Genomic DNA, 56,830 nt, shown 5'->3' on the forward strand with positions numbered 1-56,830 from the left:
GGGCACAAGCGATCGAGGCAAGCGTGAACAGCACGATGCCCGTCACCAGGGCCCGCTTGCGCCCGAAGTGATCGCCCGCGGCGCCGCCCAGCAGCAGCAGCGCCGAGAGCGGCAGGAGATAGGCGTTGATGACCCAGGGCAGGCTGGCGGCGTCTCCGCTGAGTTCCTGGCCGATGGCGGGCAGGGCGACATTGGTCACCGAGCCGTCGATGAAGGCCAGGCTGGATGCCAGCATCGTCGCCGCAATCGTCCAGCGCGGATGGGCGACGGTCTTGCCTTTGCGCGCCACGGCCTGGCCGCTGTCGCAATCGGTGGTGGGCAGGGCGGTCATGATGCCTCGGGCAAATTCAGCAAGGGCGAGGGCGGCAGGGCGGGCAGGGCAAGGCTGCCATGTCCGTCAGAGGTGCCGGGTTTCGGCAGGGGGATGCTGCCAGTCGTCATGCAGACCGTCCATGTAGACCAGGGGGGCGGAGACCAGGTCCCCGACCGGCAGATCGTCCAGCGCGGCAAGATGAACGGTGACGAAGTCTCCGCCCATCGCTTCGATATGGCCGTGACCGTGGGTCGCGATCCCGCAGACCGAGCAGAAGCGGTGATGACCTTCGCCCCAGTCGCCCGACTTGCCGTAGTCCGCCAGTTTCCCGTCTCCGCTCAGCAGGCGGAAATCGCCGGGGGCGAGATGGCCGGCGTTCCACATGCGCTGTTTCCAGCAGAACGTGCAGTTGCACTTGCCCGTCCCCAGGTCGAGATCGATGTCCGCTTCGAAAGTAACCGCCTTGCAGTGGCAGCTGCCATGATAGGTTTTCTTCATGATCCCGAGCGCTCCTCCGGCCCTGCTAACCCGCCGTCCCGGCCGGTCGTGCCGAAGGAACAACTCGGCGGCTCTGCATTGGTGCCGGACCATTTGCGGCGGTCTGCCGCGCAAAACGCCGCATTGGTCTCGCCCTGGATGCGGCCCGGCTGTTTTTCGCGGTTTTCCTCAAGTCATGCACTTGGCGGCGGGCACCAATCGACCGGGATCGAGTTGATCTGAGAGCGCGGTCTTCCCGCGCCTCAAAAATGCTGCCCCTCGAGAGGCCGATCACCATGACGATACTTGTAAACGGCGCTGCCCTGGACGCTCCGCACGATGCGCGGGTATCGCTGCTGGACTTCCTGCGCGAGACTTGCGGGCTTTCCGGGACCAAGAAAGGCTGCGACCAGGGTGCCTGCGGAGCCTGCACCGTGCTGGTCGACGGGGAGCGGATACTCTCGTGCCTCTCTCTGGCCGTGCAGTATGAGGGGCGCTCGATCACGACGATCGAGGGGCTGGGCCAGCCCGGCCGGTTGCACCCCCTGCAGCAGGCCTTCGTGGAACATGACGGCTTTCAGTGCGGATACTGCACGCCCGGCCAGATCTGCTCCGCCGTGGGCATGGCTGCCGAGATTGCGCGCGGCGTGCCAAGCCATGTCACGATCGATCTGGGGGGCGAGGACATCCTGCTCAGCCACGAGGAACTGCGCGAGCGCATGAGCGGCAACTTGTGCCGCTGCGGCGCCTACAACGGCATCGTCGAGGCCATCGCCGAGACTTACGGGGCGGAAACGATGGCGGAGGCTGCGGAATGACCCCGTTCACGTATATGCGGGCCAGCGATGCGGCGTCGGCGGTTCTCAAGGGCGGCGCGGCGGGTGCCCGGTATCTCGGCGGCGGCACCAACCTCGTCGACCTGATGCGCGAGAACATCGAGACGCCCGAAAGCCTCGTCGACGTGACCGGGCTGCCGGGTGGGATCGATGAGCTGCCCGGTGGCGGGCTGCTGATCGGTGCTGCCGTGCGCAACACAGCGCTGGCCGAGCACCGGGCGGTCCGTCTGCGTTATCCGATGCTGGCGCGCGCCATCCTGGCCGGCGCGAGCGGGCAGATCCGCAACATGGCGACTGTCGGGGGCAACATCCTGCAGCGTACCCGCTGTTCCTATTTCTACGACGAGGCCGGATCGCGCTGCAACAAGCGCCATCCGGGAGAAGGCTGCGACGCGGTGGGCGGCTTCAACCGCAATCACGCCATTCTGGGCGCCTCTTCCGCTTGCGTCGCCGTCCACCCTTCCGACATGTGCGTCGCACTGGCGGCGCTCGACGCCGTGGTCCATATGCGCGGAAACGGCGGCGAACGGCGCCTTGCCTTCACGGCTTTGCACCGTCTCCCGGGCGAGTTGCCGGACGTCGATACCATGCTCCAGCCGGGCGAACTCATCACCGCAGTCGAGCTACCGCCGATGCCATTCGCCGCGCGCTCCACTTACCGCAAGGTGCGGGACCGTTCGAGCTATGCCTTCGCGCTGGTTTCCGTGGCGGCGGCGCTCGATATCGAGGGCGGGCAAGTGCGCGACGTGCGCATCGCACTGGGCGGTGTGGCGCACAAACCGTGGCGGGCCGAGCGAGCCGAGGCCCTGCTGCGCGGCGGTCCGCTGTCGGCCACCAGTTTCGCTGCCGCTGCCGAGGCGGAACTGGCTTCGGCGCAGGCGCTTTCGGGCAATGGCTTCAAGATCGATCTGGCACGGCGCACGCTCGTCGCCGTGCTCGAAGACCTTTCAGGAGAGATCGCATGAGCATCGCGAGCGACGCCAAGCAGGCGCTGCAGGGCGCGGTTCAGGGCGTCATGGCGAAAGCGGTCGCCCTCGCGCCGGACAGCTGGATCCCCGGAGGCGAGCCCGATCCTTTGATCCGCGAGCGTTACGGCCATGTCGGCAAGCCGCTGTCGCGTATCGACGGTCCCCTCAAGGTGGCCGGCCGGGCTACGTTCGCGGCGGAGTTTCCGCTGGAGGACATGGTCTACGCCTCACTGGTGTTCAGCACGATCGCCAAGGGGCGTATTGCGGCGATGGACACTTCCCACGCAGAGACGGCGCCCGGCGTGGTGGCGGTGATGGACCACCGCAATGCCCCGCGCCTTGCTCCGCCCCCTGTCTTCATGTCGGCGCCGAAGGCCGCCAATGGCGACAATCTGCCGATCATGCAGGAAAGCGAGGTCAACTGGAACGGCGAGCCGGTCGCCGTCGTGCTGGCGGAAACGCAGGAGCAGGCCGACCACGCCGCATCGCTGGTCCGCGTGACCTTCGAGGCGGCTCCGGCCCTGACCTCGCTGGACGAGGCGCGCGAACAAGGCACCAAGCCGGCCCTGTTCATGGGCCAACCGCTTCATGACGAGCGCGGCGATGCCGAAGCGGCGCTTGCCGCGGCCGAAGTGAAAGTGGACGCGCTCTACACGACGCCGCGCCACAACCACAATGCCATCGAACTGCACGGGGTGACCGTGGCCTGGCAGGGCGATGTGCTGCGTATTCATGACGCGTCGCAGCTGGTGGCCCATACCGCCTGGTCCATCGGCCAGATGTTCGACATGCCGGAGGACAAGGTCATCGTCACCTCGCCCTTCGTGGGCGGGGGCTTCGGGGGCAAGTGTCTCTGGCAGCACCAGGTGCTGGCCGCGCTCGCCGCGAAGCTGTGCCGTCGTCCGGTGCGCCTCGTCCTCTCGCGCGAGGGCGTCTACCGGGTGGTGGGCGGGCGCTCGCCGACCGAGCAACGGGTGGCGCTCGGCGCGGATCGCGAGGGTCACCTCAAGGCGCTTGTCCATACCGGCGTGACCGTCAAAACTGCCAGCAACGCCATGCCGGAACCCTTCATCCTGCCCACCCGCAGCGCCTATGCTTCCGAGACGCTCAAGCTGGACGTGCAGGTGGTGGAACTCGACATGCTCGCCAACACCTTCATGCGAGCGCCCGGGGAGTCGGTGGGAACGTTCGCCCTGGAGAGCGCCATGGACGAATTGGCCGAGGCGCTGAACATCGATCCTGTGGAACTGCGCATCCGCAACGAGCCCGAAAAAGACCCGAGTTCCGGCCTGCCGTTTTCCTCGCGCCATATCGTCGAGGCCTGGCGCACGGGCGCGGAGCGCTTCGGCTGGGATCGCCGCGACCCGCGCCCCGGCCTGCGCCGTGAGGGAGAGTGGCTGGTCGGCATGGGATGCGCCACCGGGACTTACCCCTATTACCGCATGGGCGGCGGCGCGGCCCGGATCACCCTGATGCAGGATGGGCAGGCGGTGGTCGATATCGCCGCGCACGAGATGGGCATGGGCACCGCCACGGCGCAGACCCAGGTCGCCGCCGAAAGGCTGGGCCTGCCTATCGAGGCCGTGCGCTTCAACTATGGCGATTCCACTCTGCCGGGCGTGGTGCTGGCGGGCGGATCGCAGCAGACCGCCGCTATCGGCGCCTCCGTGGGTGCCGCTCATCGCGAACTCGTGAAACAACTGCTCAAGCTGGCGGGCAATGATTCCCCTCTCGCCGGTCTCAAGCCGGATGACGTGATCAGCCGCGACCAGGGGCTGTGCAAGGCCGATGAGACCGCGCGGCACGAGAGCTATGCCTCGATCCTGTCACGTGCGCAGCAGCCGTCGGTAAGCGTGGAGGCCGAAGGGCCGCCGCCGCTGGAGACCATGCACTGGTCGATGCACAGCCACGCGGCGATGTTCTGCGAGGTTCGCGTCAACACGGTCACCGGCGAGCCGCGCGTCAGCCGGTTCCTGGGCTCGTTCGATTGTGGGCGCATCCTCAATCCGAAGACGGCCACCAGCCAGTTCCGCGGCGGCATCATCATGGGGCTGGGGCTGGCCCTGATGGAAGAAGCGCAGTTCGATGAGCGCAAGGGCCGGGTGATGAACCCCAGCCTCTCCGAGTATCATGTGCCCGTGCACATGGACGTGCCCGAGATCGACGTGATCTGGACCGACATTCCGGACCCCCATGCGCCGATGGGCGCTCGGGGCATCGGCGAGATCGGGATCACCGGCACGGCGGCGGCAGTGGCGAATGCTGTCTACAACGCCACCGGCAAGCGCGTGCGCGACTTGCCGCTGACGCTGGACAAACTGCTTTAGGGCGCTGGATCGGCGGGGCGCCTCGGGCGGCGGCGACTTTCGTTCCGATGAACCGGTCTATGGCGCACGATCCGGATCAGTTCGGAGGCAGGCGGCGGATGCGATAGGGGCCGGTCCGGGCCGATAACGGACGGCCTTTCCAGCTTAATCCCACGCGTCTCTCCAGCAGCAGGCAATCGACGGCGGCATGGACCTCGGGCATGGCCTCCCGCCAGGTGTCGCCGGGCGCTATCGCGCGGGCGACTTCGCTTGGACATATGGTCGCCCCCGGTTCGCGGGATGCGAGCAAGGCCAGAGCCGCCGCGCGGGCGTCGTCCATCATTTCCCCCGCGGTTTGCCGCGTGGAGTGCGGCCGGACGTCATCGGATCGGGCCGGGGCGGCGGTTTCCAGCCGGCGGGCGGCGTGCTGCGTTGCTGGTTGGTTCCGAGCCCCATCGCGCCGGGGCGCTGGCGTTGCAATCCCGACAGATCGGCGCGCTCGACCTCTTCCGCGCCGGCGCCGCCGCGCAGGAGGCTGATCTTGTCCCGGCAGCGCTTCGCTTCCTCGAAGTCCAGGGCGCTGGCCGCTTCCTCCATCTTGCGCTGCAGGTTTTCGATCGTCTCGGTCATGGATGCTGAACGCGCGGCGACCCTTCCGGTGCCTGCAATCGCGGATGAACGCGCGAACCGCCGCGTTCCAAACCGAACCTCACCAGGAGTTCGGCTGGAATCGCGACCAGTATCTCCTCATTCCTGCAGGTTGTCGCTTCACTGGAATGCGTAATCCGGTCGCTGCCGCGCAGCATCGAGAACATTTCGTTCCATTCCATTGGCTGCGTTTCGATCGGATTATTGGAATTATCATCTTGCACTTCGGTGATTGTGCAATGCAAGATTGTCGCGCATCATCTTCATGTAATCTCGGTCTGTTTTACAGACTGTCATTCCTATTACCTTGTCAGCACCTTGATCGCGGCAGCCAGCGGCAGGATCGCCAGGGTTTCGAAAAGGGGACAGCATGAACCGGTCCGTCGCCAATCCCTCAAGCCCTGTGGCCGAGGCCCCGTGGCATGCCCTGGACGGCCGGCAAGTGCTGGACGAACTCGGCGCCGCGCCAGAGGGGCTGTCGCACGAGCAGGCGGCAGCGCGTTTGCTGCAATATGGACCCAATAGCCTCCCCGAAACCGCGCGGGTGCATCCCTTGCGGCGCTTCCTCATGCAGTTTCACAATCCTCTGATCTATTTCCTGATCGCGGCGGGGCTGGCAGCGTTCCTGCTGGGGCATCCGGTGGACGCATCGGTCATCATGCTGGTGGTGGTGGTCAATGCCATCGTCGGCTTCGTGCAGGAGGGCCGGGCGGAGGAATCGCTGAACGGCATGCGCGCGTTGCTCTCTCCCCACGCCGTCGTGCTGCGAGGGGGAGAGCGAGCCTCGGTCGATGTGGCGGATCTCGTGCCGGGAGACATCGTGCTGCTGGAGCCGGGAGACCGCGTCCCTGCCGATTTGCGCTTGCTCAAGGCGCGAGGTCTCGCCATCGAGGAAGCCGCGCTCACCGGCGAATCCGTCGCGGCGGAAAAAGGGGAAGGGGCCGTTCCCGTCGACGCGCCGCTGGGCGACCGCGCCTCGATGGCCTTTTCCGGTACGCTGGTGGCCAAGGGGCAGGCCACCGGCCTGGTCGTCGGCACGGGCAGCGCGACCGAGATCGGGCGTATCAGCGGCATGCTCCAGGCGGTGCCGGTGCTGGTGACGCCGCTGATCCGGCAGATCAACCGCTTCTCGCATCAGCTTACTTTCACCATCCTGGGCGCTTCGGTGCTGCTGTTCATCTTCGCGGTCCTGGTGCGCGGCTTCGCCTGGGACGATGCGCTGATCTCGATCGTGGCGGTGGCCGCCGGCGCCATTCCGGAAGGTCTGCCTGCCGTCATCACCATCACCCTGGCCATCGGCGTGCGGCGGATGGCTGCGCGCAAGGCGGTGATCCGCAAGTTGCCCGCCGTGGAAACGCTGGGCGCCACCTCGGTCATCTGCACCGACAAGACCGGCACACTCACGCGCAACGAGATGACCGTGCGCCACGTCTTCACCGCTTCGAGTGCACTGGAGGTATCCGGTTCCGGCTATGCGCCGCAGGGCATGATCGCGGCCGATCCGCTGGACGCCCCCGCTGGCGGGCAAGTCGATGGCGGCGATGCGGCGGCGATCATCCGCTGCGGCATGTTGTGCAACGATGCCAGCCTGCGCGAGGAGTCCGGCGTGTGGAGCGTGGCGGGCGATCCGATGGAAGGCGCATTGCTCGCGCTGGGGATGAAAGCGGGGATGGACCCTGCCCGGGTGGCCGCCGAATGGCCCCGGCTGGACGAGATCCCCTTCGATGCCGACTATCGCTACATGGCGACGCTTCACCGCGGGCCGAGCGGCGATCATGTGGTCTTCGTCAAGGGCGCGCCCGAGGCTGTGCTGGCTCTGGCGGGCGGGCAGGCCGATCCTTCCCGATGGGACCGGCTGGCCGCCCGCGCGGCGGCCCAGGGCGAGCGCTTGCTGGGCTTCGCCATGCTGACTTTGCCGACCGCCCGGGACCGGCTGCGCTTCGAGGATCTTCAGGGGCTGACGATGCTCGGGCTCATGGGCTTCATCGATCCGCCGCGCGAAGAGGCGCGCCGCGCCATCGCCGAGTGCCGCAGCGCCGGCATCGCGGTGAAGATGATCACCGGAGACCATGTCGAGACCGCGCGCGCCATCGCCCGCCAGCTCGATCTCGCGGACGATCCGGTGGCGATCTCCGGCGCGGAACTGGAGCGGCTGAGCGACGCCGAACTCATGGAGGTGGTGGGCGGCGTCAGCGTCTTCGCGCGGGCCAGCCCGGAGCACAAGCTGCGCATCGTGCGGGCGCTGCAGGCGCGGGGCGCCATCGTGGCGATGACCGGAGACGGCGTGAACGATGCGCCTTCGCTCAAGCAGGCCGATGTCGGCACCGCCATGGGCCTCACCGGCACCGAAGCCGCGCGCGAGGCGTCGCAGATGGTCCTGCTGGACGACAATTTCGCCTCCATCGTCGCGGCCGTGAACGAGGGGCGCACGGTCTACGACAATTTGCGCAAGGTCATCGCCTGGACCCTGCCGACCAACGGCGGCGAGGCCATGCTGATGGTGCTGGCGATCCTGGCCGGCTTCACCCTGCCGATGACGGCGACGCAGATCCTCTGGATCAACCTTGTCACCACGATCACGCTGGGCCTCGTGCTTGCCTTCGAGCCGCCTGAAACCGAAGTGATGCAGCGCCCGCCACGCCGGGCCGACGCCTCCCTGCTCTCACCATTCCTGCTGTGGCGGATCGTGTTCGTCTCCCTGCTGTTCACCGGCCTGATGCTGCTGGTGTTCTTTGGCGCCCTGGCCCGGGGCGAGGATGTAGAGACGGCGCGCACGCTGGTGGTCAACATGCTGGTGGTGGGGGAGATCTTTTACCTCTTCAACGTGCGCTACCTGCACATGCGGTCGCTGACCCTGCGCGGCGCGCTGGGAACGCCGTCCGTGCTGCTTTCGGTCGGCGCGGTGGTGTTGGCGCAGTTCGCCTTTACCTACCTGCCGGTAATGCACGAGGTGTTCGATACGCGGTCCGTGTCGCTGTTCGACGGCGTGATCATCGTCCTGCTCGGGGTGCTGCTTTTCGCCGTACTGGAAGCGGAGAAGTGGATCATGAAGCGGTTGGACTGGTTCGAGGACCTCCATTCCTGATCCAGGCGGCGGCCTGCGGGCCTCCCGCGCGGCCCGCAGGGCGTGCCGATAGGCGCGGGCGCGCACTGCCTGTTGCCGTCCTTCCGCCAGAGTACGTCCCGCCTGACGGTCTTCCCGCCGCAGAGCATGAGCCTTGGCAGCGAAACTGCCCTAGCCGCGTTTTCCCTTTGGACATCAAGGAGAAATACATGCGGATTCCGAAGTTATCCCTCGCCGTGGCACTGATTGCAGGGAGCCTTGGCCTGGCTTCGCCGGCGAGCGCTCAGCATCATTACGACCGTCACGACCGTGTCGAACACCATCACGATGCCCGCCGCGACCATGCCCGCCGCGACGACCGCCGCTATCGTCCTGCGCCGCGCCGTCATGACGTCCGCCGCCGCCATTCGTATCGTCACTCCTATCGCCACGCCAGCCATTGCCGCACCGTATGGCGCCATCATCGCCGCGTGCGCGTCTGCCGCTAGGCCGTGAAAGCCCCCGGCCCGGTGCCGGGGGCTTCAGCCGACCATTCCCGCCGATGGCGCGATCGCGCGCTTGCCGGGCAGGGTCGTCGGAGGCATATTCGCCGGCATGACCAAGTACCTCATCTCCTTCCCGAGCGAGGCCATGGTGCTGACGCCGGACGAACTCGCGGTGGCCGCCAGGGAATCCCATGCGGTCATCGCCGCGGCCAAGGCCGCAGGAGTCTATGTTTTCGGCGGCGGAATAGAGGAGGACGTTCCCCCCGTGCTGGTTTCCGGCGAGGGAGGCGTGTCTTCGCGGATCTATCCCGGCAGCCGGTTGGACGGCGGGTTTACCGTTCTGGAATTGCCCAGCCGCGAGGAGGCTGAGCGATGGGCGGCCAGGATCGCTGCCGCCTGCCGCTGCGCGCAGGAACTGCGTGAATTCATGTACGATCCGGAAAGTTAGGCCGGAAAGCTAGGCCGGAAAGCTGGGCCGAAGAGAAACGCCGGCAGTCGGGCGCTCGCTCAAACGGGCACGATCTCGATATTGGGATGGTCGGCGAACACTTCCATCACGATGTCGAAGTAAGTCGTGCCGCGGCCTTGCTCCAGGGCCGTCAGTTGCCCGGCTATGGTTGAGCCATTGAACATCGTTCGCTGGCCCAGCCTTCCGCTCAGGAAGGCATGGGTGCATTCCGGCCCGAGGGCCGCGCGTGTCGCTGCCATGTCCTTCCAGCGCAAGGTGACTTTTTCGGCCCCCTGCATCGTGCCGTAGCCGCCGTAGAGCAGGTCGTTCAGGGCATCGAGGCTGTCTGCCAATCGCCAGGATTCCCCGGCCATGAAGACCCTGTTGATCTCGGCATAGAACGCGGGAATGTCCGTGATGACGCTTCCGTCGATCTCGAACTGTCGCGCTTCCATCGGATCGTTCTCAGGCGGCGCGTTGGAGGAACCGCTGGGAGAGCCCGTGATAGAGCTTTTCCTTGCAGACGAACTGGGCGGCGAAATCGCCGATCAGCGCAGAGGCGAGAAGCGGCATCATCAGGCCGCGGCTGGCGGTCGTTTCCGAGATGATGATCACGGCCGTCAGCGGCGCGCGCACGACACCGGTGAAATAGGCGACCATGCCCAGCAGGACGATCGCGCCCGGCGAATAGCCCGGAAAGATTCCGCGCAGAAGCTCGCCGATCCCGGCACCGATGGAGAGCGAAGGCGCGAAGATGCCGCCCGGCACGCCGGAGACGGCCGTCGCCAGTGTCGTCACGAACTTGGCCGCGCCGAACCAGACGGGCACGTTCTGGCCGGCGATGATGCCGTTTGCAGTATCGTAGCCGGTGCCCCAGGTCAGGCCGGTCGACACGCCGAGCGCGGCGACGATGGCGCCGCAGATCGCGGCGAACAGCACCGGGCGTGCGCGCAGCCAGCCCATCGGGCGCATGGTCGTGGTTCCTGCTCCCAGCATCAGCCGGGAGAACACGCCGCCGGCGATCCCGCCCAGGATGCCCGCGACCGGGGTGGCGATCAGCGCCTGCTGAAAGCCCAGCGTCTGGCGCATGGCGCCGAAGTAGATGTAGTCTCCCGCCAGCCCCAGGCTGACCATGCCCGCGATCAGCACGGCGGCCATGACCAGCAGCGTCATGCGCTGCTCGTAAGCTGCGGCCAGTTCCTCGATGGCGAAAGCCACACCGGCAAGCGGCGTGTTGAAGGCCGCGGCAACGCCCGCCGCGCCGCCTGCGATATAGACCGAAGACCGCAAGGGCACGCGCAGCATGCGGTGCATCCTGCCCATGATGGCTGCGGCGATCTGCACGGTCGGACCCTCGCGGCCGACCGAGGCGCCCACGAGAAGCGCGCCCACGGTCAGGAAGAACTTGGCAATGGCGGCGCGGGCGGACACCAGGGTGGACAGCGCCGCCTCCGGGTTCTTGGTCGCGGCCATCACCTGGGGAATGCCCGAGCCCTTGGCCAGAGGCGCGAAACGCAGCGTGATCCAGGCGATGGCGGCAAAGCCTGCAGGCGTCGCCAGCAGGGGCCCCCACCACCAGCGGGCTGCGAACATGTGGAACAAGGCGTTGGCTTTGTCCGCCATGTCCGCGAAGACCAGCGCCACCAGACCGACCAGCACGGCCCCGCCCACGATCGCCACGCGCCTGCGCCAGACCAATGCTTCCGGACCGTGACGGCGCAGGACCACGCGAAGTCGGCGAGGCAGCAGGCGGCTCGGTTTGATCACGGTGCGAGACTCTCTGATGAGCGAATGGGAGAGGGCGGGGAGCCCGGCCCTATTGAAGCGCTTCGCCCGGCCTGTCCACCCATGCAGGGCATTCGTTCCTGTCAATCGCAGCCTGGGTACGGCGCAACAGGCAGGAAGCACTGTGCTGGTCGCAGCCTTTCCTATTGGGCGCGCGCTTTCCTTTCCCACCGCGCCCGCTGCTCGACGCAGGCACGGGCATAAACGCCTGCTCCAGCCGGACCGTTACCGGCTGGAGCGTTCGGCGGCGTCAATACTTGTAGGCGAAGCTCAGGAAGAAGCTGCGGCCGGGTTCGGGGAAGCCATCGGTGAGCACGTAGTAATCGTCGAACAGGTTGCGCGCGCCGGCGCCGATCACGACGCCGCGGTAGACCTCGTAGTTCACGGAAATATTGGCCTGGAAATAGGCGCCCGTGCGGTAATAGCGCGTGCCAGCGGTGTTCACCGTCCAGCGGTCCGAGGCGATATCGGCATTGGGCAGGATATGCAGGCCGTCCAGAGGGGCCCAGTCGGCCCAGACGAACGCCTTGTGCGTAGGCACGCCGGTGGGCTGGAAGGCGGTGTTCGTCGGATCGTCGATATCGCGGTGGGTATACGTGTAGTTACCGCCGAGGCTGAGGGTGTCGCCAAGCGTCGCGGTCAGCGCGATCTCGCCGCCGTAATAGTTCCCGCTGCCGAGGTTGCGGCTCTGGGTTACGGGCTGCTGGTTGAAGATGGTCGGGAAGGCAACGATCACATCGTTCAGGTGCGAGTAGAATACAGCGGCCTCGGCGTGGAGCGGGCCGAAGTCGCGTGCTCCGCCGATCTCGTAATTGGTGGCGCGCTCGGCCTTGAGGTCGGGGCTGGAGGTCGCTCCGCCGAAGCGCGAACTGAAGCGCTCGAAAATCGTCGGGAAGCGGGCGCGCGAGGAAATGCCGGCATGGAGGCTGGTGGCCGGATCCGGTGTCCAGACCAGCTGTGCCTGCCCATTGAGCGCCTGGCCGTTGTGCAGCGGATATTCGATCAGCGCATTGCTGGCGTAGTCTTCCGCCCGGGTAAGATTGCGCCAGTCGAAGCTGACGCCGGCGGTGAGGGCCAGCGCGGGGCTGAAGGCAAGGTGGTTTTCGGCCGCGATGCTGTAGGTTTCCTCGATGCTGGTCTGCTTCGGCTCGGTCGTGCCGATACCGTTGGCGAAGCTCTCCTGCCATTCGACATGCTTGTCGCGGCGGTAATGCGCGGCCACGCTGAAGCGGTCGGCCTCGCTCACGTCCACGTCGAGCTGCGCCGATCCGCCCCAGGCCTTGTCGGCGTAATAGCTGTTGAAGGCGCGCGGGCGCGTCTGGGTGGTTTGGCTGGCATCGTCGAAAGCGCGCAGCAGGTTGTCGAAGCTGTTGCGGTAGACGCGGGTCTTCAGCGTCGCCAGATCGCCCAGCGCCGTGGTGGAGAGGAAGTAGATGCTGTCGATGTTCCAGTAGGGCCACGACCAGTTGCGCTGGGATGCGGCAGTGTCGGTGATGTGCAGCGGCGCGTTCTTGGCGCCTTCCTGACGGGTATAGCTCAGCGAATATTCGTCAGTGGCATTGGGCGTGAAGCCCAGCTTGGCATTGACGCGCCAATCCTCGGTGCGCGAGAAATCGCGGTGGCCGCCGTCTTCCGCCGATCCGGCGCTGGGCTCATAGCTCCCGGGCAGGTCCCAGTGGTCGGTGAAGTTGCGGGTGTAGCTGGCCTGTGCGTACCACTTGTCCTGCCGCGTGCCGAGCAGGGCAAACACGTTGTAGCCTGCATATTCGGCCTCGCGGCCCAGGTTCAGCGTGCCGCGTGCCTCGGCCTCGATCGGCTGAGAGGGCTTTCGCGTCACCAGGTTGATCGCCCCGCCCATTGCGCCGGGTCCGTCCAGAACGGATGCATAGCCCTTGGCCACCTGTACTTGCGCAATGTCGCCGGTGAGGAAGCGCCCATAGTCGAGCCTGCCGTCTGCCGGCAGGTAGACGCGGATACCGTCGATGGAGAGCGGCACCTGGTAGCGGTCGAAACCGCGCACGTTGATCAGGCGCTCATTGCGCGATCCGCCGCTGTTCGACGAGGACACGCCGGGCATGAGGTTGACCGCATCGTCCAGGCTGTTGCGCTGGAACAGCCGCATGGCATCGGCGTCAAGCGTGGTGGAGGATATCGTCGGCGTCGATTCCGTTGGCGCAGTGACGATGATCTGGCCCAGCGTAAAGGCATCGTCCCGACCTGAAGTCGTGCTCGTCTGCGCCAGAACAGGCACCGAGACCGACAAGGAAAGGGCGCAGGAAAAAGTAACCGCAAGCGCGGAAGCGGAACGTATCAAGGAAACCCCCATTTTTTGACCTGTCGCCGTCCCGGCGATTCGCTGTATCCGGTCGTATATAGCTTTGCCGCGCCGTAAAGCATAATGACGCCGGGGTTAGACGATGAGGATTGGCGATGGCGGCATGCGAAGAGGGAACGGACATCGGACCGAATTTCATGACTTGCGCATCCCGCCCGTCACCCGTCGCTCGCCCGTCCTGAGGCTGCGATGCGATACGGGGTGATCGGCCTCCTGCTGCTGGCCACGGCCGTTTCGGGCGCCCTGGCCGGGGAGCCCGGCGCGTGGAATTGGGGCGCGGACGCACCGCCGATCCCCGCCGACAATCCGATGAGCGCGGTCAAAGTCGAACTGGGGCGGCGCCTGTTCTACGATGCCGACCTTTCGATCAACGGCACGATGTCCTGCGCGACCTGTCACGAGCAGCACCACGCATTCGCGGACGGAAATCGCACCCATGCCGGAGCGCTGGACGATCCGGGGCGGCGCAATGTGCCCGCGCTCCAGAACCTCGCCTGGCTTTCGCCGCTGACCTGGGCCGATCCGCGGCAGGCCACGCTGGAGGCGCAGGCCTCGGTGCCGATCCTGGGCGAGCACCCGGTCGAGATGGCGATGAAGGGGCAGGAAGCGGAACTGTCCCGGCGGCTCGGCCGCGATCCCTGCTATCGGACCCTGTTCCGCAAGGCCTTTCCGCAATCCCGGGGGCGGATCGACTATGCCGACGTGGTGAGGGCGCTGGCTGCTTTCGAACGGACGCTGGTTTCCCGCGGCAGCGCCTGGGATCGTTTCGAGAGCGGGGAGAAAGACGCGCTTTCAAGCCAGGCGCGGCAGGGGCTGACCACCTTCAGGCGCGACTGCGCGGGGTGCCACGCGGGGGCCGATCTCACGGACGCGAAGTTCCACAGGATCGGTCCGGTCGGCGCCGATCCCGGGCTTGYGGAGATATCCGCCTCTCCGGAAGACCTGGGCCGCTTCCGCACGCCCGGTCTGCGCAATGTTGCCGTGACGGCTCCTTACCTGCACGACGGTTCGGCGGCGACGCTGGCCGATGCGATCGCGGCGCACGGACAAGCCGTCCAGAGCGCGGACATGCCGCCGCTGCTCGCCTTCCTGGAGAGCCTTACCGACCACAGCTTCCTGACCAATCCGCAGTTTTCGCTGCCGATGGAGGCTTGCGGGAAGCCTTTGTGATTCCCGGCGTGGGCGCTAAAGCGTGACGCCGCGTTTCCAGATGCCGATGGCCCGCTCGTCGTTGCTTTCGTTGCGCGCGGGTTCGCCGCTGGCCACCGCGAGGATCCGGTCGAGCAGCGCCTCTGCCGCCATTTCCATGCCCTGTTCCAGAGCGATGCCGGCATCGAAATCGATCCAGCCGGGCTTGCGCGCGGCAAGGTCGTGATTGGAGGCGATCTTCATCGTCGGCACCGGGCTGCCCAGCGGTGTACCGCGGCCGGTCGAGAACAGCGTGATCGTTGCGCCCGCCGCCGCCAGCGCAGTGGTGGACACGGCGTCGTTGCCCGGACCTTCCAGCACCGTCAGGCCGCCTTGCGCCCGCAGCGGCGAGATACGCTCGCCATAGCCGATCACGTCGCGCACGGGGGCGAGGCCGCCCTTCTGCACGGCGCCCAGCGACTTTTCCTCCAGCGTGGTAATCCCGCCGGCGATATTGCCGGGGCTGGGATTTTCCGAGACCGGTTCGCCGTGATCGAGGAAGTAGCGCTTGAACCCGTTCACCAGCGCGGAGAGGCTGTCGAACACTTCCTGGCTGGTGGCGCGTTCCAGCAGCAGGTTCTCGGCGCCGAAAACTTCGGGAATCTCCGTCAGGATCGCGGCGCCGCCGGCCTGGGTGACGGCATCGGCCATCAGGCCGATCAGCGGGTTGGCGGTCAATCCGCTCATGGCATCGGAGCCGCCGCATTTCACGCCCAGGCGCAGCGCCGATAGGGGCACGTCTTCACGGCTGTCGCCTGCCATCTCGGCCAGAAGCTCGGCAATCAGGGCTTGGCCGGCGGAGAACTCGTCCGTTTCGGACTGGGCGCGTAGGACCCGCAAGCGCGAACGGCGCGCTTCGGGAATGCGTTCCAGCAATGCATCGAGCTGGTTCGATTCGCAGCCCAGCCCCAGCAGCAGCACGCCGCCGGCATTGGGGTTGAGCGCCAGCGAGGCGAGGATCGCGGCAGTGCCGTCCAGGTCCGCGCCAAGCTGCGAGCAGCCGAAGGGATGGTTGAAGGCGTGGACGCCCTCTGCCCCCTCCGGTCCCGCCACCATTCCGGCATTCGCCTGGGCGGCCAGTCGCTCGCCCAGGCGGCCGACGCAGCCCACCGTGGGCAGGATCCAGAGTTCGTTGCGCGTGCCGACGCTGCCGTCGGCACGCCGATAGCCGCGGAAGGTGCGCTCCGCGTTCGTGCTTGCGCCTGCTGCGGCAGGGCCGGGGCCGGCAAAGGCATAGGCTTTCTCACCTGCCAGGGCCGTGCTCAGATTGTGCGAGTGGACGTGCTCTCCCACCGCGATGTCGCGCGTGGCCAGGCCGATCGGGGCGCGGTAACGGTGGACGGCTGCGCCGGCGGCGATCGGCGCGACGGCGAACTTGTGGCCCGCGGGAATGGGATCGCGCAAGGTGACATGAAGGCCCGGCAGGCGGATTTCCCGGCCCGCATCGAGCGGGTGCAGGGCGACGGCGACATCGTCTTCCTGAGCAATTCGAACGGCATCGACGGAGGGGGCAAGTGTCTCGATCATAGCCCGACGATACGCCATTGCCAGCGCTGGCACAACTCGATATTCGGACGGCAGCCAAGGAGATTCCGGATGCCGCAGCTTTCGCTTCACCCCGACCGCCTGTTCCCCGCCGATCCCGACACGCGGGCCATTGCGCGCGAACTCTATGCGCAAGTGGCGGGGTTGCCGATCGTCAGCCCGCACGGGCACACCGATCCCGCGTGGTTCGCTTCCGATGCCGCCTGGACCAATGCGACCGAGCTTCTGCTGGCCCCCGACCACTACCTGTTCCGCATGCTCTATTCGCAGGGGATCGACCTCGATGCGCTGGCGGTGCCGCGCAAGGGCGGGCTTCTGCCCGATACCGATCCGCGCGAGGCCTGGCGCCTCTTCGCCGCGAACTGGCACTTGTTCCGAGGGACGCCTTCCAGCATGTGGCTGGACCATGTCTTCGCCGAAGTCTTCGGCATCGCGGTCACGCTGGATGCCGGTTCGGCGGACCATTACTACGACACGATAGCAGAGGCGCTGGCCTCGCCCGCATTCCGGCCGCGCGCGCTGTTCGAGCGGTTCAACATCGAACTGCTTGCCACCACCGAAGGCGCGGGCGACGATCTGAAGCACCACAAGGCGATCCGCGCTTCGGGCTGGAAAGGCAATGTGGTCACTACCTATCGCCCGGATTCGGTGATCGATCCCGAGCACGATTCCTTCGCGCGCGATCTTGCCCGGTTCGCACAGCTCTCGGGCGAGGACGTGGGGAGCTGGCAGGGCTACCTTGCCGCACACCGCAAGCGCCGCGCCGATTTCCGGGAGATGGGCGCCACGGCGACCGACCACGGTTTCCTCAGCGCGCGCACCGCCGACCTCTCCACTGCGGCGTGCGAGGCGCTGTTCGCCAAAGTCATGGGCGGCAAGGCCGATGCCGCGGAAGCCGAGCTGTTCCGGGCGCAGATGCTCACCGAGATGGCGCGGATGAGCCTGGAGGACGGCATGACCATGCAGATCCACCCCGGCGCCACACGCAACCACAACGCGCGTCTCTTCGCCAGCCACGGCCGAGACAAGGGGGCGGACATTCCACGCGGCACCGAATATGTGGAGGCGCTGCGCCCGATGCTCGACCTGTTCGGCAACGAGCCCGGTCTTACCGTCATTCTCTTTACCCTGGACGAGACGACTTACGCGCGGGAACTGGCGCCGCTCGCGGGCCATTACCCCGCCTTGCGCCTTGGCCCGGCCTGGTGGTTCCACGATAGCCCGGAGRGCATGCGCCGCTTCCGCGAAATGACCACGGAGACCGCAGGCTTCTACAATACGGTAGGGTTCAACGACGATACCCGCGCGTTCCTGTCGATCCCGGCACGGCACGACGTGGCGCGCCGCATCGACTGCGGCTTCCTGGCGCGGCTGGTTGCTGAGCATCGCCTGGCGGATTGGGAAGCGGCAGAGTTGGCGCAGGAACTGACCCTGGGTCTCGTGCGCAAGGCCTATGGCCTGGAGGCCCCGGCCTCGCGCGTGGTGGAACTGGCGTGACCCGCCTTTCGCAAGCCTCGCTGGCCGCGCTGCCGGGCTCGGTCGCGGCGCCGCGGTACGACCGCGCGGCCGTGCGGCCGGGCGTCGTCCACTTCGGGCCGGGCGCCTTCCACCGCGCCCATCAGGCGGCTGCATTCGATACGCTGCTGGCTCAAGACCCTCGCTGGGGACTGACCGGGGTCAGCCTCCATTCGCGCGGCGTTGCCGATGCGCTGAACCCGCAGGATGGGCTCTACACCCTGGCGCGCCTCGATGCGGAGACCGACTACCGCGTGATCGGCGCGATCGGCCGGGTGCTCACGCGCGACGATCCCGCTGCGATCCTGGCGGCCCTGGTCCATGCCGATACGCGCATCGTCAGCGCGACCGTGACCGAGAAGGGCTACTGCCTCGCCGCGTACGGCACGCTCGATTTCGCCAGCCCTGCCATCGCCGCGGACCTCGAAGCCGCGCGGTCCGGAGACTGGACGCCGTCATCCTTCACCGGCTGGCTGGTGCGCGGGCTTCAGGGCCGCCGTCTTGCAGGGCTGCCCGGCGTGACCGTGCTCTGCTGCGACAATCTCTCGGACAATGGCCGCAAGCTGGAAGCCGCGACCCTGGCGCTGGCGGAGGCGGTCGACCCCGAGACCGCGCGCTGGATCGCCGATCATGCGGCGTTCCCGAATGCCATGGTCGATTCCATCACGCCCGCCACTGACGACGCCCTGCGCAGCCGTGTCGCCGCAGCGATAGGGCAGGAGGACGCCTGGCCCATCCAGCGCGAGCGCTTCACGCAGTGGGTGATCGAGGACCGTTTCGCCGGGGAGCGCCCCGCGCTCGACGTGGCGGGGGTGACTTTCACCGGAGACGTTCGCCCCTTCGAAACCGCCAAGTTGCGCCTGCTTAACGGCGCCCATTCCTCGCTGGCCTATATCGGCCTGGGGCGCGGGCTGGAAACGGTGGCCGAAGCCATGGCCGACCGGGAACTCGCCGCATTTGCCGAGCGCCTGATGCGCGAAGATATCGCGCCATCGGTCTCCGCCCCGGCAGGGCTGGACCTGCAGGCCTATATCTCGGACATTCTGGCCCGCTTCGCCAATCCCGCGATCCGCCACCTGCTTTCCCAGATCGCCTGGGACGGATCGCAGAAGCTGCCCTATCGCCTGCTGGACACGGTGCGCGCCGCTCTTGCAGCGGGCCGCCCGGTCGCGCGGCTGGCGCTGCCCATCGCCGCCTGGCTGCGCTTCCTGGCCGCCGCCGCGCGTGAGGGCCGGCCGATCACCGATCCGTTGTCGGGTCCGCTGCTCCAGCGCGCCGAAGACTGGCGGGCGGTGCTGGCCATGCGCGAGGTTTTCGGCGAACTCGGCGCGGACCCCCGCTTCGTCGGCGCGGTGGAGGCCGGCCTCGCAGGATTGGCGGCGGGACGTCTCGACCCTGCCTGCGTCCACTGAAAGGGGCGGCCCTGTCGGCGTCAGGCCGGGGCGGGTCCCGTGGACTCGGCGGGCACGAGTTCCAGCGCATGGGGCATGGTCGGTGCTGCCGCATTGCCTTCGATCCGTGCGATCAGTTGCCCGGCGGCGCTGGCCGCCATTTCACCGAAAGGGCGCAGGACCGAGGTGAGGGCAGGGGTCAGCATGCGCGTGAGGATGCTGCCGTCGAAACCGACGATGGAGAGCTGGCCGGGCACCGCGATCCGGCGCGTCGCGGCCACTTTCATGACCCCAGCGGCCATGATGTCATTGGCCGCGAAGATGGCGGTGGGGCGCGGCTCCCGGCTCAGCAGCTCTTCCGCCGCGAGGACGCCCGAGGCGAAGCTGTAGTCTCCCGAGGTTTCCGCCAGCGAGATCCCCGCCTGGTTCGCGATTTCGCCCAGGAAGCCCGTGCGCCTTTCCTGCGCGGAGGCGACCCCCTCCGGCCCGTTGACGAGGCCCAGGGCGCGGTGGCCCAGGCCGAGCAGATGGCGCGCCACTTCGGCACCGGCCTGTCGTTCCTCGCTGAGGACCACGCCTGCAAATCCCTCGATCGGGATGGATGACAGCGCGACGGCAGTGACGGGACAGGTATCCAGCGCTTCGGGCAGGCCCGGTACGCCCGAGACCGGCGGCAAGAGGATGATGCCGTCAACTCTCGACCTGTCGATGAAGGCCAGGACGTCGTCGATGACGGCGTCATCCTGATCGGGGCAGGCGTGGACCACCAGTTCGTAGCCGTTCGGCGATGCCACTCTGGCGATCCCGCGCTGGATGGAATCGAGCACCAGCGCGTTCTGGTCGTTATGCACCAGCCCGATCAGGAACGAGCGGCGCATGGCCAATGCCCTGGCGCCCCGGCTCGGCTTGAAGTTGAGCCGGTCGATGATGTCCTCGATCGTCTTGCGGGTGTTCTCGTTGACCTTGGGCGACTTGTTGAGGACGCGGGACACCGTGCGGATCGAAACGCCCGCGGCGGCGGCGACATCGTCGATAGTGGGCTCGCCGCCTGGGGATCGCGCTTCCGGTGCTTTCATCGCCTGTCGTGTAATGGCCTGCGGGCGGCGATCAAGGGCTTTCCCAAGTCGGCGCCGGCACCTGCGCCCGCACATCCGAACAGACATGGTCGTTTTTCGGCCGCACTGACGACGCTCGGGAAGTTTTACTGATTTATTTCCGCATTGTAGCGAAACCGTCACCAATCCGTGAAATAGGCCCGCTCCGGAAAGTTGCCGGCGCCGTGAACTCGTCGCGGCGCTTTCGCATCCAAGGGGGGTATAAGTGTTGAACAAGTCCGTTGTCACGTTGGCGGTTGCTGCCGGCTTTACAGTATTCGCGCCCGGAATGGCCCAGGCGCAGGATACCGCGCCCAGTGACGCGGATGGCAGCGAATTCGGCGATATCGTCGTGATCGGCAGCGGCCAGACCCGCTCGGTCTCGACCCTGCTGCCCGCCAACCTCGAAGCCCTGCCGCCGGGTACCAGCGTGCAGAAGGCGCTGAACTTCCTGCCGGGCGTGAGCGCGCAGTCGATCGACGCGCTGGGCGTCAACGAGCAGTCCCTTTCGCTGCAGGTGCGCGGTTTCAGCACTACCCACCTCGGCTATACGCTGGACGGCATGCCGCTGGGCGACGGCGCCTACAACAACTACAACGGCCTTTCGATCAGCCGCGCGTTGATTTCCGAGAACCTCGGCCGGGCCGACCTGGCGACGGGCATCGCCGGCCTTGGCATCCCTTCGACCAGCAACCTTGGCGGCGCGCTGACCTATTTCAGCAGCGATCCGCATCAGGACATCGGCCTGACGGTAAGCCAGACGGTCGGTAGCGAAGATACCCTGCGCACTTTCGCGCGCTTCGACACCGGCGAGCATGGCGGGTTTTCGGCCTATGTCTCCGGCCACTACAGCGAACAGGACCTGTTCGTGAACCAGCGCGCCTATAACAAGTCGACCGGCAAGCAGTTCAACGGCAAGGCGAAGTACGCCTTCACCGGCGGCACGATCACTGCCTTTGCCGACATCTCGCGCACCAACCAGGCCGACGATGCCTACCTCTCCAAGGAAATGCAGGGTCGACTCGGCTGGGACTGGGGCGGCTATGCGCCCGACTGGCAGTCGTACCTCGACCGCGCCTATTGCTCGGTGACGGGACCGACTGCGCCCACCAAGTGCGTTGCCGCGCCTTCACCGCAGAAGAACTCGGACGTGACCTTCACTAACGGTCAGATCCTGCGCAATGACAACTTGTTCTACCTCGCCGGCGATTTCGACATCACCAAGGCGATCAAGGCCCGCGTCCAGGTCTATCACCATACCGACAAGGGCGCCGGCAACAACTGGATCGTCGGCTGGTCCAAGCAGGGCACGGCGACCACTGCCGATGACGTGCCGGTGCAGATCCGCGACACGCGCTATACCATCAACCGTACCGGCGGGCTCGGCAGCCTGAGCTGGGACGTGGGCTTCAACCAGTTCCAGGCCGGCTTCTGGATCGAGGAAAACAAGAGCAGCGCCGCGCGCTACATCTGGACCAACGTGACCGGCCCGTTCGACATCGGGCAGTTCCTGGAGGGCCAGCCGGATACGGCGCAGTGGGTGCAGGAAACGAAGTGGAAGACCCGCCAGTTCTACGTGCAGGACACGATCAAGCTGCTGGATGACGCGCTCACCGTCGACTTCGGCTTCAAGGGGACGTACTCCCGCTCGGACGCCGAGGCGCAGGACGGCATCGCCAAGACCCCGCCGCCGGCCTCCAGCCAGTTCGCCACCGGCTCGCTGACGGCCAAGGACTTCTTCCTGCCCGAAATCGGCCTGCACTGGCAGGTCGCCCCGCAGCACGAACTCTTCGCCAGCTATGCCGAGAACATGGCCATGTTCCAGGGCGGCTTCAAGCTGGGCCCGCAGTCCGTCTCGCAGACCGTGTGGAACGCGCAGGGCAAGACCCTGAAGCCCGAGACCTCGAAGAGCGTCGAAGGCGGCTACCGCTTCGTCAGCARCCAGTTGCAGGTCGCGCTCAGCGGCTATTGGGTGAAGTTCGACAACCGCCTGCTCCAGTACAATCCCTGCCCGACCAACCAGCAGCAGAATCCGGGCTGCGGCAACTCGTTCCACAATGCCGGCAGCGTCACCAGCAAGGGCGTGGAACTGGGCGTGCTGTGGAAGCCGCTGCCCTGGCTGAACTGGTACAACTCGGCCTCGTACAACAAGTCCACGTATGACGACGATCTGAACTGGTGCACCGGCGCGACTTGCGTCATCAAGGCGACCGCGGGCAAGCAGCAGGTCGATACGCCCAAGGAAATGCTGGCGAGCGTCCTGTCGGTGAAGCAGGACGGCTTCTCCGCTTCGGTACAGGGCAAGTATACCGGTCGCCGGTACTATACCTATACCAACGACCAGAGCTTCGGTGGCTATGTCACCGTGGACCTCGGCCTTGGCTACGACTTTGGCGACTTCGGACCGCTGAAGGGCGCGAAGCTCTCGCTGAACGTGACCAATCTGACCAACAAGCGCTATGCGTCGAACTTCGACAACAGCGTCTTCGCACCGGACGATGTCAACGGAACCATCCTCGTGTTCCACTCCTCGGCACCGCGCCAGGTCTTCGGTACGCTGGGCGTCAGCTTCTGATGCGATAGGAGTCCTTTCGGGCGGATTTCAACGGCCTTCCCCGCCATGGCGGGGGAGGCCGTTTTCGCATGTGGCCGAGGGTGCGCCCTGCCATCAGCCGGCGGCGGAGATCACCTCGATACGCAGGGGAGCACCGCCCGCGGCGATGTCGAGCAGGAGGTCGACATTCGGATGGGCGCCGGGCCGGCTGCGCGCGTCGGGGGTGTGTTCGGCGAAGATAGCCAGGCCATGCTCGGCCGCAGCCGCATCGAGCGCACCGAAGGACTGCTTCAGGTAGTTGTAGACGGCCAGGGAGCCTTGCTTGCCCGGCTGGTTCTCGATCCCGGCGACGACCGCGCCGGTTTCGTCGAGCAGGTCGATGCGCTGAATGCCGTGGATCGGCGGCAGTTGCTGGAGATTATCCTTGAAGGCGGCGGCGGGTTGGATCGTCAAAGCCGTGTCTTTCGTGTTTCCGGGTGAATGGCGCGGGCCTCTAACACCTTCCCACTCCGCCCGCCAAGGCGGCAGTCGATGCTGGCCCCTCGCAGGCCCTCCACATGAACCCGCGCCATACGCAGCGGAAATCGGGTTGAGATAGGCGGCAGGACCAGCCCCTTCGTTGGGTCCGTTGGCCAATTCACGCAAACAAGTTTCCCATTCGCGAACCGCGAACGGGAAAAGCGGCTGAAAAGCGAAGGATTTGCAAGGGGTTCGACCCGCTAACGCAATCGTTCTTGCCAGCGAACCGCCATTTGCGAAGCCTCTGCCACGCCATGCTCGAAAACGCGGGGCACAATTCATGGCAATCATGAGGCAGGCGCAGCCACCGCGCCGACTGGAGAATGAAACAATGGCTGTCGCATCACGCGTATTGCTGCTGGGCAGCGCGATATTCCTCATCGCTGCCGATGCCGCGGCAGAGCCGCAAAATCCCGATCCCATCGGCCGGGTCGATCTGGCCACCGTTCCTTTTGCCCAGGGCGAGCAGCTGATTTCGGCGACGTACACGCCCTCCGGCAAAGTCCTCGTCGCCTATCGAAGCCATGCCGGCGGCGACGAGCGGGACCTGACGCTGGCGACGATGAACGACGACGGCAGCGCCCTCCGGCCGTTCTTCTCGGGACGGATCCCCGAGCGCCCGAAGGACAACGGCCTTCGCTTCATGGTCTTTCCCGACGATCGCCGGATATTCCTCGGCGACTTCGTGATCGAATGCGCGACGCCGCTGGAGACTTGCGAAAAGGCCGGATTGATCCCGGTGCTCTACCCGTCCGAAATCGCGGACGGCGATCATATCGCCCATCGCTGGTCGGAAATGGTGATCGCCCCTGACAATCGGCACGTCGCCTGGACGACGCTCTTCGCGAATTTCTCCGCGGCCGTGTTCACGGGGACCTTGCAGCGGCAAGGCGACAGCTACCGGATCACCGCGCCGCGCATCGTCAGCACGCGCGAACCTTTCGCCGCGGACCCGCGCCATGCCGATGGGGTGATCCCGCAGCCTGTCCGCGGCGGCGAAGTGAAGCAGTTCGTGCGCGGCGGCACGGCGCTCTCGCTGGTGGGGGCGATCAGGCGCGACTTGCCGGACTCGGTCACGCTGGACCTGGCGAGCGGCGGCCTTCAGGCCGTCACCGATACGCCTGGCTATACCGAAACCACCATCTTCTCGCCGGACGAACGGCTGGGGCTGACGATGACGACGCGGTTTTCGGCGCAGACCGACCCGGCCATCCTGGGCCTGATGCCGCGGCCCTATCCCGCCGCGCTCAACATGGGGCTGAGCATGTTCGCCTATACTTATGCCGTTACCGGCGTGCGCAGTTCGCGTGAGGGCAGCATAGGTCCAGCGCTCGTCGATATCGCCGCCTCGCAGCGACAGGACGGCTACCTCGGCAAGGACCTGGGCACCGAGGCGGGCTGGGTGTTCAACTCGCCGCTGTCCTGGAATCCGGATGGCAAAAGGGGAATGTGGATCGAGAACCGCAGGGGCAGTTCCACGAAGCGCATCCGCATGGTGCGGCTGCCCGAATACCGGCCCGGCCCCGCGGTGAAGGCGCGCGCGACGCCCGAACGGATGGCCTATGCGTCTTCCGATATGACCGAAGTTCCGAAACTGGCCGATCAGGCGAAGGCGGTGAACGTGAAGGTCTATGGCCGGACCTCCGGGTACATCGCCTATGAACGGACAGCGGCGACGATCTCCAAGACCTATGTCGATTTCAGCGACGATGGCGCCGCCGTCTACAACGGCCGCGAGACCACGCATGTTCATCCCGCGGGTGCATCGACCTATGAGGCCGACATCGTTCTAGCCGGTCCGAAGCCCGGTGAGATGAAGCTGAAAGTGACTTTCGGGCCGCTTTCGGGCGCGCGGCCCAGCGCGATCGACTTCTCGCGCGACGGGCAGGGCCAGCCGCGCAGTGGCGGCTTCGCCAGCTATGCCGGCCAGCGGCTGGAGGTGACCAGCCTGGTGCCATGAGCAGGACCGACGGCCCGCGACGAAACAAAACGGCATACCGGGCATTTGCAGGAGCGATACTTATCCCTTCCCATCGGGAGATTCACCTTGCTCAGTGCGCAGCCGGCCGTCCGGCCTATCCGTCCGCTTCGCCGGTCGCTTCATCCGCTTCACGCGCTGTTGATGGCCTTTCCAGTCGCGCTGTTTCCCAGCGCGCTGCTGTCCGACGTGACCTACGTGAAGACCGCGCAGATCCAGTGGACCAACTTCTCCGCCTGGCTGATTACCGGCGCGCTGCTGCTCGGCGGGTTTGCACTGCTCTGGAGCGCCATCGCCACCTGGGCCGCGCGGGAGCGGGTGGAGCGGCGCCATAACGGCGTGGTGACGGTGCTGCTGGCGCTCGCGTGGATCGCGGGGCTGTTCAACGCCTTCCAGCACAGCCATGATGGTTGGGCTTCGGTGGGAACGATGGGCGTGGTGCTCTCGGTTCTGAGCACGATCCTCGCGCTTGCCGCGGGCTGGGTGGGCCATTCGCAAGGCCGCGTTCTGGCAGTGGAGGCAGGCCGATGATCTTTCGCCATATCGCCATCGGCGCATCGGCGCTGGCGCTCGCGGCTTGCGGTAGCAGCAATCCCGATCTCGACCAGACCGGCGCGCAGCCGGACCTGCCGAAGCAGCGGCAGACCCTGTTGCCGCCCATGAACATCGCCACTCCGGCGGGCTGGAACGGTGAAGCGCCCAGGGCGCCGGCCGGCTTTGCCGTCACCGCCATCGCCACCGGGCTCAAGGTGCCGCGCCAGATCCTGGTGCTGCCCAATGGCGACATCCTCGTGGCGGAAGGCATGGGCGGCCAGGACGCGCCGACCGTGCGGCCCAAGGACGTGATCGCCGGCTACATCAAGTCCATGGGCAAGACCTCGGTGAAGGGCGGCAACCGCGTGACCTTGCTGCGCGACACCAATGGCGACGGCAAGCCGGACTTGCGCACCGAATTCGCGACCGGGCTCAACGCGCCCTACGGCCTCGCCTATGCCGACGGGAACATCTACGTGGCGGATCAGGATGCGGTGATCCGCTTCCCCTATCGCGACGGCATGACCCGCGCGGAAGGTCCGGGCGTGGAACTCGTGAAGCTGCCTTCGCGCATCAACCATCACTGGACCAAGGCGATGACGGCCTCTGCCGATGGTTCGAAGCTCTATGTCGGCATCGGCTCCAACAGCAATATCGGCGAGCGCGGCCTCGACGTGGAGCAGGACCGGGCGCAGATCTGGGAAATCGACCGGCAGACGGGCGCGCACCGGACCTATGCTTCCGGCGTGCGCAATCCCACGGCGATGGCCATCAATCCCGCCAATGCCCAGCTCTGGACAGTGGCCAACGAGCGCGACGAACTGGGCCCGCAACTGGTACCGGACTATCTCACTTCCGTGCGCGATGGGGGCTTCTACGGCTGGCCCTATAGCTACTGGGGGCAGAACGTGGACCCCCGCGTCCATCCGCAGAAGCCTGCCATGGTGCGTGCGGCGATCCGTCCCGACTATGCGCTGGGATCCCATGTCGCCGCGCTGGGGCTGTCCTTCGTCACGGGAACGGGCCTCGGCGGCAACTTCGCGCAAGGGGCCTTCGTCGGCGAGCACGGCAGCTGGAACCGGCAGGACCTCTCCGGCTACAAGGTGGTCTGGGTGCCCTTCGCCAATGGCCGCCCCTCCGGCAAGCCGCAGGACTTCCTGACCGGCTTCATCAAGGACGGCCATGCCCGCGGTCGACCGGTGGGCGTCGCCTACGATCCGGTGGGCGGAGCGCTGCTGGTGGCCGACGATCTTTCGAACACCGTCTGGCGCGTGGCGCCTGTCCGGCCCTGACACTTCCTGGCCGCCGCCTGCGCTGGATTGAAACCATCGCACGCGGCGGCTCGGCCTTCGGAAAGGGTGGCTCTGGTTCAGGGCGCTGAAATGAAGTCGTTTTCCGCTGCGCTCACAGAACCTCACGCCAATTAACAAGCCGGATCGGCGCGGCCCGTTTATGACCTCCTGGCAGACAAGGAGGTCGTCATGCTCAACGAAACGCCCATTCTTACCCCTTCCCGGCGGCGCGAATTCATCGCCGGCGCCGCGGCGCTGGCATCGGCCATGGTGGCTGGTCTCGGGCCGAAAAGCGCCATGGCGGCCGCGCCCGTGCGGCAGGCATCCAGGGCTCTTGAGCCGGTGCGGCAGATTGCTGCCGGTACGCTCGACATCGGCTACGTGGAAATGGGCCCGTCTTCCGGGCAGCCCGTGCTGCTGTTTCACGGTTGGCCATACGACATCCACAGCTTCGCCCAGGTCGCGCCGATCCTGGCCGCGCAGGGGCACCGCGTCATCGTTCCCCACTTGCGCGGCTTCGGCACGACCACCTTCCGGTCGGCGACCAGCCCGCGCAATGGCCAGCAAGCCGCGCTGGCGGCAGACGGCATTGCCTTGATGGATGCGCTCGGGATTCGGCAGGCCATCGTCGCCGGGTTCGACTGGGGCGCCCGCACGGCGGACATCATGGCGGCGCTCTGGCCGCAGCGGTGCAAGGCGCTGGTCTCGGTCAGCGGCTACCTGATCGGCAGCCAGGCGGGGAATGCCAAGCCCTTGCCGCCCAAGGCCGAACTGCAATGGTGGTATCAGTTCTACTTCGCCACCGAACGCGGCCGCGCCGGCTATGCGGCCGACACCAAAGCCTTCAACCGCCTCATCTGGCAGCAGGCCTCGCCCCGCTGGGCTTTCGACGACGAGACGTATGAGCGCTCGGCCGCGTCCTTCGCCAATCCGGACCACGTCGATATCGTCATTCACAACTACCGGTGGCGGCTCGGCCTGGCGCAGGGCGAGGCGCAGTACGACGCTGCCGAGGCGCAGCTTGCATCGGCGCCTGCGATCACCGTTCCCGCGATCACCATGGAAGGCGATGCCAACGGCGCGCCGCACCCGGAGCCTGGCGCTTACCGCGCGAAGTTCTCCGGCCCCTACGAGCATCGCCTCATCACCGGCGGGATCGGCCATAACCTGCCGCAGGAGGCGCCTGAGGCCTTCGCCAAGGCCGTGCTCGATGCGGGGAAGCTGGCATGATGCTGCGTCCCGGTGCCTGCTGCCTCGCGCTGGCTGCAGCGGTTCTGGGCCTGTCCACCATGGTGGCGGCCCAGGACCGGCAGACGGAAGCGGCTCCTGTCTACGGCGTGAGGTTGCCGGAGGGCTACCGCGACTGGAAGCTCATCAGCGTCGCGCACGAGGCGGGCAAGAACAACGACATCCGTGCGATCCTGGGCAACGAGATCGCCTTGCGCGCCTATCGCGCGGGAACGCGGCCGTTCCCCGATGGCGCGGTGATCGTGCGGCTGGCCTGGCGCTTCGAATCGTCGCCCCGGAACGACGCGGTGTTCCCGGCTCCGCAGTCCTTCGTGGCGGGGGCGGCCACTAACGTCCAGGTCAGCGTCAAGGATGCGCGGCGCTATGCGGCCAGCGGCGGATGGGGCTACGGCCAGTTCGAGGACGGAAAGCCTGACCCCGACGAGGCACTGACACGCTCCTGCGCGGCCTGCCATGCCAGGCTTGACGCGGGCGAACCGGATGCGGACCGGGTCTTCACCGACTACGCACGCTGAAGCGGGCGACATCGATCGCCCGCTTGCCGCCAGTCGCTGGCCATGACGCCGGTGCGGGACACTATCGCCCGCACCGGCGTTCCTGTCTTATTTTGCCATGGCGGCCCGCTCGATCAGCGCCGCGACTTCGGCCGGGTGCGACACCATGACGACATGCGAGCCGCCCTTCACGACCACCGTCTGCCGCGACTGCGCGCGCTCGGCCATGTAGTGCAGGGCGGCCGGCGGAATGTTCCGGTCGGCATCGCCATAGACGAACCACGAAGGCACATGTTTCCAGGCCGGCGCGGTAGAGGGTTCGGAGAGCGCGGCTTCGGCCACCGGGCGCTGCCCGGCCGCCATCAGGCGTGCCTCCGCCGCTGGCACGTCGGCCGCGAACTGGTCGTGGAAACGGGCCTGAAGGATGTAGAGATCCTTGCCGCCGCCCGCGATCGGGACGGGCGGCGCCAGTGCCGGAGCGAGCGTACTGCCGGGAAACTTGCCGGTCAGACCCAATGCGGTCTCGCCCGTGTCCGGCGCGAAGGCGGAGACGTAGACCAGCCCCTTGATGCTCGGCAGTCCATCCGCCGCCTCGGAGATGACCGACCCTCCGTAGGAATGGCCGACCAGCACCACGGGTCCGGCAATGCTTTTCACCACGTCCGAAACGACAGCGGCGTCCGCACGGACCCCGCGCAAGTTGTCAGGCGCGGCGACCACGGCATATCCGTCGTGCTGGAGCACGGAAATGACGCCGTTCCAGCTGGAGGAATCCGCAAAGGCGCCGTGGACCAGCACGATCGTCGGTTTCGGTGTCAGCGTGCGCGTCTGCGCTTCAGCCGCGGCATAGGGAACGAGCGCGCCTGCAGCCAGGGCCAGTGCGCCGGCAAGGACAGTCTTCATGATAGAAATCTCCGTTACAGCGTCAGGCCAGGGCCACGACGGTGTCGATGTTGCCCTTCACCGCCTTGGAGTAAGGGCAGGTGCGATGCGCCGCTTCGATGATTTGGCGCGCGAGGTCCGGTTCGAGCCCGGGCACATGGACGTCGAGCCTTGCCGCCAGCGCATAGCCGTCCGGGCCGTGGCGGAGTTCGACATGCGCATCGATGGACAGGTCGCTCGGGAGCGTCACGCCCCTGGTTGCGGCGGCAATGCCCATCGCGCCCTCGAAACAGGCCGACCAGCCGGCGGCAAAGAGCTGCTCCGGATTGGTGCCCTGGCCTGCCGTGCCGGGGGTGGACAGCGCGATGTCGAGGCGCCCGTCGGAACTGCGGGCCTTGCCTTCGCGGCCCCCGGTGACATGGACTTCGGCGGTATAGAGCGTCTTGATGTCGGACATGGTATTCTCCTTTTATTTGAGGGGTTCGTCAGCGCAGGGGGCGGAAGGCAGCGCGCAGTTCCCGGGCGAAGAGCGCGGGCTGCTCCCAGGCGGCGAAATGGCCGCCGGTTTCTGTCTCGTTGAAGTAGAACAGGTTGCGGTAGCAGCGCTCGGCCCAGCTTTTGGGCGCGCGAAAGATCTCGCCCGGGAAGACGCTGACGGCCACGGGCAGGTCGATGATGCCGCGCGCGTTGAAGTTGTTCGAGTGGTCTTCCCAATAGATCCGCGCGGCCGAGGCCCCGGTTTCGGTCAGCCAGTAGAGCGAGATGTCGTCCAGTATCGCCTCGCGGCCCAGAACGCGCTCCGGCTGCCCGCCGCTGTCGGTCCACTGGGCGATCTTCTCGTACATCCATGCGGCCATGCCCACGGGCGAATCCACCAGCGAATAGCCGATGGTCTGCGGCCGGGTATTCATCATCGCGGCATAGGCCGAGTTATCGCGATAGAAGGCCTGGAGCTGCTCGAAAGCCCGCCGTTCCTTGGCCGAGAGCTGGCCGGGTGCGGGATCTCCCGCTGCCAGGGTCCGGGCGATGTCGGCCGGGACCACGGCGGGCATGTTGAGATGGATGCCCAGCAGGCCCGGCACATGCTGAAGCGCCATGCGCTGAGAGATCACCGAACCGCAATCGCCGCCCTGGCTGACATAGCGGTCGTAGCCGAGCCGCAGCATCAGCGTGGACCAGGCGCGGCCGATCCGGTCCGATCCCCAACCCGGCGTGGTCGGCCTGGCCGAAAACCCGAAGCCCGGGATCGAGGGGATGACGAGGTGGAAGGCATCCTCGGCCATGCCGCCATGGGCGGTCGGGTCCGTCAGCGGAGCGATGACGTTCAGGAATTCCAGGACGGAGCCGGGCCAGCCATGGGTGAGGATCATCGGCATGGCGTTCTCATGGCGGGAGCGCACATGGATGAAGTGGATGTCCAGCCCGTCGATTTCGGTCATGAACATCGGCAGGGCATTGAGGCGCGCCTCCACCTGCCGCCAGTCGTAGGCGCCGCCCCAGTAGGCCATGAGCGGCTGCAACGTCTGGCGGCGCACGCCCTGGCTGTCGTCCTCCACGGGCTGTGGATCGGCCCAGCGGGTTTCGGCGATACGGCGCTTCATGGCCGCGATCCGCTCCGCAGGCACCGTGACCCGGAACGGACGGACGCTACCGGCCTTTCCGGGCATGGCGGCCGCCCCGAGCGCATCGTCCGGTGCCAGCGCGCGGGCCGTGCCGGGCAGGGCGGCCAGGGCCACCGCGGCGGTTCCCGCCCCGGCCACGAAATTCCGGCGCGATGTCAGATTGTCTGCGATCATCTCTCTTCTCCTTGGCCGGTCTCCGGGCCGTGTGGCGAACAAAGTAGAGGGATCGTCGCGGGATGCCCGTTAGCTGCGGTGATGCCGCGTTAGCGCCTGTTGTGCGCCGCCGCCCCGGGTGAAACTGCGCGCAGCTAACGCAAGCTGGCGTGCAGGACTGCCTTCCCGGCGCCTAGAACGCGGCCTCCATCCAAGGGAGCCATCCGCCATGACAACGAACCGCTCGCTGGGCTTCATCGCCGCCGCCCTCATGACCGCAGGAAGCACGACGGCGCTCTGCTGCCGAGAGGCGCTGGCCCGCCCGCTGCAGGACGGCGACGCCGTCGCCGCAGCCACTCCCTCCCGCATCGGGCCGATCGACCTGCTGGAACGGGCAAGGCCATGGCTGGCGCCGCAGGGCGCTCCGACGCTGCGCGGCAAAGTGGTGCTGGTGAATTTCTGGACTTACTCCTGCATCAACTCGCTGCGGGCGCTGCCTTATCTGCGTGCCTGGAGCGATCGTTATGGAGACAAGGGATTGCAGGTGGTCGGCGTCCATGCGCCGGAGTTCGGCTTCGAGCACGATCCCGCCAAAGTCCGCAGCGCCATTGCCGCGCTGGGCATCGGCTATCCCAACCTTCAGGACAACGACTATGCGATCTGGAGCGCCTTTGCGAACGAGGGCTGGCCGGGCTTCTATTTCATCGACGCGAAAGGCCAGGTCCGTGCCTATCGCGTGGGAGAAGGCGGTTACGACCAGGCCGAGCAACTGCTGCGCAAGCTCCTGACCGAGGCCGGGCATGACGTTTCGGGTGTGCCGCTGGCCTCGATCACGGGGCAAGGCATCGAAGCCGAGGCCGACTGGCGCAACCTGAAATCGCCGGAAGCCTATCTCGGCTATGCCAAGGCGGCCGCCTTCGCTTCGCCCGGCGGGTTCGAGCGCGATGCTGCACATCGTTATGCACCCGCGCGGGCGCTGCCTCTGAACCGCTGGGACTTGTCCGGCGACTGGAGCGTGGGGCCGGAATTCGCGGTGTCGGGCGGTTCGGACGGCGCCATTCGCTTTCGGTTCCATGCCCGCGATGCCCACTTCGTGCTCGGCGCGCCTGCCGGTGGAAAGCCCGTGCGCTTCCGGGTGACCATCGACGGCGCGGCCCCCGGCGCCGATCATGGCGCGGATACCGACGCGGCCGGCTGGGGCGAGTTGCGGCAGGACCGGCTCTACCAGATCGTCCGCCAGCACGGCGCCGTCACCGATCGCACGGTTCGCATCGAATTCTCGCAGCCGGGCGTCCGCGCCTATTCGGTTACATTTGGATAATCCCGCCCTCCTTTGCGCACCGTGTCTTGATCTGGGAAGGAAACTGCTGAAAACGCCTAGTCAGGTTTGTGTGATCCCGTCGACACATAGCGGCAGGCGGGGATCCAGAGGACAGGCGATATCGTGGCGGATCAGGACAACCCGGCGTTCGGCGAGCAGATGGTGTTCGGGCCGTTCTGCCTCTCTCCCGGCGCGCGTCTGCTGACGCGTGACGGACAGCCGGTGGAGATCGGCGGGCGTTCGTTCGACTTGCTCGTTGCCCTGGCCGAACAGCCCGGCCGCGTGCTGTCCAAGCGCGAACTGCTTCGGCGCGTATGGCCCGATGTTGTGGTGGAAGACGGCAGCCTGCGCTTCCACATGGCGGGTCTGCGCAAGATTCTGGGCGAAGGCGGTAAGGCAGGCGAAGGCGGTAAGGCAGGCGAAGGCGGCGGGGCAGGCGAGGGCGATCAGGGTGGCGGCGCGCGCTACATCGCCACGCAAGTCGGCGTCGGCTACGCCTTCGTCGCCCCGGTCGAGAGACCGGCGGAGGCCGGTTCCCCGCCGGACGTCACGACACCGAAGGTGGCCGAAGGCTTCACGACCAATATCCCGCCGCCGCTGCCGCACCTCATCGGCCGTGAGCGCGATGTGGAACTCCTGCTGAACCGCGTGGTCGATACCCCGATATTCACCATCGCCGGCCCGGCCGGCGTGGGAAAGACGTCGCTCATGGTCGAGATCGGCCAYCGGCTGACGGCGCGTTTCGCGGGCGATGCCGCCTTCGTCGACTTCGGCATGCTGGAGAACCCCTCGCTCGTGCCGCCGATGATCGCCGGGGCCATGGGCATATCCGTGCATAGCGGTGATCCCGCCGCGGTGATCCTGGGCCACTTGCGCGACCGGCCTTTCCTGCTGCTGCTCGACAATTGCGAGCATGTCGTGGAGCAGGCGGCAGAGATCGTCGAGCGGATCACCGAAGCCGCGCCGCAAGTGCGGATCGTCACGACCTCGCGGGAGCCGTTGCGGGTGAGGGGGGAACATGTCCACCGCCTCGACGCGCTGGACTATCCCGAGGATCCGGAGGGCATGACGCGGGCGCAATTGCTGGCCTATCCCGCCGTGCAGCTGTTCTGCGAAAGGGCGCGGGCGGCCGACAGCGCGCTGGAAATCGACGCGGAGGATGCCCGCCTCATCGCCGGGATGTGCCTGCGGCTGGACGGCATGGCCCTGCCTATCGAACTGGCGGCCGTGCGCGTCGCCGCTCATGGGGTGGCGGCCACGGCCCGCCAGATCGGCGAGCGTTTCAGCCTTGCATGGGCAGGGCGGCGCACCGCGCAGCCGCGCCAGCAGACCCTTCGCGCCGCGCTGGACTGGAGTTACGACTTGCTCTCCCCGGCCGAACGAACCGTGCTGGACCGGCTCTCCGTCTTCGTCGGCCCCTTCTCGATCGATGCCGCCATCTATGTGGTGAGCGATGCCACGCTCGGTTCGGACGAAGTGGCGGCCTCGTTCGACGAACTCACGGCCAAGTCGCTCATTTCGCCCAATCGCCTGCGCGGCACGGGGACTTATCGCCTGCTGGAGATGACCCGCGCCTATGCCAAGGAAAAGCTTGCCGGGCGCGGGCCGGAGGAGCTTCGGGCCACCACCCGGCGTCATGCGGCGTTCTTCCTGACGGAACTGGAAGCGATCGCGGCGCAGGATGCCGCCGCCTTCCAGGACCCGCGCTCGTTTCGGCCGCAGCTGGGCAATATTCGCAGCGCCCTGGACTGGAGCTTCGGGCCGGAGGGAGACCTGAAGCTCGCCGTGCGTCTGGCCGCCGCCAGCCTGCGGGTCTTCCTCAATCTGTCGCACCTCGTGGAGTGCCGCACCTGGGCGGCCCGCGCCATCGCGGCGCTGGAGCCGGAGCAGCGCGGCAGCGCGATGGAACTGGAATTGCAGAGCGCGCTGGGCATCGCGCTGATGTTCACCCGCGGCAACAGTTCCGAAGCAGGGGCGGCGCTCACCCGCGCGCTGGAAATCGGCACTGCGCTGGAAGATCGCTGGGGGCAGCTCTGCACGCTGGCCCGCCTGCACATCTTCCACGAGCGCATCGGCGAATACGAAGTCGCCATGCGCCATGCCGAACGTGCGGTGGAGATTGCCGAGGCGATCGGAGAACCCGAGGCCCTGGCGGTGGCCTATTCGCTTTCGGGTATCTCCCATCACCTGGCGGGCGACCAGACCCGCGCCCGGCACGACCTGGAACGCGCGCTGGCGGCCAGTCCGCCTTCCGAGCGCAGCCGGACGATCGCTTTCGGGTTCGATCATCGCAACCGATCCACCATTGCCCTCGCGCGGACCCTGTGGCTGTCCGGCGAACCCATGGCCGCGCGCGCTCTGGCAGAACAGGCCGTGCGCGAGGCGGCGGGGCTGGATCACCCGGTAACGCATTGCATCGCGCTCATATGGGCTTTCTCGGTCTACTTGTGGATGGGCGAGATGGCGCTGGTGGACCAGACACTGGCGGCTTTCACCGATAGCGCCCAAGTCAACGCGCTCGGCCCCTATATCGCGGCCGCCGGGGGTTTCCGGGGCGAAGTGGCCGTGGAGCGGGGCGATCATGCCGCGGCCGTTCTGGCGCTGCAGGAGAGCCTCTCGCTTCTACGCGCCGCGCGCTACGATCTGTTGACGACGCCGTTCTCGATCGCCCTGGCGCGCGGATTGGCCGCGGAGGGCCGGCTGCAGGATGCGCGGCAGGTCGTCGATGCCACCATTACCCGCTGCACCGCCAATGAAGAGCGCATCGCCTTGCCGGAACTGCTGCGGATCAAGGCCGCGATAGTCGGTGCGGCCAGCGCCAATGGGGCAGGCGCGGCGCGGGCATTGCTGGAGGAAGCGCGCAGTCTCGCCCGCGATCAGGGCGCCCGTGCGTGGGAACTGCGCGCCGCGCTCGATCTGGCGGCGACGCTGGTCCAGGAGGGCAAGGCCCATGAGGCCAGGGCGCTTGTCGAGCAGGCCCGGCACGATATGTCACGGCCCGCCCAGGATCGCGATCTTGGGCGGGCCGAAACGCTGCTCGCTTCCTTGTCGTAGGGCGGCGTCGCAAGGCGGAGCCCTACGACGCCGGCGGCTCAGGCCATGATGGCCTTGGCCTCCAGCAGGGCTTCGATGCCGAAGGCGCCGTTGTCCCGGCCGAGGCCCGAGTGCTTGAAGCCGCCGAACGGGGCGGTCATTTCCATCGGCGCGCCGTTGATGATGACGCGGCCCGCCAGGATGCGCTCGGCCACGGCGCGCGCCCTTTGCGGGTTGCCGCCGGCGACATAGGCGTGAAGGCCGTAGTCGGTGTCATTGGCGATGGCGACGGCCTCTTCGTCGCCCTCGTAGGGAATGATCGAAAGGACGGGGCCGAAGATTTCCTCGCGGGCAATGGTCATGTCGTTGCGCACGCCGGTGAAGATCGTCGGCTTCACGAACCAGCCCTCGGCCACGCCTTCGGGACGGCCTTCGCCGCCGGCCAGCAGGATCGCGCCTTCTTCCTGCCCCTTGCGAATGTAGGACTGCACGCGGTCCCACTGGCGCTGGCTGACCATCGGCCCGATCGTCGTTGCCGGATCGCGCGGATCACCTGACCGGACATGGGCCACGGCTTCCCGGATGCCGGTCTCGAACGCCTTCAGCCGGTGCGCCGGGACGAGAATGCGCGTGCCCGCGATGCAGGCCTGGCCGCTGTTGTTGAAGCCGGCGGCGAGCGCGAAGGGGATGGCAGCGTCGAAATCGGCATCGTCGAGCACGACCATCGGCGACTTGCCACCCAGTTCCAGCGTGACTCGCTTGAAGGTCTCGGCCGCGGTGCGCAGGATCGCCCGGCCGGTGACCGTGGAGCCGGTGAAGGAGACTTTCGCGATATCGGGGTGGCCGCTGAGTTCCGCGCCGACCACGTCGCCCCGGCCATTGACGATGTTGAAGACGCCCGCCGGGATCCGTGCCTCATGCAAGGCCTCGGTGACGATCTGGGTCTGCAGCGCGCTCATTTCGCTGGGCTTGATCACGCATGTCGCCCCGGCCGCGATCACCATGGCCAGCCGGGCAGCGATGAAGCCGGGATTGGCATTCCAGGGCGTGATGATGGCGGCGACGCCCAGCGGTTCCATCGTTACCGTGGCGGTGCCCATCTGGCGCACGAAAGCATAGTCTTCCAGCGCCTTGGCCGCCTCGCGAAAGGCACCCACGGCGTAGTCCACCATCCAGGCGGAGCGTGAGACCGGCGCGCCGTATTCTTCGATCACGGCATCGAGCAATTCGGCGCGGCGGGTCTCCAGGGCTGCGGCCAGGCGATCCAGCATGGCGGACCGTTCAGCTTTGCTCGTTCGCGCCATCGCCGGGAAAGCGCGCCGCGCCGCAGCAACCGCCTTGCGGGCGTCGATCGCGTCGCCGAGCCGAACTTGCCCGATCACGCCTGCGGTGGCTGGATTGTGGAGATCGAACAGCTCCGTGCCGTGCGGGGTCACGAACTGGCCGTCGATGTAGATGGTGTCGATGTAGATCGTGTCGATGGTCTTCATGTCACTGGGGTCCTTTCCTGGGAACCCGGCTGATGTAGTTCTGTGGAATTATCTGGATAAGCAGGATAGAACGGGATGAGTTGATGAAGGAATAAGGATAATGAAAAGCGGCCTGGTCGAATTCGAAGGCGTGGTCATGATCGCGCGTCTTGGCAGTTTTCGTGCTGCCGCCGAGGAGTTGGGCCTGTCGACGTCGGCGCTCAGCCACGGCGTTGCGGCGCTGGAGCGGCGGCTGGGGGTGCGGCTGTTCAACCGAACGACCCGCAGCGTCTCGCCCACGGATGCCGGGGCGCAATTCATTGCCCGCATCGCCCCTGCGCTCGTGGAAATCGGCAGCGCCATCGAGGATGTGAACAGCCACCGCGACACGCCCGCCGGCACGCTGCGCATCAACACATCTGCCGGGGCTGGTCGCATGACCCTGACCCCGATCTTCCTCGAATACCTGGCGCGTTTCCCGGACATGAACCTGGTGCTGGCGACGGAAGGCCGGCTGGTGGACATCGTGCAGCAAGGGTTCGACGCCGGCATCCGGCTGATGGAACATGTGCCGCAGGACATGATCGCGGTGCCCATCGGCGGTCCGGTGCGGATGATCGTCGTCGCCACGCCGGGCTACCTCGCGCAATGGGGAACGCCGCAAGTGCCTGCGGACCTGCTGCATCACCGCTGCATCCGCGCGCGGCTAGCCACCGGCGCGATCTGGAAATGGGAGTTCGAGCGGCGGGGAGAGGCGGTGGAAGTCGACGTTCCCGGCGCCCTCGTCCTGGACGAAATGACGCTGATGCAGGAAGCGGTCCTGGCCGGTATCGGGCTGGCCTATCTCAACGAATGGTCGGTCAGGGAGCATGTCGCGCAGGGCCGGCTGGTGGCGGTACTGGAGGATTGGAGCCCGCCCTATCCGGGCCTCACGCTCTATTATCCGGGCAACCGCCATACCCCGGCCGGTCTGCGGGCCCTGGTCCAGCTGATCCGGGAGCGAAACCTGGCGGAGGCCGGCTAGCGATCCGTTCAGGGGCTTGCTGGGGAAAAAAATTCGTGCCCGCCGGTTACCTTGGCTGCCCGAGATGGTTATGCCTCCCGTCATGCAGCAGCAAGCCCTCGTCTTCGCGCTGATCGGCTTCCTCGGTATCGGCGCGCAATGGATCGCGTGGCGTACCGGTTGGCCGGCCATTGCCCTCATGCTCGCCGCCGGTGTCCTTGCAGGTCCCGTCACCGGCCTCGTCGTTCCCGAACACACTTTCGGTGACCTGCTGGAACCGATGATCTCGGTCGCTGTGGCGCTGATCCTGTTCGAAGGCGGCCTCAGCCTCAATTTCCGCGAACTCAGAAAGACCGAAGGCGCGGTGACGCGCCTGATGATGATAGGCATTCCCGTGGGCTGGGTGCTTGGCGCCGTGGCCTGCTACTACGTCGCGGGGCTGGTCTGGCCGGTCGCGATCCTGTTCGCAGGCATTCTGGTGGTGACCGGACCCACCGTGGTCATACCCCTGCTGCGCCAGAGCAACATCGCGCCGCGGCCGCGCGCGATCCTGAAATGGGAAGCGATCGTCAACGATCCCTTCGGCGCGCTCTGCGCCGTCATCACTTACGAATACCTGCGCCGGGCGGGCGAAGGCGGCACGCTGCTTTCGGTGCTGGCCGCCCTCCTGGCTGCCGCGCTCGTGGCGGGGCTCATCGGCTATGCCGTGGCCCGCGCCATCGCCTGGGCCTTCCCGCGCGGACATGTGCCGGAATATCTCAAGGCGCCCGTCCTGCTGGTGGCGGTGATCGGCACGTTCGTCCTCTCCAACATGATCCAGCAGGAAACCGGTCTGCTCGCCGTCACGGTGATGGGCGTGGCCATCGCCAACATGCGGCTGGATTCCCTGCGCGACATTCACCCCTTCAAGGAGAACGTCACCGTTCTCCTTATCTCGGGCGTCTTCGTGCTGCTGTCCGCCTCGCTCGACTTTGGAGTGCTGCGCCAGTTCGAGTGGCGCTTCATCGCCTATCTGCTGGCGCTGCTGTTCGTGGTTCGCCCGGCGACGGTGCTGCTGAGCCTGGCCTTCAGCAAGATCCCCTGGAACGAGCGGCTGTTGGTGGCATGGATCGCGCCGCGCGGCGTGGTCGCCGTGGCGATGTCCGGCCTTTTCGCGCTCCGGCTCGACCAGCTTGGTTACGGCGACGGCAGCATTCTGGTGACGCTGTCGTTCTCGGTGGTCGTGGCCACTATCCTCGCGCATGGTTTCAGCATCCGCTACGTGGCGCGCTGGCTGAAGGTGACGGGCGCGCGCAAGAAGGGGCTGCTGATCGTGGGCAGCACTTCGTGGAGCCTCTCGCTGGCCAACCAGCTGCGTCAGCTCGACGTTCCGGTGATGATTGTGGACACCAGCTGGCAGCGCCTCTCCGTCGCCCGGCAGGCCGGCATTGCCACTTACCACGGAGAGATTCTGGCGGAATCGACTGACGAGCGCCTCGACCTCACGCAGTTCCAGGTCCTGGCCGCGACGACCGACAACGAAGCCTACAATGCGCTCGTCTGCAGCGAGTTCGCCCCGGACATCGGCCGGGACTCGGTCTATCAGCTCGGCGGGATGGGCGATGACGAGGACCACCGCAGCTTGCCCGAAGCCTTGCGCGGCCGTGCCATGTTCGCCTCGGGGATCGGCGTGGCCGAAATCGCCGAGCACGAACGCGCCGGCTGGGCCTTCCGCAAGACCCGCATCAGCGAGCAGTTCGACTTCGCCGATGCGCAGGCTGCGCTGCCGGAAGATGCGAACATGCTGTTCCTGCTGCGCAAGGACGGCAGGATCCTGTTCTTCACGCATGCCTCGCGGCCCACCCCGCAACCGGGCGACACGATCATTTCCTATGGCCCGTCGCGCCACGGCGAGCCCGAAAACACCCGCGACACGATTGAAAACAAGGAGGCGACAGCATGAAAAGCGCGCCCATGATCGCATCCGCGATCCTGCTGGCGGCCCTCGGCGGCTGCCAGCAGGGCACCGGAAGCGAGGGAGAGAGTACCGATAGCGCCACGCAGGGGGCAGCGCCCGATGGCGTCGTTCCCGATAGCGCCCTTCCTGACGCGGACGCCAGCGCCGCACCCGATCCTGCGGCGGACGAGCCGAAGAAATCGATCATCCGCGCCGATGTCGATGTGGGGCCGACCCAGGCACCGCCGGTCGAGACGGTCCACCTCGTCGTGCCCTATCCGGCAAAGGGCGCCAGGCCCGACGAGGCCGGGCGTTCGCTGCTGGACGGGTTGCTGACCACGCCCGCTTTCGCGGCCGGCGGGGCGATCACGATCTGGGGGCACAGCGACTCCCGCGGTTCGGATGCGGACAACCTGGCCGCCTCGCGCAGGCGGGCGGAAGCGGCGCGCGACTATCTCGAAAGCAAGGGAGTCGCGAAAGCGCGCATTTCGGTCGTCGCGCTGGGAGAGGCGCGCCCCATCGCGCCCAATCGCAAGCTCGATGGCAGCGACGACCAGGAAGGGCGCGCCAGGAACCGCCGGGTGGAGGTGGAGATCGCCGCTCCGCAGCCCTCCGCGCCGGCCTCGCCGACGCCCTGAGGCAACGACGGGGCGGTTTCTCCGTTTGCATGGTACAGGCCGAACGCGCAGGGTTGCCGTCTCTTTCGAGACGGGGCTGCGCCTTCGGCCCCACGCCCTAAGGAGGAACACGTTATCATGACCCCCATCGAGCGAGCCGCACGCGCCGTGGTGCAGCAACAGTCCGCACCTGCGCGCTGGGAGGATCTGGCGGAGGCGGAGCAGGACCGGCTGAAAGCGGACATCGCCGCCGCCCTTCTGGCCCTGCGCGAGCCCGACGATCACATGGAAGCGGCCGGGGATCTCGCTTTGGAAAGCGCCAGCTGCCGCGCGATCTGGAGCGCCATGGTCGATGCGGCCCTGGCCGACCGGGACGAGCCCGATGCGGCACCATCGCCCGATCCGCTTGCCTGACCGGCGGCGCGAATTCGCAGGCGCCATGCGTCTCTTGCTTGCGCCTGACAGCAATCGGCGGCAGGACTTTTCGCGGTCGCAACGATTGCATGAATCGGCAGAGCCAGCAACTTGCCCGAGTTTCGCGAGTTGCACCCGGATTGCGGAATCAAAGGCGCATCCGGGCCGCGACCGGGCAGTCGAAGATCAAGAGGCGACGTGACGAACACTGGTATGACGGTCGATCTGACCAACTGCGATCGTGAACCCATCCACCTGCTGGGCGCCGTTCAACCCGTCGGCTACCTGATCGCTCTCAGCACGGACTGGGTGATCTCGCGCGTTTCCGCCAATATTGCGGCGCTGCTGGACGTTCCTCCCGAAAGTCTTGTTGGCCAGCCGTTTTCGGGCTTCATCCCGGCCTCGCTGATCCATGACTTGCGCAACCGCATGGCCTATCTGGTGTCTCCGGATTCGGTGGAGCGTATGTTCGGCGTGAGACTGGTCGAGGGCGGGCAGTGCTACGACCTCGCGCTTCATCTCTCGCAAGGGCAGATCGTCCTGGAATTCGAACCCGGCGTGCCGACCAGCGGGGATTCCAGCGGCATGGTACGCGCGATGATGGCGCGGCTGGACACGCGGCCGGACCTGGCCTCCTTCTACCGGGAAGGCGCGCGCCAGGTCCGCGCGCTGCTGGGCTACGACCGGGTGATGGTCTACAAGTTCGCGGCAGGCGGCGACGGCGAAGTGGTGGCGGAGGCCTGCAAGGCCGGTATCGGATCCTTCAAGGGACTGCACTATCCCGCCAGCGACATTCCCCGCCAGGCGCGCGAACTCTACAAGCGCAACCTGCTGCGGGTCATTCACGATATCGATGCCGTGCCGGTTCCCATCGTGCCCCAGTTGGACGCCGAAGGTAAACCGCTAGACCTGTCGCTTTCGGTGCTGCGGTCGGTCTCGCCGATCCATATCGAATATCTGCGCAACATGGGCGTCAGGGCCTCGCTCTCGATCTCCATCGTCGTGGACGGCGAGCTTTGGGGGCTGTTCGCCTGCCATCACTATTCGCCGATCTCGCCCACGTTCGAGCGTCGCTCCGTCAGCGACCTTTTCGCCCAGATGTTTTCCATGCGCCTGGAAAGCCGGGAGCGCCGGGAGATGGCCGAATACGAGCGGCGCGCGCGCGATATCTCGGACCAGCTCCTCAGCGCCGTCGCGTCGGACGAAACGCTGCTGAAGGACCCCGACTGGCTTGCCGACATCCTGATGAGCGCGATCCCGGCCGATGGGGTGGGCGTGTGGATCAACGGCAACTACGCCTTTTCCGGGTCCGTGCCGCCCAGCGAGGACTTTCGCGCCATCGTGCGCGCCCTCAATGCCACGGCGGCGGGCAAGGTCTTTGCCACCGATCACATCGGCTCGCTGGTCAAAGGGGCCGGAAGCTATGCCGGGGACGCCGCCGGGCTGCTGGCCATTCCCATCTCGCGATCGCCGCGCGATTACGTCGTGCTGTTCCGCTCGGAAATGCGCCAGTCCGTGCGCTGGGCGGGAGATCCGCACAAACCGATCGAATATGGCCCGAACGGCCCGCGCCTGACGCCGCGCGAGAGTTTCGCCGAATGGAACGAGCAAGTGGAAGGCCGCTCCCGTCCTTTCCTGCAGCACGAGCTGCGGGTGGCCGAGACCTTGCGCGCCACGCTGATCGAAGTGGTGCTCCGCCTGGCCGACGAAGCCGCGGCGCAGCGGCAGCAGGCCAATGGCCGGCAGGAACTGCTCATCGCGGAACTGAACCACCGCGTGCGCAACATCCTCGGTGTCATCCGGGGGCTGGTGCGGCAGTCCCAGCCTGACGAGGATGCCGTGAAGGAATTCGTCGAGGTGGTCGATGGACGCATCCATTCGCTCGCCCGCGCACACAACCAGATTACCGACGATCACTGGGGGCCGGCACCGCTACAGGCGCTGATCGATGCCGAAGCGGCCGCCTTCGCCGCGCACAAGGAAAGCTCCATCCATTACGAGGGGCCGTCGATCCTGCTGAATCCGCAGGCCTATTCCTCCATGGCGCTGGTGGTTCACGAACTGGTGACGAACTCCACCAAATACGGCAGCCTCTCGGGCGAGGGGATCGTCCAGATCGCCTGGGAACGTGCCGACAACGACGACCTCATCCTGACCTGGACGGAAAGCGGGGGGCCGACAGTCAAGGAACCCACACGCAAGGGTTTCGGCACGACCATCATCAAGCGTTCGGTTCCCTACGATCTGGGCGGCGCGGCGGACATCGTCTACGATCCGGCCGGGGTGCGGGCGACCTTCCGCATTCCCGCACGCCACCTTTCCGAACAGCGCAATTTCAAGGGCACCACGATCAAGCTGCCCAATCCGCGCCGAATTTCGCATGGACCCGCCCAGTCGAAGATGCCGATCCCGCACGATCTGCTGGCGGACATGTCGGTGTTGATCGTCGAGGACAGCCTGATCATCGCGCTCGACGCGGAAGACATCCTGGGCCGTTTCGGCGCGGAGATCGATACGGCTTCCAGCGCGGAAGGCGCGCATGGGGCGCTCGATGGCGGCATGCCGGACCTCGCGATCCTCGACATCAACCTGGGCGACCAGACCAGCTTCGGCGTGGCGGACCGGTTGACGAATGCGGGTGTGCCTTTCTTCTTCGCAACCGGCTACGGCGAACAGGCGCTGCTTCCGCAGGAGCATCGCTCGCGCATCGTCGTGCAGAAGCCTTATACGACGCACAATCTGGCGCGGGCCGTCGAAGACCTGCTGGGCCTGACGCCCATCGAATAGGACCAGCCGCTTCCCGCCCGCCCGGGCATCAACGCGGATGGCGCCGGGCGAGGGCTATGCCCGCCAGGTTCTGCTCGCGCTTGATCCAGCGAATGCGGGCGGGTCTGGCCTTGGCGACGAGGGCCAGAAATTCCGCCTCGTGGCGGTTGCGGGGTTCGCCGCGCTTCAGGGTCTCGTTGGCCTGGCGAACAACGGGAAGAGCATCGCCGACCAGCTCGATATTCTGCAGCCCCAGCGATTGCGCCAGTTCCAGCGCGCGGTTCAGCGCGCGCCATTCGGCATCCTCGTTGCTGCCCTGTCCCAGGTTTTCGAAGAGATGCACCGCGCCGCCGATGACGGCGGCGGCCTCGATCGGGCCGGGGTTGGGGCGGCAGCCGCCGTCGAAGAACACTTTCAGCCGGGATCGGGACATGCCGCGCTTGTGGTCCAGTTCGCGGCGAGATGCCAGCCGTCTCCGGCGCTTCGCAGCGCGAAAGGCCGGAGAACTGGCATTGGGGCGTGCGGGGCGTCAGCTTCCGAAGTTGAACTTCAGCCGCAGCCCGTACATCCGCGGCGGGCCATAGGCGAAGTCCAGGATGCCGGAGCTTTCGTAGCCGCCGCCCGATGCGGTCTTGAAGCGCTTGTTGGTGAGGTTGGTGGCGAAGGCGGCAATGTCGAAGCCCGAGCCGAACACGTCGCTCCAGGAGGCGTTGAGGTTGAAGAGGTTGGTGGCCGGGATCGTGACGCGCTGCGGGTTCGCGGCCGTGGCTGCGGTGAAGAAGTTGCCGTCCACCGCCTGGCTGGAGGTATAGGTATAGTTGCCGCCGAAGGACAGCGAGCCCGTCTTTTCGCCCAGCGGCACGTCGAGATCCGCCGATAGCGTCAGGCGGTTCTTCGGCGAATAGCTGAGCGGATCGCCGGGCTGGCCGCGCGGGATGATCTGCTCGAACGGGCTGTCCGGGCTGAGCGTGGGGGGCACCAGTTCCTTGATCTCGGTATCGAGGTAAGTGTAGCCCGCCGAGAGCCGCAGCCGCTGGAACAGGGTAATGCCCGTGTCCACTTCGACGCCCTGGATCTTCGACTTGCCCGCATTGATGATCGCGGCGCCGCCGGCCAGGCCGCTGCCCTGCTTGGCGATGAGGGCGCCGAACACCTGCTGGTCGCTGAAATCGTTATAGAAACCGGCAATGTTGAAATAGCCGGGCAGGGAACCGCGCAAGGTCAGCTTGGCGCCCAGTTCGTAGGAGTCCACCTTCTCCGGATCCCATGTTTCGAGCCCGGGGTTGGTGAAGTTGACGCCGCCCTGGCGATAGCCGCGTGCATACTTGGCATAGAACAGCATGTCGGGCGTCGGTTTGAAGTCCAGGTCGATCAGCCAGGTCGGCCGGTTGGACTTGTTGGAGATCCGCGTGCTGCAAGCGGTCGTGTCGCCGCCGTTGGCGAGGAGGTTGACGGTGGGGTGATTGAGCACGTCGTTGCAGACGCGCCCGACGGGAATCGTGCCCAGTCCCGGTATCGTCGCCAGGTTCCAGCGGTTGCTTTCGGAGACGCCCACCGTCTTGTCGAACGTATAACGGAAGCCGCCGGTAAGCGCGAACTGATCGGTAAAGTTGTAGGTGGCCTGCGCGAAGGCGCCGTGGTTGTCGAAATCGAAGCGCGTGCGCGATTCAGAGACCAGCGCGATGCCCAGGCTGGAAGCGGGCAGGCCCAGCGGCAGCACGCCGGAGCAGCCGAGGTTCCCGGCATCCGGGCAGTTCCCATAGATGCCGGTGCGCTGCTGGTTCCATCCGATCGGCCGGCTGAATTCCAGGTAGCCGCCGATCACGTAGTTCAGCTTGCCATTGGCCGAGCGGCCCTGGAGCTGGAGTTCCTCGGTTGCGGTCGATTCCGCTGCTGCGTGATAATTGGGCTGGATGTCGAGCGCGATGTAGTTGAACGGCGCGCCCACCGTGACGTAGCCCAGCGACTGGAATGTGCGGGTGACCGGCGTGTCGGCGATGCGGAAGTTGTCGCTGTAGAGATTGAACGCCGAATCCTCCCGGAATTCGCCGTAGCTGGCGATGTTCTTCACCGTCATCGTGTCGCTGGCCTGCCAGGTCGTCGTGTTGATGACCTGCCATGTCTCCAGCAGGAAGCGCGGATCGGGATTGCTCACTTCCACATCGAGCCTGCCGTCTCCGCGCGCGGCCTGCCGGTCGATCTGGGCACAGGCGGCCGTTGCGGTGAAGTAGCGGGTGAACGGACCGCCTGCCAAAGGACTGGCCGCGTCGCGATCGCAGTTCTCGTAATGGGTGGCGTAGCCGTTCGTGTCCGACCGGCTGTAATGGAAGATCGTGTAATTCTCGAGATTGGGCGTCAGGTCGGCGACCACGCTGAGACGGGCGTAGACGTAGTCGGTATTGTTGTACGCGTCAGGCCCGATGCCGGAGCGGTTTTTCATGTAGCCGTCGCGCTTGTTGCGGTCCACCGCGAGGCGGACCCTGAACGTCTCCGCCAGCGGGACGTTGAGTGCCGCCTGGATCCGGCGCTGGTCGTAATTGCCGATGGTGCCTTCGATATGGCCTTCGAACAGATCGGTCGGCCTGGTCGGAACCAGCAGGATCGCACCGCCGGTGGTGTTGCGGCCGAAGAGCGTGCCTTGCGGGCCTTTCAGCACCTGCACGTTCTGCAGGTCGGTGAAAGTGCCGGCGCCCACGGTATTGCCGGAGGTCGTGCCGCCCTGCGCGCGAACGCCCACGACGTCCGCGAAATAGACGCCCACGGTGGGCGCCGTCGAGGCATCCTGGTTGAAACCGCGCAGCGAGAAACTGGCTTTCTCGGCGCCGTAGCGCGTGTTGACGGAGAGGGAGGGCGTATAGGTCGCCAGGTCCGATGCCACGACGATATTGCGCTTTTCGATGGTGGCGCCGTCATAGACCGTCATCGAGATCGGCACATCCTGAAGCCGTTCTTCGGTGCGGCGGGCCGTAACGATGATATCGCCGGGATTTATCGTCGGCTGGCTTTGCGCCAGTGCCGGCATCGCCGTCGAAGTGCCGCCCAGCACGGCGCCCATGATCATGACGCGCGTCAGCTTCCCTGCATTCATGCCTGTTCTCTCCTCCCGGTATCGTGTTTTTCTTTTTTTGTTTTCCCACCGATATTGTTCTGTTTTCGGTGATGATTTGAATTTATCACGCGCACAGACAGCCGACGCCGCGGCGGCGCGCGCAAGTGTTCGGTTCGGAATGATCTGGGTATACTGCCGAAAATCGCCGCAATTCGGCCGGCTTTTCCCAGCCGGTACTTGCTCCCTCGCTCCGTATCTTGCCCGGAGCGTACTGCGGGTGATGCCCGGTGAAAAGAAACTATCGTTTCGTTGCAACCCGTTGCCAAATCGCGCGCCGCGAAATTCGCGGTCTAACAAGAGCTTGGCGATTTAATCTTCCGTCACGGATTATTGTTAGTGCCGATGCAGACTATCGGGCGACCATGGCGCGCGCGGGCTTATCGGAGACTTGCCAAGGGGCGGACGGGATTGCATGCAGCGGCCGATGCTCAGGCCGGAAGGCCGCTTGTCTGCGGGCTGTGGACCGCCCGGACCTGCGGCAGGAAAGTGGAGACGACTTGTGTTTGCGATCGGCTGCCTCGCCCTCATCGTCCTTCCCCTTGCCGGACTGGCGCTGGGCGGGTTCCTGGCCGGGCCGCTCGGCGCGAAGTGGGGCGCGGGGGCGGGGTTCGCCATCGCCCTGGGACTGTGCGGCGTGACGACTTACGCGCTCGTCGCCGCCGCCCGCCGGCGCTAGGCCGGACCCTCCAGGGCCCGGCCCGGGCCGGTCTAGGCTTTGTTCACGCGCGGCAGGAATGCCGTCAGCAGGCCGATCGCCGGGAGGAAGGCGCAGACGTGGTAGACCGTCTCGATGCTCGTGCGGTCGGCCAGCCAGCCGAGCACGGCCGCGCCCAGACCGCCCATGCCGAACGAGAAGCCGAAGAACAGGCCAGAGATCATGCCGACTTTCCCCGGCACCAGTTCCTGCGCGAACACGACGATGGCCGGGAAGGCGGAGGCCAGGATCAGGCCGATTACCACGGTCAGCGGGCCTGTCCAGAACAGGCTGGCATAGGGTAGCAGCAGCGTAAAGGGCAGGGCGCCGAGGATCGAGAACCAGATCACGTATTTGCGCCCGAACCGGTCGCCCAGCGGCCCGCCCATCACCGTGCCGACCGCGACGGCGGCCAGGAAGGCGAAGAGGTGGAACTGCGCGTTCTGCACGGTGAGGCCGAAGCGGTGGATGAGGTAGAACGTGAAGTAGCTCGTCAGGCTGGCGAGGTAGACGTATTTGGAGAAGATCAGCGCCAGCAGGATGGCGATGCCGCGCGCGGCGTGGCCCTTGGGGAGGCCCGCGGAAAGCTTCGCCTTGCCGCCGGCCGCCAGCCGTTCCAGGCCATGACTGCGATACCAGGCGGCCACGTTCCACAGGACGGCGCCGGACAGCAGTGCCAGCAGCGCGAAGAAGGCCAGGCTGGACTGTCCCCAACGCACCACCACCAGCGCGGCGGCCAATGGCCCTAGCGCCTGACCGGCGTTCCCGCCCACCTGGAACAGCGACTGCGCGAGTCCGTGCCGTCCGCCCGCAGCCATGCGGGCCACGCGGGAGGATTCGGGATGGAACACGGAAGACCCCATGCCCAGCAGCGATGCGCCGACCAGCACCAGTCCATAGCTATGCGCGGCCGACAGCACGGTCAGTCCGGCCAGCGAGAACAGCGTGCCGCCGGGCAGGGCGAGCGGAGTCGGTCGCTTGTCCGCATAGAGCCCCACCAGTGGCTGAAGGATCGAAGCGGTGATCTGGTAGGCCAGTGTCACCAGGCCGATCTGGCCGAAACTCAGGCCCAGGTCGGCCTTCAGTGCAGGATAAATCGCGGGCAGCAAAGACTGCATCATGTCGTTCAGAAGATGGCAGAAACTGATGGCGACGATCACGCCGAACACGGTTCCATTCACGGCCGTCTGTCCGCGATCGTCCATCGCCGGGCCGGACCCGCCTGCTGCCAATTTCTGGGCCATTTTTGCCGCCTCCTTCGCGGTCCTTTGCTCGTGGCGACTCTCCTATTCGCTTTGAGATCGTCCCGCTTCGGCATATGGGTCATTCAATTATGATTGTGGGACATCAGATCCAGCAGCGCCAGCCGGCGGATTACGAGGACGTGCCGCGGCCGGTCGTGGGTATCGGCAACGATTATCCGCCCTCGTTCGAACTGGCGGAGCACAGCCATCGGCGCGGCCAGTTTCTTTATGCCTCGCGCGGCGTGGTGGCCGTGAGCACGCCGGATGGCGCCTGGGTCGCACCGCCGGAGCGCGCGGTGTGGATCCCTGCCGGAACGCCGCATTCGGTGCGGATGGTGGGCAAAGTGCAGACGCGCAGCGTGCTGGTGGCGCCTTCGGCCGGCGCGGCTCTGGCGGATACTTGCCGGGTGGTCGCGGTGTCCCCGCTGCTGCGGCAGCTTCTGGTGGCGGCGTCCGAAGTGCCGGCCGAATACGACCTGGAGGGCCGCGACGGACTGGTCATGGCTCTGCTGGTCGCCGAAATCTGCCAGGCGCCGGTTATTCCCATCGTCGTGCCTTTTCCGCGTAACCCCGCGCTGGCGGAACGCTGCCATCGCTTTCTGGAAAGCCCCCGCGCCGGAGACACGATCGAGCGATGGTCCGATGCCCTGGCGATGAACCGCCGCCGGTTCACGCGGCTGTTCCGACGGGAGACAGGCATGAGTTTCGCGGAATGGCGGCAGCAGGCCTGCCTCTCGGTGGCCCTGCCGCGGCTGGCTGCCGGCGATTCCGTCACCGCCATCGCGCTCGACCTCGGTTATGATGGACCGGGGAATTTCTCCACGATGTTCAAACGCGTGCTGGGCGTGCCGCCGAGCCGTTACCTGCAGCAATAGTGGACCGGAATTATCCTAGATTAACTTTTTGAAGTCCGGCCGGTCTTTATCGTTGACAGCGTTGTCACTGACCAGCGCTTAAGTCATGCGCTTCAGCGGGCGCGCAGGAGTCGCGGGGCGTTAACAGCTGGGGGCGATGGGTAGAAAACTTGGGGAAGAGGGTTTCGGCGGGCTTGGGCCGACGCCGGAGAGTGGCTTGTCCGGGCATGTGTCCGCAGGCGGGCCAAGTGGCCATCCAGGTGGCGAAGGGCTGGGTGACGGGGCCGCGGAAGGCGATGCCGATCTGCTGCCCCTGGCCGAATATATCTATCGATGCCGCCGGATCCGCGATGAAATGCTCGGCGCGGATTTCTTCGGGGAGCCGGCCTGGGACATTCTGCTCGACCTTTTCATCGGCCAGTCCCGCAAACCCGCGGCGCCGCTCGGCACCTCTTCGGCCAATACGGTGCTGCGCTGGCAGAACGTGCTGGAAGCGAAAGGGCTGGTGACGCGCTGTACGGATGCCGCGTCGGGCGGCAACCATGCCTGCCTTACCGACAAGGGGCAGGCGCTGATGCGCGATTACTTGCGGCGGGCCGCGCGCAGTACCGGAAAGGTGAATATTTGACTATCCAATGGGAGTCATTCGTAATTCTACTTGGTTCGGAGCGTTCCTTGGCTTAGCCTGTCTTCTTGGACCTAGGGGGGATAGGCCCGAGGGGGAGGAACGGTCTGATGGCACTCACCAACCAGGAACAGCTTGTCCTTGAGCTGCGCAGCATTACGCACTTGCTGCAGGAGGCCATAGGCCGCCTCGACGCCTGCGGTCAGGATCTCGCGGCGATTCACGTCCAGACGGCCCTCGATGTCCTGCGGGACAAGGGCGGCGACGACGATTGGATCATGTTGCGGAACTGAGTGGCAGGGCGCGGGCGTGTCGGGAGCCTTGCGCTGCGATCAGGATGCCGGCTCGCTGCTGCTCAGACGTTCGATCTCTGCGGGACTGGAATTTCGGCCAAGAGCGAGATTGCGCCCCGGAAAGCGCCCGAAAGCGGCAATTTCGGCACTATGGCCCGAAGCGAAGCCCATCACCTCTTCGGCATAGTCGCGCAGAGCCTTGAAGCGTTCGACGCTCATGGCCTGGAGGACGGGGTCCTCGGCATGCATCAGCGGCATGTAGAAGAACTGGCGCTGCGCAAAGCCCAAGGTTTCGTCCATTCTGGCGGCTATACCCTCGACGGCGAGGTGCTGCGCGGCCGGATCGCTGGCAAAGGCCAGCGCCGTGCCGCGATGGATATGGCGAGAGAACTGGTCGAGCACGAGTATCAGCGCCAGCCGCCCGAGCGGGGTCTCGGCCCAGTCCGCCAACGCGCCTTCGGCGGCCTGGGCGTGAAGCGCGCCGAAACGGGCACGCACCGCGGGGTCCAGGGCCTCGGCGGTCTCGAACCAGTCTTTGGGAGAGAGTTCGCGGAACCAGAAGTTCAGCACGTCTTCCCGGGGGTCGTTTCCGCTTTCGGTCATGCCGATTTTGCCTTTCAGTGGAGCCTGTTGGTTTCAGGAACGCATGAGGCGCGCCGCTGGCTGCGCTGCGCGGAGGAATCCCGGGTGAAGGTCAGCGCGCTGTAGCTTCCCCGGACAGGGCCTTGGCGAGAGGATCGATTTGCGCCTCGGGAATGCGCCGGGCGATGACGGCCATCGGGTCGCGCGGCTTGTGTGCGTCGATCACGGTTTCCTCGCCCCGCCATTGTCGCAATCTGGCGGCGAGGTAGTCCGCCCGCTGGCCGCCGAGGACGGGCGCTGCCTTGCCGGGCGCGTGGCAGGTGGTGCAGGCAGGCAATTGCTTTGCGGGCAGTCCATCCGAAACGATGGCATGGGCGGCGGGGAGGGATTGGTCGCGCAGCCCCGGTTGCCGTGCGTAATGGCGGGCGGCCTGGCGCATCTCCGCGTCCGAGAGGCCCGATGCCGCAACCTGCATGACCGCACCGTGGCGCTTTCCGGAAGCGAAGTCGCGCAGGGCGGCGAGGAGATAGCTTTCCTTCTGCCCGGCGATCACTGGAATATCGGCCTGGCCGCGCCCCAGGCCGTCGGTTCCGTGGCAACCCGTGCAGCTGGCAAGAGCAGCGTTGCTGCCCGGCGCAGGCGCGGTGAGAGCCTCGTACTCGGCCGGGGTCATGTTCGGCAGGCGGCGCAGGAAGCCCACCATGCGGCGCACTTCGTCCGGTCGGTCGCCGACCGGCCAGGCTGGCATGCCGGTGAATTTCACCCCGTGACGAACGATCCAGAACAGCTCCCTGTCGCCATATTCGCTCACCACGCGCGCAAGGTCCGGTGCGGGCGGCGTGGCGGACTGCATGACCGGCGATGGCGGCATGCCGGGCGCCCCGTGGCACACCGCGCAGGACTGCCGGAAATGGCCCGCCGCGCTGACGAGGGCCCGGTCGTCGCGCACGCGTTCCGGCGTCTGGAATGCGCTGTAAGTGCGCGCGGAGTTCTGCATGGTCCAGTGGAGGAACCAGTCGGTGATCGCCCAATGTCCCGAAGAAGCGGCGATGGGGAACAGGCCGGACCAGGCAAATCCCATGCCCAGCGCGAAGAGGGTGAGCAGCGCCAGGATCAGGCGTTTCCAGGTCAGTTTCACGGTCATTTCGAAGGTTCCGGCTTGGCTCTCAGCAGTCCCGCAAGAAGGGCAATGCCGCCGAGGAAGTAGCTTGCCCCGCCGATCACCAGCATGGCGACCCCGCCAAGCTGCTGGTCGGCCAGAGGGTCAAGGCCGAACGGCGCGCCGTGGTTGTGCATTCCGGGCATTCCCGAGCCGTAAAGCGGGCGCGGGGCGAGGCCGATGAGCACGCCCAGCAGCGTCATATGCATGGATGTCAGCAGAAGCGCACCGATCCCGGCTGCGCGCTGGGGGGTGTGGATCGCGGCGCTCCAGAGCAGCAGTCCTGCGCCCAGGAAGCTGGCGTATTCCGCGGCGCCCAACCAGGGTGCGGCGTCGGCGGCGCGGCGCACGGCGGGCAAGTGCCAAGCCCAGACGGCGACCAGTTCCACCAGCATCATCGCCATCGGCGTCACCAGGCGGGGCCAGCGGCGCGCAGGATCGAGAGCGGTTTCGGCCAGGCCGAATGCCAGCAACGGCGCGGCGACGGCCACGGCGATCATATGCGCGGTCATGTGGCCGGTCATGCCGAAGTGCGCGCAGGCAAGGCCCAGCGGCACGAGCAGGAACCCGGTCAGGAGCGCGGCCCGCTTCACCGGCAGTCTCCGATGAACACCACCGGCAAAGCGGTGAAAAGCACGCCCACGAAGCTCAGTCCGGCCAGCAGCAGGGTTGCCTTCGCCAGAAAACGCAGCCGGTCGATGTCGGTCCCGTCCTGGTGCGGCGGAGGGCTGCCGGGCATGCGGACCTGCCGGTGGGCGATCCAGCCCGACAGGGCGATGGCCGCCAGGGCCAGCACCGTCCCGGCCACGAACAGTGTCGGGAAACGGGCGAAGTCGCCTTGCTTGGCGCAGGATATTGCTGCCCAGAGGTAGGAAAACAGGAAATGGGCCGCCCAGACCGTGGGCGGCACGATCAGGGTCCAGAGCGTGACTTGCAGCCGCTCATGCCATTTCCTGCGGTCGCCGCGCGGGTCTTCGCTCATGCCACCTCCGGGAACAGGCCGATGGTGGCATAGGCGCAGGCGGCGGTGAGCGCGAAGAAGTGCATGTAGACGGTGACGTTGCGAATATCCGCGTCGTGATGCGGGGTCATCCTGCCTGCCAGGCTCCGCGCGAGGACATAGGCCTGCATGATCGCCGCGACGGCGGCATGAAGGCAGGTCCAGATCGCCAGCGTCCAGACGATGGCCGGGTAGCTGTGTGCGGCGGGATCCATGCCGGAAAGCCAGGGTCCTGCCAGTCCGGCCGGGACACCCGCCAGGCTGGTGGCCAACCCGAACAGCAGCAGCAATCGGCCCGCACCGATGCCACCCCGCGCGTGGATCTCGCGCGCGGCGACCGTGGCGATCCAGCCCGCAAGAGCCAGCATCAGCGCGATCATTGGCCAGAAGATGCCGGGCGCTGCGGCCATGTCGGGCGGCGGAAAGTCGGCGTGCCGGGTCCAGAAGAAGAAGTAGCCGAACAGCAATCCGGAAAAGGCCGTGGCGTCCGCCATCATCGTGATGAACATGGCCCACCAGCCCGGAGAGGCCCCGCCCGAGATGTAGAGCGGCAACTCCATGCCGTGCCCGATCGGCTTGCTGGGCTTTTCGGGAATTTCCGCCGTTCCGGTCCAGAGCCACCAGAGCACCATGGCCAGCGTCGCCACGCCCGAAACCAGCGCCAGCCAGTAGAGATGATAAGTGGTCAGGATGAACACGCCGCCCAGCGCCAGGGCGGTGAGCATCGGTTTCCAGCTGGGAGCGCCCAGGCGGATGACCGAGACCGGGCGCGCGTCCAGCACCGAGGTGATGATCGTCTCGCGCCGGCCTTCCTCGGCATCGGGCAGGAAATAGCGGCCTTCGTCCACCTTGCGCACGAAGTCTTCCTGATCCCAGATCGGATAGCGGCTCTCGATCAGCGGGATCGAGCGGATGCCCCAGTTCTCGTCCTGCGGATGGGCCAGCCATTCGAGCGTTCCGGCCTGCCAGGGATTGCGCGGGGCCATCTGGCGCCAGGGCGAGCGGCACAAGTCGAGCACGATCACCGCAACCCCGGCGGCGATCACGAAGGAGCCGACCGTGGAGGCCATGTTCAGCCCGCCGAGGCCAAGGTCGGCCGGATACGTGAACACACGGCGCGGCATGCCCTCCAGCCCCGAAAGATGCATCGGGAAGAAGCACAGGTTGGCACCCACGAAGATCAGCCAGAATGCCGTGCGTCCCAGCCGGTCGGACAGTTTCTTGCCGGTCACCAGCGGCCAGTAGTAATAGAGCCCTGCGAAGAGCGGCATCAGCGTGCCGCCGATCAGCACGTAGTGCAGGTGGGCCACCACGAAGTAGGTGTCGTGCGCCTGCCAGTCGAACGGGGCCAGCGCGACCATCACCCCGGTCAGCCCGCCGATCACGAAGATCGCGAGGCTTCCGGTGGCGTAGAGCAGCGGCGTGGACCAGACCACGCGGCCCGCCCAGAGGGTGACGATGAAGACGAAGATCTGCACCGCCGTCGGGATCGCAACCGCTTCGGACGCTGCCGAGAAGAAGCCGAGGCTGATCTTCGGCAGGCCCGTCGCGAACATGTGGTGGACCCATAGCCCGAACGAGAGGAACGCGGTGCCCACCGCCGCCAGCACGATCCAGGGATAGCCCAGCAGGTGGCGCCGCGCGAACGTGGGCACCAGCATTGCGAAGAGCGCGATGGAGGGCAGGAAGACGATGTAGACTTCCGGATGGCCGAAGATCCAGAACAAGTGCTGCCACAGCAGCGGATCGCCCCCGCGCGAGGCATCGAAGAAGGGCCAGTCCAGCAGGCGCTCCATCTCGAACAGCACATCCCCGGCGATCAGCGGCGGGAAGGCGAAGAGGATCATCACCGCTACCACCAGGATGTACCAGGCATAGAGCGGCATGAGGTTGAGCCGCATGCCCGGCGGGCGGCACTTGAGCACGCCCACGATCAGCTCGACCGCAGCGGCGACCGACGACACTTCGATGAAGGAAAGCCCCAGCATCCAGATATCGGCGCCGAGACCGGAAAGGTCGGTTCGGGTGGTCAGCGGCGGATACATGAACCAGCCGCCGTCCGGCGCGGCGTCGAAGAAGATCGATCCCGAAACGAACACGCCGCCGATCAGGAAGGACCAATAGCCGAAGGCGGAAAGCCTGGGGAAGGGCAGGTCCCGCGCGCCCAGCAATTGCGGCAGGAGGATGATCGATACCGCCTCGAACATCGGCACGGCGAAAAGGAACATCATCACCGAGCCGTGCAGGGTGAACAACTGGTTGAACGTGCCCGGCCCCACCAGGTCGTTGTCGGGCACCGCGAGCTGCGTGCGCATGATGAGCGCCAGCACGCCTGCGAAGAGCATGAAGGCGAAGGCCGTGAGCACGTACCAGTTGCCGACCTGGTTGTTGTTGGTGTCCGTCCAGCGCAGGAAAAGGCCTTTGGGCGGCGCCCAGACTTCACGCAGGCGTTGTTCCTGCGCGGCGCGGAGGGCGGGATCGTCCTGGTCGTGCAGGCTCATCGCGCGTTCTCCGCCTTGGTCTGCTTCAGCCAGCGGGCAAGGGCCAGGGCTTCCTCCTGCGTGAGATGGGTATAGGCGGGCATGCGGGCGCCCGGTTTGAAGCGATGGGGATCGCGGATGAAGGCGGCGGTATGGGCGTCCGTCGGTTCGAGAATCCCGGCGCCAAGCGTCAGGCGCTCGCCGAAGCGGGTGAGATCGGGACCGATGCGGGCCTGGGCCGATGTGCCGGCGAGGGCGTGGCAACTTCCGCAGCCCTCGCGCGCGAACAGCGCTGCGCCGCGGTCTTGCGTGCGGCGCGGGGGAATGCGGGCGGCGGTCAGCCAGGCATCGAAGGCGGCCGGTTCCATGGCGATGACGTCGAAGGCCATCAGCGCGTGGCTGAGGCCGCAGAACTCGGCGCATACCCCGCGATAGGTGCCGGGCTTCTCGGCCTTGACGACCAGCCGGTTGGTGCGGCCGGGGATCATGTCCATCTTGCCGGCAAGGCCGGGAATCCAGAAACTATGGATGACGTCCGTGGCGGTGAGTTCGAACAC

General features: G+C 66.6%; 50 protein-coding genes (2 of these 50 only partly in view). 26 read left to right on the top strand and 24 right to left on the bottom strand.

Features of this window, described 5'->3' with window-relative positions:
• Positions 1-331, bottom strand: partial view of an MFS transporter gene (locus tag AB4Z00_RS09665; protein WP_442045762.1) — the beginning only. Its footprint begins 1,103 nt before the window's first position; only the first 331 of its 1,434 coding nucleotides appear in the window; its start codon is at positions 329-331; the stop codon falls past the left edge of the window.
• A 66-nt stretch (positions 332-397) separates the two neighbouring features.
• Entirely contained in the window at positions 398-811 is a 414-nt protein-coding gene (locus tag AB4Z00_RS09670; RefSeq protein ID WP_132266038.1) for a GFA family protein, read from the bottom strand.
• Positions 812-1,086: 275 nt separating this feature from the next.
• Here AB4Z00_RS09670 and AB4Z00_RS09675 point away from each other — a divergent pair, with 275 nt between their 5' ends.
• Genes AB4Z00_RS09675 through AB4Z00_RS09685 form a run of 3 tightly spaced genes read left to right on the top strand, consistent with a single transcriptional unit; the run spans position 1,087 to position 4,921 of the window.
• Entirely contained in the window at positions 1,087-1,608 is a 522-nt protein-coding gene (locus AB4Z00_RS09675) for a 2Fe-2S iron-sulfur cluster-binding protein (RefSeq protein ID WP_442045763.1), read from the top strand.
• Positions 1,605-2,591: an FAD binding domain-containing protein gene (locus AB4Z00_RS09680; protein ID WP_442045764.1), complete on the top strand. Its 987-nt coding sequence runs from the start codon at positions 1,605-1,607 to the stop codon at positions 2,589-2,591. The genes AB4Z00_RS09675 and AB4Z00_RS09680 overlap by 4 nt, the downstream gene beginning before the upstream one ends.
• Complete coding sequence (locus AB4Z00_RS09685; protein WP_442045765.1) at positions 2,588-4,921, top strand: xanthine dehydrogenase family protein molybdopterin-binding subunit; 2,334 nt, start codon at positions 2,588-2,590, stop codon at positions 4,919-4,921. Before AB4Z00_RS09680 ends, AB4Z00_RS09685 begins: the two co-directional genes overlap by 4 nt.
• A 76-nt stretch (positions 4,922-4,997) precedes the next feature.
• Here the strand turns inward: AB4Z00_RS09685 and AB4Z00_RS09690 are convergent, their stop codons facing one another.
• From AB4Z00_RS09690 to AB4Z00_RS09700, 3 genes are read right to left on the bottom strand one after another with little or no spacing between them, the layout of a single operon-like run.
• The gene (locus AB4Z00_RS09690) at positions 4,998-5,240 is read right to left on the bottom strand and encodes a DUF3253 domain-containing protein (protein ID WP_442045766.1); all 243 of its coding nucleotides are present in this window, start codon (positions 5,238-5,240) and stop codon (positions 4,998-5,000) included.
• Positions 5,240-5,530 (bottom strand): UvrB/UvrC motif-containing protein, encoded by a 291-nt coding sequence (locus tag AB4Z00_RS09695; protein ID WP_132266028.1) that lies wholly within the window; start codon positions 5,528-5,530, stop codon positions 5,240-5,242. Before AB4Z00_RS09695 ends, AB4Z00_RS09690 begins: the two co-directional genes overlap by 1 nt.
• On the bottom strand, positions 5,527-5,730 hold the full coding sequence (locus AB4Z00_RS09700; RefSeq protein WP_442045767.1) for a hypothetical protein: 204 nt from the start codon (positions 5,728-5,730) through the stop codon (positions 5,527-5,529). Before AB4Z00_RS09700 ends, AB4Z00_RS09695 begins: the two co-directional genes overlap by 4 nt.
• A 188-nt stretch (positions 5,731-5,918) precedes the next feature.
• On the opposite strand from AB4Z00_RS09700, the gene AB4Z00_RS09705 reads away from it, so the two are divergent.
• The 3 genes from AB4Z00_RS09705 (at position 5,919) to AB4Z00_RS09715 (ending at position 9,545) form a co-directional block, all read left to right on the top strand.
• Positions 5,919-8,633 carry a cation-transporting P-type ATPase gene (locus AB4Z00_RS09705; RefSeq protein WP_442045768.1) on the top strand — a complete coding sequence of 905 codons (2,715 nt, stop codon included), beginning with the start codon at positions 5,919-5,921 and terminating at the stop codon, positions 8,631-8,633.
• 188 nt (positions 8,634-8,821) lie between these two features.
• Positions 8,822-9,100 (top strand): hypothetical protein, encoded by a 279-nt coding sequence (locus AB4Z00_RS09710; RefSeq protein ID WP_132266023.1) that lies wholly within the window; start codon positions 8,822-8,824, stop codon positions 9,098-9,100.
• A gap of 106 nt (positions 9,101-9,206) precedes the next feature.
• A complete protein-coding gene (locus tag AB4Z00_RS09715; protein WP_442045769.1) occupies positions 9,207-9,545 on the top strand; it encodes a transcription initiation protein in 339 nt (112 codons plus the stop codon).
• Positions 9,546-9,604: 59 nt separating this feature from the next.
• Here the strand turns inward: AB4Z00_RS09715 and AB4Z00_RS09720 are convergent, their stop codons facing one another.
• The 3 genes from AB4Z00_RS09720 to AB4Z00_RS09730 form a co-directional block, all read right to left on the bottom strand.
• The gene (locus tag AB4Z00_RS09720; protein WP_442045770.1) at positions 9,605-10,000 is read right to left on the bottom strand and encodes a barstar family protein; all 396 of its coding nucleotides are present in this window, start codon (positions 9,998-10,000) and stop codon (positions 9,605-9,607) included.
• Positions 10,001-10,010: 10 nt separating this feature from the next.
• Positions 10,011-11,312: a chloride channel protein gene (locus tag AB4Z00_RS09725; RefSeq protein WP_442045771.1), complete on the bottom strand. Its 1,302-nt coding sequence runs from the start codon at positions 11,310-11,312 to the stop codon at positions 10,011-10,013.
• 268 nt (positions 11,313-11,580) lie between these two features.
• Positions 11,581-13,644: a TonB-dependent receptor plug domain-containing protein gene (locus AB4Z00_RS09730; protein WP_442045772.1), complete on the bottom strand. Its 2,064-nt coding sequence runs from the start codon at positions 13,642-13,644 to the stop codon at positions 11,581-11,583.
• 210 nt (positions 13,645-13,854) lie between these two features.
• On the opposite strand from AB4Z00_RS09730, the gene AB4Z00_RS09735 reads away from it, so the two are divergent.
• Complete coding sequence (locus AB4Z00_RS09735; RefSeq protein ID WP_442045773.1) at positions 13,855-14,835, top strand: cytochrome c peroxidase; 981 nt, start codon at positions 13,855-13,857, stop codon at positions 14,833-14,835.
• 15 nt (positions 14,836-14,850) lie between these two features.
• On the opposite strand, the gene AB4Z00_RS09740 is transcribed toward AB4Z00_RS09735, so the two are convergent.
• Entirely contained in the window at positions 14,851-16,380 is a 1,530-nt protein-coding gene (locus tag AB4Z00_RS09740) for a UxaA family hydrolase (protein WP_442045774.1), read from the bottom strand.
• A gap of 69 nt (positions 16,381-16,449) precedes the next feature.
• Between AB4Z00_RS09740 and uxaC the strand changes: the two genes are divergently transcribed.
• Together uxaC and AB4Z00_RS09750 are read left to right on the top strand one after the other, a co-directional pair.
• Positions 16,450-17,895, top strand: a complete 1,446-nt coding sequence (gene uxaC / locus AB4Z00_RS09745; protein ID WP_442045775.1) for a glucuronate isomerase — start codon at positions 16,450-16,452, stop codon at positions 17,893-17,895.
• Positions 17,892-19,325: a mannitol dehydrogenase family protein gene (locus tag AB4Z00_RS09750; protein ID WP_442045776.1), complete on the top strand. Its 1,434-nt coding sequence runs from the start codon at positions 17,892-17,894 to the stop codon at positions 19,323-19,325. Before uxaC ends, AB4Z00_RS09750 begins: the two co-directional genes overlap by 4 nt.
• Before the next feature lie 20 nt (positions 19,326-19,345).
• On the opposite strand, the gene AB4Z00_RS09755 is transcribed toward AB4Z00_RS09750, so the two are convergent.
• A complete protein-coding gene (locus tag AB4Z00_RS09755) occupies positions 19,346-20,380 on the bottom strand; it encodes a LacI family DNA-binding transcriptional regulator (RefSeq protein WP_442045777.1) in 1,035 nt (344 codons plus the stop codon).
• 244 nt (positions 20,381-20,624) lie between these two features.
• On the opposite strand from AB4Z00_RS09755, the gene AB4Z00_RS09760 reads away from it, so the two are divergent.
• Complete coding sequence (locus AB4Z00_RS09760; protein ID WP_442045778.1) at positions 20,625-22,973, top strand: TonB-dependent receptor; 2,349 nt, start codon at positions 20,625-20,627, stop codon at positions 22,971-22,973.
• A 93-nt stretch (positions 22,974-23,066) separates the two neighbouring features.
• Here the strand turns inward: AB4Z00_RS09760 and AB4Z00_RS09765 are convergent, their stop codons facing one another.
• Positions 23,067-23,405 (bottom strand): DUF2322 family protein, encoded by a 339-nt coding sequence (locus tag AB4Z00_RS09765; protein ID WP_442045779.1) that lies wholly within the window; start codon positions 23,403-23,405, stop codon positions 23,067-23,069.
• Positions 23,406-23,802: 397 nt separating this feature from the next.
• Here AB4Z00_RS09765 and AB4Z00_RS09770 point away from each other — a divergent pair, with 397 nt between their 5' ends.
• The 5 genes from AB4Z00_RS09770 (at position 23,803) to AB4Z00_RS09790 (ending at position 29,038) form a co-directional block, all read left to right on the top strand.
• Complete coding sequence (locus AB4Z00_RS09770) at positions 23,803-25,431, top strand: hypothetical protein (RefSeq protein WP_442045780.1); 1,629 nt, start codon at positions 23,803-23,805, stop codon at positions 25,429-25,431.
• A 162-nt stretch (positions 25,432-25,593) separates the two neighbouring features.
• The gene (locus AB4Z00_RS09775) at positions 25,594-25,980 is read left to right on the top strand and encodes a DUF2231 domain-containing protein (RefSeq protein ID WP_442045781.1); all 387 of its coding nucleotides are present in this window, start codon (positions 25,594-25,596) and stop codon (positions 25,978-25,980) included.
• Complete coding sequence (locus AB4Z00_RS09780; RefSeq protein WP_431567180.1) at positions 25,977-27,275, top strand: PQQ-dependent sugar dehydrogenase; 1,299 nt, start codon at positions 25,977-25,979, stop codon at positions 27,273-27,275. Before AB4Z00_RS09775 ends, AB4Z00_RS09780 begins: the two co-directional genes overlap by 4 nt.
• A 189-nt stretch (positions 27,276-27,464) precedes the next feature.
• Entirely contained in the window at positions 27,465-28,505 is a 1,041-nt protein-coding gene (locus AB4Z00_RS09785; RefSeq protein WP_442045782.1) for an alpha/beta fold hydrolase, read from the top strand.
• Positions 28,502-29,038 (top strand): cytochrome P460 family protein, encoded by a 537-nt coding sequence (locus tag AB4Z00_RS09790; RefSeq protein WP_442045783.1) that lies wholly within the window; start codon positions 28,502-28,504, stop codon positions 29,036-29,038. The genes AB4Z00_RS09785 and AB4Z00_RS09790 overlap by 4 nt, the downstream gene beginning before the upstream one ends.
• Before the next feature lie 87 nt (positions 29,039-29,125).
• Here the strand turns inward: AB4Z00_RS09790 and AB4Z00_RS09795 are convergent, their stop codons facing one another.
• Genes AB4Z00_RS09795 through AB4Z00_RS09805 form a run of 3 tightly spaced genes read right to left on the bottom strand, consistent with a single transcriptional unit; the run spans position 29,126 to position 31,695 of the window.
• A complete protein-coding gene (locus AB4Z00_RS09795) occupies positions 29,126-29,920 on the bottom strand; it encodes an alpha/beta fold hydrolase (protein ID WP_442045784.1) in 795 nt (264 codons plus the stop codon).
• 22 nt (positions 29,921-29,942) lie between these two features.
• Positions 29,943-30,356 (bottom strand): organic hydroperoxide resistance protein, encoded by a 414-nt coding sequence (locus AB4Z00_RS09800; protein ID WP_132265994.1) that lies wholly within the window; start codon positions 30,354-30,356, stop codon positions 29,943-29,945.
• A 28-nt stretch (positions 30,357-30,384) separates the two neighbouring features.
• Positions 30,385-31,695 (bottom strand): epoxide hydrolase family protein, encoded by a 1,311-nt coding sequence (locus AB4Z00_RS09805; RefSeq protein ID WP_442045785.1) that lies wholly within the window; start codon positions 31,693-31,695, stop codon positions 30,385-30,387.
• 208 nt (positions 31,696-31,903) lie between these two features.
• Between AB4Z00_RS09805 and AB4Z00_RS09810 the strand changes: the two genes are divergently transcribed.
• Together AB4Z00_RS09810 and AB4Z00_RS09815 are read left to right on the top strand one after the other, a co-directional pair.
• Positions 31,904-32,995: a redoxin domain-containing protein gene (locus AB4Z00_RS09810; RefSeq protein WP_442045786.1), complete on the top strand. Its 1,092-nt coding sequence runs from the start codon at positions 31,904-31,906 to the stop codon at positions 32,993-32,995.
• A 123-nt stretch (positions 32,996-33,118) separates the two neighbouring features.
• Complete coding sequence (locus AB4Z00_RS09815) at positions 33,119-36,049, top strand: ATP-binding protein (RefSeq protein ID WP_442045787.1); 2,931 nt, start codon at positions 33,119-33,121, stop codon at positions 36,047-36,049.
• Between the two features lie 38 nt (positions 36,050-36,087).
• Here AB4Z00_RS09815 and AB4Z00_RS09820 read toward each other — a convergent pair whose 3' ends face one another.
• Positions 36,088-37,518 (bottom strand): aldehyde dehydrogenase family protein, encoded by a 1,431-nt coding sequence (locus AB4Z00_RS09820; protein ID WP_442045788.1) that lies wholly within the window; start codon positions 37,516-37,518, stop codon positions 36,088-36,090.
• A 100-nt stretch (positions 37,519-37,618) separates the two neighbouring features.
• Here AB4Z00_RS09820 and AB4Z00_RS09825 point away from each other — a divergent pair, with 100 nt between their 5' ends.
• From AB4Z00_RS09825 to AB4Z00_RS09845, 5 genes are all read left to right on the top strand, one after another.
• The gene (locus AB4Z00_RS09825; RefSeq protein ID WP_442045789.1) at positions 37,619-38,521 is read left to right on the top strand and encodes a LysR family transcriptional regulator; all 903 of its coding nucleotides are present in this window, start codon (positions 37,619-37,621) and stop codon (positions 38,519-38,521) included.
• 82 nt (positions 38,522-38,603) lie between these two features.
• Positions 38,604-40,442 carry a cation:proton antiporter gene (locus AB4Z00_RS09830; RefSeq protein WP_132265984.1) on the top strand — a complete coding sequence of 613 codons (1,839 nt, stop codon included), beginning with the start codon at positions 38,604-38,606 and terminating at the stop codon, positions 40,440-40,442.
• Entirely contained in the window at positions 40,439-41,074 is a 636-nt protein-coding gene (locus AB4Z00_RS09835) for an OmpA family protein (protein ID WP_442045790.1), read from the top strand. The genes AB4Z00_RS09830 and AB4Z00_RS09835 overlap by 4 nt, the downstream gene beginning before the upstream one ends.
• A 117-nt stretch (positions 41,075-41,191) precedes the next feature.
• On the top strand, positions 41,192-41,467 hold the full coding sequence (locus AB4Z00_RS09840; RefSeq protein ID WP_442045791.1) for a hypothetical protein: 276 nt from the start codon (positions 41,192-41,194) through the stop codon (positions 41,465-41,467).
• A gap of 213 nt (positions 41,468-41,680) precedes the next feature.
• Positions 41,681-44,254, top strand: coding sequence for an HWE histidine kinase domain-containing protein (locus tag AB4Z00_RS09845; protein WP_442045972.1), 2,574 nt, complete (start codon positions 41,681-41,683; stop codon positions 44,252-44,254).
• Positions 44,255-44,282: 28 nt separating this feature from the next.
• Here the strand turns inward: AB4Z00_RS09845 and AB4Z00_RS09850 are convergent, their stop codons facing one another.
• Positions 44,283-44,666, bottom strand: coding sequence for a ribonuclease HI (locus tag AB4Z00_RS09850; RefSeq protein WP_442045792.1), 384 nt, complete (start codon positions 44,664-44,666; stop codon positions 44,283-44,285).
• Between the two features lie 96 nt (positions 44,667-44,762).
• On the bottom strand, positions 44,763-47,321 hold the full coding sequence (locus AB4Z00_RS09855) for a TonB-dependent receptor (RefSeq protein WP_442045793.1): 2,559 nt from the start codon (positions 47,319-47,321) through the stop codon (positions 44,763-44,765).
• A gap of 520 nt (positions 47,322-47,841) precedes the next feature.
• Between AB4Z00_RS09855 and AB4Z00_RS09860 the strand changes: the two genes are divergently transcribed.
• Positions 47,842-48,018 (top strand): hypothetical protein, encoded by a 177-nt coding sequence (locus AB4Z00_RS09860; RefSeq protein WP_165921397.1) that lies wholly within the window; start codon positions 47,842-47,844, stop codon positions 48,016-48,018.
• A 32-nt stretch (positions 48,019-48,050) separates the two neighbouring features.
• Here the strand turns inward: AB4Z00_RS09860 and AB4Z00_RS09865 are convergent, their stop codons facing one another.
• The gene (locus AB4Z00_RS09865; protein ID WP_442045973.1) at positions 48,051-49,241 is read right to left on the bottom strand and encodes an MFS transporter; all 1,191 of its coding nucleotides are present in this window, start codon (positions 49,239-49,241) and stop codon (positions 48,051-48,053) included.
• A gap of 128 nt (positions 49,242-49,369) precedes the next feature.
• Here AB4Z00_RS09865 and AB4Z00_RS09870 point away from each other — a divergent pair, with 128 nt between their 5' ends.
• The 3 genes from AB4Z00_RS09870 to AB4Z00_RS09880 all read left to right on the top strand — a co-directional run bounded on the left by AB4Z00_RS09870 (position 49,370) and on the right by AB4Z00_RS09880 (position 51,052).
• Positions 49,370-50,155 (top strand): AraC family transcriptional regulator, encoded by a 786-nt coding sequence (locus AB4Z00_RS09870; RefSeq protein ID WP_243841187.1) that lies wholly within the window; start codon positions 49,370-49,372, stop codon positions 50,153-50,155.
• Positions 50,156-50,351: 196 nt separating this feature from the next.
• Positions 50,352-50,762, top strand: coding sequence for a hypothetical protein (locus AB4Z00_RS09875; protein ID WP_431567192.1), 411 nt, complete (start codon positions 50,352-50,354; stop codon positions 50,760-50,762).
• A 107-nt stretch (positions 50,763-50,869) separates the two neighbouring features.
• On the top strand, positions 50,870-51,052 hold the full coding sequence (locus AB4Z00_RS09880) for a hypothetical protein (protein WP_132265977.1): 183 nt from the start codon (positions 50,870-50,872) through the stop codon (positions 51,050-51,052).
• Between the two features lie 39 nt (positions 51,053-51,091).
• Here AB4Z00_RS09880 and AB4Z00_RS09885 read toward each other — a convergent pair whose 3' ends face one another.
• From AB4Z00_RS09885 to coxB, 6 genes are all read right to left on the bottom strand, one after another.
• Positions 51,092-51,655: a DUF924 family protein gene (locus tag AB4Z00_RS09885; RefSeq protein WP_442045794.1), complete on the bottom strand. Its 564-nt coding sequence runs from the start codon at positions 51,653-51,655 to the stop codon at positions 51,092-51,094.
• 91 nt (positions 51,656-51,746) lie between these two features.
• The gene (locus tag AB4Z00_RS09890) at positions 51,747-52,778 is read right to left on the bottom strand and encodes a c-type cytochrome (RefSeq protein ID WP_442045795.1); all 1,032 of its coding nucleotides are present in this window, start codon (positions 52,776-52,778) and stop codon (positions 51,747-51,749) included.
• The gene (locus AB4Z00_RS09895; protein ID WP_314466615.1) at positions 52,775-53,386 is read right to left on the bottom strand and encodes a cytochrome c oxidase assembly protein; all 612 of its coding nucleotides are present in this window, start codon (positions 53,384-53,386) and stop codon (positions 52,775-52,777) included. The genes AB4Z00_RS09890 and AB4Z00_RS09895 overlap by 4 nt, the downstream gene beginning before the upstream one ends.
• On the bottom strand, positions 53,383-53,775 hold the full coding sequence (locus tag AB4Z00_RS09900) for a hypothetical protein (RefSeq protein ID WP_132265969.1): 393 nt from the start codon (positions 53,773-53,775) through the stop codon (positions 53,383-53,385). Before AB4Z00_RS09900 ends, AB4Z00_RS09895 begins: the two co-directional genes overlap by 4 nt.
• Entirely contained in the window at positions 53,772-56,294 is a 2,523-nt protein-coding gene (gene ctaD, locus AB4Z00_RS09905) for a cytochrome c oxidase subunit I (RefSeq protein ID WP_442045796.1), read from the bottom strand. Before ctaD ends, AB4Z00_RS09900 begins: the two co-directional genes overlap by 4 nt.
• Positions 56,291-56,830: the 3' portion of a cytochrome c oxidase subunit II gene (gene coxB, locus AB4Z00_RS09910; protein WP_442045797.1), read on the bottom strand. The gene runs 438 nt beyond the window's last position; the window shows 540 of its 978 coding nt (coding positions 439-978); its start codon lies off the right edge, out of view — the gene reads right to left on this strand; the stop codon is at positions 56,291-56,293. The genes ctaD and coxB overlap by 4 nt, the downstream gene beginning before the upstream one ends.

Origin of the sequence: Novosphingobium sp. YAF33 (assembly GCF_052113265.1) — a bacterium.
Taxonomy (GTDB): domain Bacteria; phylum Pseudomonadota; class Alphaproteobacteria; order Sphingomonadales; family Sphingomonadaceae; genus Novosphingobium.

Coding starts and splice junctions, on each gene's coding strand:
- AB4Z00_RS09670 (WP_132266038.1), bottom strand. CDS start 811: ATGAAGAAAACCTATCATGGCAGCTGCCACTGCAAGGCGGTTACTTTC.
- AB4Z00_RS09675 (WP_442045763.1), top strand. CDS start 1,087: ATGACGATACTTGTAAACGGCGCTGCCCTGGACGCTCCGCACGATGCG.
- AB4Z00_RS09680 (WP_442045764.1), top strand. CDS start 1,605: ATGACCCCGTTCACGTATATGCGGGCCAGCGATGCGGCGTCGGCGGTT.
- AB4Z00_RS09685 (WP_442045765.1), top strand. CDS start 2,588: ATGAGCATCGCGAGCGACGCCAAGCAGGCGCTGCAGGGCGCGGTTCAG.
- AB4Z00_RS09690 (WP_442045766.1), bottom strand. CDS start 5,240: ATGGACGACGCCCGCGCGGCGGCTCTGGCCTTGCTCGCATCCCGCGAA.
- AB4Z00_RS09695 (WP_132266028.1), bottom strand. CDS start 5,530: ATGACCGAGACGATCGAAAACCTGCAGCGCAAGATGGAGGAAGCGGCC.
- AB4Z00_RS09700 (WP_442045767.1), bottom strand. CDS start 5,730: ATGGAATGGAACGAAATGTTCTCGATGCTGCGCGGCAGCGACCGGATT.
- AB4Z00_RS09705 (WP_442045768.1), top strand. CDS start 5,919: ATGAACCGGTCCGTCGCCAATCCCTCAAGCCCTGTGGCCGAGGCCCCG.
- AB4Z00_RS09710 (WP_132266023.1), top strand. CDS start 8,822: ATGCGGATTCCGAAGTTATCCCTCGCCGTGGCACTGATTGCAGGGAGC.
- AB4Z00_RS09715 (WP_442045769.1), top strand. CDS start 9,207: ATGACCAAGTACCTCATCTCCTTCCCGAGCGAGGCCATGGTGCTGACG.
- AB4Z00_RS09720 (WP_442045770.1), bottom strand. CDS start 10,000: ATGGAAGCGCGACAGTTCGAGATCGACGGAAGCGTCATCACGGACATT.
- AB4Z00_RS09740 (WP_442045774.1), bottom strand. CDS start 16,380: ATGATCGAGACACTTGCCCCCTCCGTCGATGCCGTTCGAATTGCTCAG.
- AB4Z00_RS09755 (WP_442045777.1), bottom strand. CDS start 20,380: ATGAAAGCACCGGAAGCGCGATCCCCAGGCGGCGAGCCCACTATCGAC.
- AB4Z00_RS09770 (WP_442045780.1), top strand. CDS start 23,803: ATGGCTGTCGCATCACGCGTATTGCTGCTGGGCAGCGCGATATTCCTC.
- AB4Z00_RS09775 (WP_442045781.1), top strand. CDS start 25,594: ATGGCCTTTCCAGTCGCGCTGTTTCCCAGCGCGCTGCTGTCCGACGTG.
- AB4Z00_RS09780 (WP_431567180.1), top strand. CDS start 25,977: ATGATCTTTCGCCATATCGCCATCGGCGCATCGGCGCTGGCGCTCGCG.
- AB4Z00_RS09785 (WP_442045782.1), top strand. CDS start 27,465: ATGCTCAACGAAACGCCCATTCTTACCCCTTCCCGGCGGCGCGAATTC.
- AB4Z00_RS09790 (WP_442045783.1), top strand. CDS start 28,502: ATGATGCTGCGTCCCGGTGCCTGCTGCCTCGCGCTGGCTGCAGCGGTT.
- AB4Z00_RS09795 (WP_442045784.1), bottom strand. CDS start 29,920: ATGAAGACTGTCCTTGCCGGCGCACTGGCCCTGGCTGCAGGCGCGCTC.
- AB4Z00_RS09800 (WP_132265994.1), bottom strand. CDS start 30,356: ATGTCCGACATCAAGACGCTCTATACCGCCGAAGTCCATGTCACCGGG.
- AB4Z00_RS09805 (WP_442045785.1), bottom strand. CDS start 31,695: ATGATCGCAGACAATCTGACATCGCGCCGGAATTTCGTGGCCGGGGCG.
- AB4Z00_RS09810 (WP_442045786.1), top strand. CDS start 31,904: ATGACAACGAACCGCTCGCTGGGCTTCATCGCCGCCGCCCTCATGACC.
- AB4Z00_RS09820 (WP_442045788.1), bottom strand. CDS start 37,518: ATGAAGACCATCGACACGATCTACATCGACACCATCTACATCGACGGC.
- AB4Z00_RS09825 (WP_442045789.1), top strand. CDS start 37,619: ATGAAAAGCGGCCTGGTCGAATTCGAAGGCGTGGTCATGATCGCGCGT.
- AB4Z00_RS09830 (WP_132265984.1), top strand. CDS start 38,604: ATGCAGCAGCAAGCCCTCGTCTTCGCGCTGATCGGCTTCCTCGGTATC.
- AB4Z00_RS09835 (WP_442045790.1), top strand. CDS start 40,439: ATGAAAAGCGCGCCCATGATCGCATCCGCGATCCTGCTGGCGGCCCTC.
- AB4Z00_RS09840 (WP_442045791.1), top strand. CDS start 41,192: ATGACCCCCATCGAGCGAGCCGCACGCGCCGTGGTGCAGCAACAGTCC.
- AB4Z00_RS09845 (WP_442045972.1), top strand. CDS start 41,681: ATGACGGTCGATCTGACCAACTGCGATCGTGAACCCATCCACCTGCTG.
- AB4Z00_RS09850 (WP_442045792.1), bottom strand. CDS start 44,666: ATGTCCCGATCCCGGCTGAAAGTGTTCTTCGACGGCGGCTGCCGCCCC.
- AB4Z00_RS09855 (WP_442045793.1), bottom strand. CDS start 47,321: ATGAATGCAGGGAAGCTGACGCGCGTCATGATCATGGGCGCCGTGCTG.
- AB4Z00_RS09865 (WP_442045973.1), bottom strand. CDS start 49,241: ATGGACGATCGCGGACAGACGGCCGTGAATGGAACCGTGTTCGGCGTG.
- AB4Z00_RS09870 (WP_243841187.1), top strand. CDS start 49,370: ATGATTGTGGGACATCAGATCCAGCAGCGCCAGCCGGCGGATTACGAG.
- AB4Z00_RS09880 (WP_132265977.1), top strand. CDS start 50,870: ATGGCACTCACCAACCAGGAACAGCTTGTCCTTGAGCTGCGCAGCATT.
- AB4Z00_RS09885 (WP_442045794.1), bottom strand. CDS start 51,655: ATGACCGAAAGCGGAAACGACCCCCGGGAAGACGTGCTGAACTTCTGG.
- AB4Z00_RS09890 (WP_442045795.1), bottom strand. CDS start 52,778: ATGACCGTGAAACTGACCTGGAAACGCCTGATCCTGGCGCTGCTCACC.
- AB4Z00_RS09900 (WP_132265969.1), bottom strand. CDS start 53,775: ATGAGCGAAGACCCGCGCGGCGACCGCAGGAAATGGCATGAGCGGCTG.
- ctaD (WP_442045796.1), bottom strand. CDS start 56,294: ATGAGCCTGCACGACCAGGACGATCCCGCCCTCCGCGCCGCGCAGGAA.